The organism is Roseateles sp. FW301-B2 (genome assembly GCF_058788955.1).
The window spans coordinates 1-56,034 of record NZ_JBYTBE010000010.1; the positions used below are offsets into that span (position 1 = coordinate 1).

50 protein-coding genes and 1 other RNA gene (1 of these 51 only partly in view) are annotated in these 56,034 nt (G+C 68.9%); 29 read left to right on the forward strand and 22 right to left on the reverse strand.

Annotated elements, in window-relative coordinates; genetic code table 11:
• From AC3WQY_RS08870 to rsxB, 3 genes are all read left to right on the forward strand, one after another.
• On the forward strand, positions 1 to 291 hold a 291-nt coding region (locus AC3WQY_RS08870; protein WP_492707555.1), incomplete at its 5' end, for an aminotransferase class I/II-fold pyridoxal phosphate-dependent enzyme.
• Positions 292 to 490: 199 nt separating this feature from the next.
• On the forward strand, positions 491 to 1,804 hold the full coding sequence (locus AC3WQY_RS08875) for a polyhydroxyalkanoate depolymerase (RefSeq protein ID WP_492707557.1): 1,314 nt from the start codon (positions 491 to 493) through the stop codon (positions 1,802 to 1,804).
• A complete protein-coding gene (gene rsxB / locus AC3WQY_RS08880) occupies positions 1,801 to 2,475 on the forward strand; it encodes an electron transport complex subunit RsxB (RefSeq protein WP_492707559.1) in 675 nt (224 codons plus the stop codon). The genes AC3WQY_RS08875 and rsxB overlap by 4 nt, the downstream gene beginning before the upstream one ends.
• A 16-nt stretch (positions 2,476 to 2,491) precedes the next feature.
• Here the strand turns inward: rsxB and AC3WQY_RS08885 are convergent, their stop codons facing one another.
• The 4 genes from AC3WQY_RS08885 to AC3WQY_RS08900 are packed head-to-tail and all read right to left on the reverse strand — an operon-like array spanning position 2,492 to position 6,097.
• Entirely contained in the window at positions 2,492 to 3,283 is a 792-nt protein-coding gene (locus tag AC3WQY_RS08885; RefSeq protein WP_492707561.1) for a ChbG/HpnK family deacetylase, read from the reverse strand.
• Positions 3,280 to 3,657, reverse strand: coding sequence for a GtrA family protein (locus tag AC3WQY_RS08890; protein WP_285232290.1), 378 nt, complete (start codon positions 3,655 to 3,657; stop codon positions 3,280 to 3,282). Before AC3WQY_RS08890 ends, AC3WQY_RS08885 begins: the two co-directional genes overlap by 4 nt.
• Positions 3,654 to 4,658 (reverse strand): glycosyltransferase family 2 protein, encoded by a 1,005-nt coding sequence (locus AC3WQY_RS08895; protein WP_492707564.1) that lies wholly within the window; start codon positions 4,656 to 4,658, stop codon positions 3,654 to 3,656. Before AC3WQY_RS08895 ends, AC3WQY_RS08890 begins: the two co-directional genes overlap by 4 nt.
• A complete protein-coding gene (locus AC3WQY_RS08900; protein ID WP_492707566.1) occupies positions 4,655 to 6,097 on the reverse strand; it encodes an ArnT family glycosyltransferase in 1,443 nt (480 codons plus the stop codon). Before AC3WQY_RS08900 ends, AC3WQY_RS08895 begins: the two co-directional genes overlap by 4 nt.
• Positions 6,098 to 6,190: 93 nt before the next feature.
• Between AC3WQY_RS08900 and nth the strand changes: the two genes are divergently transcribed.
• The 6 genes from nth (at position 6,191) to AC3WQY_RS08930 (ending at position 8,926) form a co-directional block, all read left to right on the forward strand.
• Positions 6,191 to 6,850 (forward strand): endonuclease III, encoded by a 660-nt coding sequence (nth, locus tag AC3WQY_RS08905; protein ID WP_492707568.1) that lies wholly within the window; start codon positions 6,191 to 6,193, stop codon positions 6,848 to 6,850.
• Between the two features lie 24 nt (positions 6,851 to 6,874).
• Positions 6,875 to 7,093: a cell division protein ZapB gene (zapB, locus tag AC3WQY_RS08910; RefSeq protein ID WP_285232294.1), complete on the forward strand. Its 219-nt coding sequence runs from the start codon at positions 6,875 to 6,877 to the stop codon at positions 7,091 to 7,093.
• On the forward strand, positions 7,090 to 7,395 hold the full coding sequence (locus tag AC3WQY_RS08915) for a cell division protein ZapA (protein ID WP_285232295.1): 306 nt from the start codon (positions 7,090 to 7,092) through the stop codon (positions 7,393 to 7,395). The genes zapB and AC3WQY_RS08915 overlap by 4 nt, the downstream gene beginning before the upstream one ends.
• Before the next feature lie 40 nt (positions 7,396 to 7,435).
• Positions 7,436 to 7,618, forward strand: a non-coding RNA gene (ssrS, locus tag AC3WQY_RS08920) — 6S RNA.
• Positions 7,619 to 7,643: 25 nt separating this feature from the next.
• Positions 7,644 to 8,111, forward strand: a complete 468-nt coding sequence (locus AC3WQY_RS08925) for an EVE domain-containing protein (RefSeq protein WP_285232296.1) — start codon at positions 7,644 to 7,646, stop codon at positions 8,109 to 8,111.
• 2 nt (positions 8,112 to 8,113) lie between these two features.
• Positions 8,114 to 8,926 (forward strand): sulfite exporter TauE/SafE family protein, encoded by an 813-nt coding sequence (locus AC3WQY_RS08930; protein WP_492707571.1) that lies wholly within the window; start codon positions 8,114 to 8,116, stop codon positions 8,924 to 8,926.
• A gap of 19 nt (positions 8,927 to 8,945) precedes the next feature.
• On the opposite strand, the gene AC3WQY_RS08935 is transcribed toward AC3WQY_RS08930, so the two are convergent.
• Positions 8,946 to 9,902: a GGDEF domain-containing protein gene (locus AC3WQY_RS08935; protein WP_285232298.1), complete on the reverse strand. Its 957-nt coding sequence runs from the start codon at positions 9,900 to 9,902 to the stop codon at positions 8,946 to 8,948.
• A 324-nt stretch (positions 9,903 to 10,226) separates the two neighbouring features.
• Here AC3WQY_RS08935 and AC3WQY_RS08940 point away from each other — a divergent pair, with 324 nt between their 5' ends.
• From AC3WQY_RS08940 to AC3WQY_RS08965, 6 genes are all read left to right on the forward strand, one after another.
• On the forward strand, positions 10,227 to 11,438 hold the full coding sequence (locus AC3WQY_RS08940; protein WP_492707574.1) for a BaiN/RdsA family NAD(P)/FAD-dependent oxidoreductase: 1,212 nt from the start codon (positions 10,227 to 10,229) through the stop codon (positions 11,436 to 11,438).
• A gap of 204 nt (positions 11,439 to 11,642) precedes the next feature.
• Entirely contained in the window at positions 11,643 to 11,855 is a 213-nt protein-coding gene (rpsU, locus tag AC3WQY_RS08945; protein ID WP_012346814.1) for a 30S ribosomal protein S21, read from the forward strand.
• A gap of 107 nt (positions 11,856 to 11,962) precedes the next feature.
• Positions 11,963 to 12,409, forward strand: a complete 447-nt coding sequence (locus AC3WQY_RS08950; RefSeq protein WP_492707575.1) for a GatB/YqeY domain-containing protein — start codon at positions 11,963 to 11,965, stop codon at positions 12,407 to 12,409.
• An 8-nt stretch (positions 12,410 to 12,417) separates the two neighbouring features.
• On the forward strand, positions 12,418 to 12,759 hold the full coding sequence (locus AC3WQY_RS08955) for a protein tyrosine phosphatase family protein (RefSeq protein WP_285232304.1): 342 nt from the start codon (positions 12,418 to 12,420) through the stop codon (positions 12,757 to 12,759).
• Positions 12,760 to 12,917: 158 nt separating this feature from the next.
• Entirely contained in the window at positions 12,918 to 13,517 is a 600-nt protein-coding gene (locus AC3WQY_RS08960; protein ID WP_285232305.1) for a TRAP transporter small permease subunit, read from the forward strand.
• 13 nt (positions 13,518 to 13,530) lie between these two features.
• Positions 13,531 to 15,297 (forward strand): TRAP transporter large permease, encoded by a 1,767-nt coding sequence (locus AC3WQY_RS08965; RefSeq protein WP_492707577.1) that lies wholly within the window; start codon positions 13,531 to 13,533, stop codon positions 15,295 to 15,297.
• Positions 15,298 to 15,408: 111 nt separating this feature from the next.
• Here the strand turns inward: AC3WQY_RS08965 and AC3WQY_RS08970 are convergent, their stop codons facing one another.
• Positions 15,409 to 16,491, reverse strand: coding sequence for a TRAP transporter substrate-binding protein (locus AC3WQY_RS08970; protein WP_285232307.1), 1,083 nt, complete (start codon positions 16,489 to 16,491; stop codon positions 15,409 to 15,411).
• Between the two features lie 127 nt (positions 16,492 to 16,618).
• A complete protein-coding gene (pmbA, locus tag AC3WQY_RS08975; protein WP_492707580.1) occupies positions 16,619 to 17,995 on the reverse strand; it encodes a metalloprotease PmbA in 1,377 nt (458 codons plus the stop codon).
• Between the two features lie 104 nt (positions 17,996 to 18,099).
• On the opposite strand from pmbA, the gene yjgA reads away from it, so the two are divergent.
• The gene (gene yjgA, locus AC3WQY_RS08980; RefSeq protein WP_285232309.1) at positions 18,100 to 18,678 is read left to right on the forward strand and encodes a ribosome biogenesis factor YjgA; all 579 of its coding nucleotides are present in this window, start codon (positions 18,100 to 18,102) and stop codon (positions 18,676 to 18,678) included.
• Complete coding sequence (gene mog / locus AC3WQY_RS08985; protein WP_492707582.1) at positions 18,668 to 19,249, forward strand: molybdopterin adenylyltransferase; 582 nt, start codon at positions 18,668 to 18,670, stop codon at positions 19,247 to 19,249. The genes yjgA and mog overlap by 11 nt, the downstream gene beginning before the upstream one ends.
• Here mog and cysE read toward each other — a convergent pair.
• Positions 19,242 to 20,000 carry a serine O-acetyltransferase gene (gene cysE / locus AC3WQY_RS08990; RefSeq protein ID WP_492707802.1) on the reverse strand — a complete coding sequence of 253 codons (759 nt, stop codon included), beginning with the start codon at positions 19,998 to 20,000 and terminating at the stop codon, positions 19,242 to 19,244. The two genes, mog and cysE, sit on opposite strands and share 8 nt — an antisense overlap.
• Positions 20,001 to 20,045: 45 nt before the next feature.
• Complete coding sequence (locus tag AC3WQY_RS08995; protein WP_285232311.1) at positions 20,046 to 20,789, reverse strand: RNA methyltransferase; 744 nt, start codon at positions 20,787 to 20,789, stop codon at positions 20,046 to 20,048.
• 98 nt (positions 20,790 to 20,887) lie between these two features.
• Between AC3WQY_RS08995 and AC3WQY_RS09000 the strand changes: the two genes are divergently transcribed.
• The gene (locus AC3WQY_RS09000; protein WP_492707585.1) at positions 20,888 to 21,835 is read left to right on the forward strand and encodes an inositol monophosphatase family protein; all 948 of its coding nucleotides are present in this window, start codon (positions 20,888 to 20,890) and stop codon (positions 21,833 to 21,835) included.
• Positions 21,836 to 21,851: 16 nt separating this feature from the next.
• Here the strand turns inward: AC3WQY_RS09000 and AC3WQY_RS09005 are convergent, their stop codons facing one another.
• The 9 genes from AC3WQY_RS09005 to AC3WQY_RS09045 are packed head-to-tail and all read right to left on the reverse strand — an operon-like array spanning position 21,852 to position 35,586.
• Positions 21,852 to 23,297, reverse strand: coding sequence for a glycoside hydrolase family 30 protein (locus AC3WQY_RS09005; RefSeq protein WP_285232313.1), 1,446 nt, complete (start codon positions 23,295 to 23,297; stop codon positions 21,852 to 21,854).
• Positions 23,298 to 24,824 (reverse strand): tryptophan halogenase family protein, encoded by a 1,527-nt coding sequence (locus tag AC3WQY_RS09010; RefSeq protein ID WP_492707587.1) that lies wholly within the window; start codon positions 24,822 to 24,824, stop codon positions 23,298 to 23,300.
• A gap of 13 nt (positions 24,825 to 24,837) precedes the next feature.
• Positions 24,838 to 25,911: an ABC transporter ATP-binding protein gene (locus AC3WQY_RS09015; protein WP_492707589.1), complete on the reverse strand. Its 1,074-nt coding sequence runs from the start codon at positions 25,909 to 25,911 to the stop codon at positions 24,838 to 24,840.
• Between the two features lie 4 nt (positions 25,912 to 25,915).
• The gene (locus tag AC3WQY_RS09020) at positions 25,916 to 26,788 is read right to left on the reverse strand and encodes a carbohydrate ABC transporter permease (protein ID WP_492707591.1); all 873 of its coding nucleotides are present in this window, start codon (positions 26,786 to 26,788) and stop codon (positions 25,916 to 25,918) included.
• Positions 26,785 to 27,663: a carbohydrate ABC transporter permease gene (locus AC3WQY_RS09025; RefSeq protein WP_492707593.1), complete on the reverse strand. Its 879-nt coding sequence runs from the start codon at positions 27,661 to 27,663 to the stop codon at positions 26,785 to 26,787. Before AC3WQY_RS09025 ends, AC3WQY_RS09020 begins: the two co-directional genes overlap by 4 nt.
• Positions 27,660 to 28,913, reverse strand: coding sequence for an ABC transporter substrate-binding protein (locus tag AC3WQY_RS09030; RefSeq protein WP_492707595.1), 1,254 nt, complete (start codon positions 28,911 to 28,913; stop codon positions 27,660 to 27,662). Before AC3WQY_RS09030 ends, AC3WQY_RS09025 begins: the two co-directional genes overlap by 4 nt.
• 16 nt (positions 28,914 to 28,929) lie before the next feature.
• On the reverse strand, positions 28,930 to 30,279 hold the full coding sequence (locus AC3WQY_RS09035; protein WP_492707597.1) for a GH1 family beta-glucosidase: 1,350 nt from the start codon (positions 30,277 to 30,279) through the stop codon (positions 28,930 to 28,932).
• A complete protein-coding gene (locus tag AC3WQY_RS09040; RefSeq protein WP_492707599.1) occupies positions 30,276 to 32,819 on the reverse strand; it encodes a glycoside hydrolase family 3 protein in 2,544 nt (847 codons plus the stop codon). The genes AC3WQY_RS09035 and AC3WQY_RS09040 overlap by 4 nt, the downstream gene beginning before the upstream one ends.
• Position 32,820: 1 nt before the next feature.
• A complete protein-coding gene (locus AC3WQY_RS09045; protein WP_492707601.1) occupies positions 32,821 to 35,586 on the reverse strand; it encodes a TonB-dependent receptor in 2,766 nt (921 codons plus the stop codon).
• Positions 35,587 to 35,773: 187 nt separating this feature from the next.
• Here AC3WQY_RS09045 and AC3WQY_RS09050 point away from each other — a divergent pair, with 187 nt between their 5' ends.
• The 9 genes from AC3WQY_RS09050 (at position 35,774) to AC3WQY_RS09090 (ending at position 44,836) form a co-directional block, all read left to right on the forward strand.
• Positions 35,774 to 36,451 (forward strand): response regulator transcription factor, encoded by a 678-nt coding sequence (locus AC3WQY_RS09050; protein ID WP_285235657.1) that lies wholly within the window; start codon positions 35,774 to 35,776, stop codon positions 36,449 to 36,451.
• On the forward strand, positions 36,448 to 37,929 hold the full coding sequence (locus tag AC3WQY_RS09055; RefSeq protein ID WP_492707605.1) for a sensor histidine kinase: 1,482 nt from the start codon (positions 36,448 to 36,450) through the stop codon (positions 37,927 to 37,929). Before AC3WQY_RS09050 ends, AC3WQY_RS09055 begins: the two co-directional genes overlap by 4 nt.
• 79 nt (positions 37,930 to 38,008) lie before the next feature.
• Positions 38,009 to 39,289 carry an ABC transporter substrate-binding protein gene (locus AC3WQY_RS09060; RefSeq protein ID WP_492707607.1) on the forward strand — a complete coding sequence of 427 codons (1,281 nt, stop codon included), beginning with the start codon at positions 38,009 to 38,011 and terminating at the stop codon, positions 39,287 to 39,289.
• Between the two features lie 11 nt (positions 39,290 to 39,300).
• Positions 39,301 to 40,176 (forward strand): carbohydrate ABC transporter permease, encoded by an 876-nt coding sequence (locus AC3WQY_RS09065; protein WP_492707612.1) that lies wholly within the window; start codon positions 39,301 to 39,303, stop codon positions 40,174 to 40,176.
• Entirely contained in the window at positions 40,173 to 41,036 is an 864-nt protein-coding gene (locus AC3WQY_RS09070) for a carbohydrate ABC transporter permease (RefSeq protein WP_492707616.1), read from the forward strand. The genes AC3WQY_RS09065 and AC3WQY_RS09070 overlap by 4 nt, the downstream gene beginning before the upstream one ends.
• 6 nt (positions 41,037 to 41,042) lie before the next feature.
• A complete protein-coding gene (locus AC3WQY_RS09075; protein WP_285232325.1) occupies positions 41,043 to 42,122 on the forward strand; it encodes an ABC transporter ATP-binding protein in 1,080 nt (359 codons plus the stop codon).
• A gap of 16 nt (positions 42,123 to 42,138) precedes the next feature.
• Complete coding sequence (locus AC3WQY_RS09080; protein WP_285232326.1) at positions 42,139 to 42,852, forward strand: response regulator; 714 nt, start codon at positions 42,139 to 42,141, stop codon at positions 42,850 to 42,852.
• Positions 42,845 to 43,957, forward strand: a complete 1,113-nt coding sequence (locus tag AC3WQY_RS09085; protein ID WP_492707620.1) for an acyltransferase family protein — start codon at positions 42,845 to 42,847, stop codon at positions 43,955 to 43,957. Before AC3WQY_RS09080 ends, AC3WQY_RS09085 begins: the two co-directional genes overlap by 8 nt.
• Positions 43,958 to 43,975: 18 nt before the next feature.
• Positions 43,976 to 44,836: an endonuclease/exonuclease/phosphatase family protein gene (locus tag AC3WQY_RS09090; protein ID WP_492707623.1), complete on the forward strand. Its 861-nt coding sequence runs from the start codon at positions 43,976 to 43,978 to the stop codon at positions 44,834 to 44,836.
• Here the strand turns inward: AC3WQY_RS09090 and AC3WQY_RS09095 are convergent.
• The 4 genes from AC3WQY_RS09095 to ptsP are packed head-to-tail and all read right to left on the reverse strand — an operon-like array spanning position 44,833 to position 52,311.
• Positions 44,833 to 45,540, reverse strand: a complete 708-nt coding sequence (locus AC3WQY_RS09095; protein WP_492707626.1) for an SGNH/GDSL hydrolase family protein — start codon at positions 45,538 to 45,540, stop codon at positions 44,833 to 44,835. The genes AC3WQY_RS09090 and AC3WQY_RS09095 overlap by 4 nt on opposite strands.
• Positions 45,541 to 45,555: 15 nt before the next feature.
• Positions 45,556 to 48,048 (reverse strand): family 20 glycosylhydrolase, encoded by a 2,493-nt coding sequence (locus tag AC3WQY_RS09100; protein ID WP_492707629.1) that lies wholly within the window; start codon positions 48,046 to 48,048, stop codon positions 45,556 to 45,558.
• Positions 48,045 to 49,751, reverse strand: a complete 1,707-nt coding sequence (gene nagE / locus AC3WQY_RS09105) for an N-acetylglucosamine-specific PTS transporter subunit IIBC (protein ID WP_492707631.1) — start codon at positions 49,749 to 49,751, stop codon at positions 48,045 to 48,047. The genes AC3WQY_RS09100 and nagE overlap by 4 nt, the downstream gene beginning before the upstream one ends.
• 25 nt (positions 49,752 to 49,776) lie before the next feature.
• Positions 49,777 to 52,311, reverse strand: coding sequence for a phosphoenolpyruvate--protein phosphotransferase (gene ptsP / locus AC3WQY_RS09110; protein WP_492707633.1), 2,535 nt, complete (start codon positions 52,309 to 52,311; stop codon positions 49,777 to 49,779).
• A 473-nt stretch (positions 52,312 to 52,784) separates the two neighbouring features.
• Here ptsP and mutS point away from each other — a divergent pair, with 473 nt between their 5' ends.
• Entirely contained in the window at positions 52,785 to 55,334 is a 2,550-nt protein-coding gene (gene mutS / locus AC3WQY_RS09115) for a DNA mismatch repair protein MutS (protein WP_492707635.1), read from the forward strand.
• A protein-coding gene (locus AC3WQY_RS09120) for an alpha/beta hydrolase (protein ID WP_492707637.1) crosses the window boundary here: on the forward strand, positions 55,331 to 56,034 show its 5' portion. It continues 145 nt past the right edge of the window; 704 of the gene's 849 nt are visible here — the first part of the coding sequence; the start codon lies at positions 55,331 to 55,333; the stop codon falls past the right edge of the window. The genes mutS and AC3WQY_RS09120 overlap by 4 nt, the downstream gene beginning before the upstream one ends.

Consider the following 56,034-nt stretch of genomic DNA (forward strand, 5'->3'; position numbering starts at 1 on the left):
CTGCGCGCCATGTGGGAAGAGGAACTGGCCGGCATGCGCCTGCGCATCCGCGAGATGCGCCAGGCCCTGGTGGCCGAGCTGAAGGCCGCCGGCGTGAGCCAGGACCTGAGCTTCGTTACGCGCCAGAAGGGCATGTTCAGCTACTCGGGCCTGAACGCCGCCCAGATGCAGCGCCTGCGCAGCGAGTTCGGCATCTATGGCGTGGACTCCGGTCGCATCTGCGTGGCGGCGCTGAACGGCAAGAACCTCAAGGCCGTGGCGGCCGCCATGGCCGCCGTCATCGCCGGCTGATTGGCCGGCTGATTTGTCCCTTGCGCGACAGCAGCGCCGGGTAATTACCGGCGCTGTGCGCACTATTTCGGGGATTCATAGGTAATTGACACAAGGCAGGAGTCAGTCTGGGCTCGTAGAATGCTGCAATGCACAAATGAGCAAGCCGCTGCCACTCGCAGCGAACTAGCAGCCCAGTTCCTGAACCAAGAGGTCCGCCATGCTGTACCAGCTCTATGAAACCCAACGCGCGCTGATGAGCCCCTTCGCGGAGTTCGCCAGCGCCTCGGCCAAGCTCTACAGCCACCCGCTTTCGCCCTTCACGCACACGCCGCTGGCGCAACGCGTGTCGGCCGGCCTGGACCTGATGCATCGCCTGGCCAAGGAGTACGAGAAGCCCGAGTTCGGCATCCGCGGCGTGGATGTGGACGGCGTCGAGGTCGCGGTGCAGGAGCTGGTGCCCATCACCAAGCCCTTCTGCCGCCTGCTGCGCTTCAAGCGCTACACCGACAACCTGCAGGTGCTGGCCAAGATGAAGGAGCAGCCCACCGTGCTGGTGATCGCGCCGCTGTCCGGCCATCACAGCACGCTGCTGCGCGACACCGTCAAGCAGCTGCTGAAGGACCACAAGGTCTTCATCACCGACTGGACCGACGCCCGCATGGTGCCACTGGAGGCCGGCCCCTTCCACCTGGACGACTACATCGCCTACGTGCAGGAGTTCATCCGCCACGTCGGCCCCGATGTGCACGTGATCTCGGTCTGCCAGCCCACCGTGCCGGTGCTGGCGGCGATTTCGCTGATGGCCTCGAATGGCGAGATCACGCCGCGCTCCATGACCATGATGGGCGGCCCCATCGACGCGCGCCGCAGCCCCACGGCGGTGAACAACCTCGCGATGAACCGCAGCCACAGCTGGTTCGAGAACAACGTCATCTACCGCGTGCCCACCAATTTCCCGGGCGCCGGCCGTGCCGTCTACCCCGGCTTTCTGCAGCACACCGGCTTCGTGGCGATGAACCCCGACCGCCACCTCAGCTCGCACTACGATTACTTCCTGGACCTGGTGCGCGGCGACGACGACAGCGCCGAATCGCACCGCCAGTTCTACGACGAGTACAACGCCGTGCTCGACATGCCGGCCGAGTACTACCTCGACACCATCAAGACGGTGTTCCAGGACTTCGCACTGGTGAACGGCACCTGGGAGGTCGATGGCCAGCTGGTGCGCCCGCAGGACATCCAGGGCACCGCCCTCTTGACCGTGGAGGGCGAGCTGGACGACATCTCCGGCGCCGGCCAGACCCGTGCCGCCCACGAGCTGTGCAGCGGCATCCCCACCGCGCATCAATACCATTACGACGCCATCGGCGCCGGCCATTACGGCATCTTCTCGGGCCGCCGCTGGCGCGAGAAGGTCTATCCGGTGGTGCGCGACTTCATCCTCAAGTACAACCACGCGGCCGAGCGCCCGGCCCATGCCGATGGCAGCACCGTGCGCAAGCCGCGCAGCAAGAGTAAGACGACGGCTTGATTGCAGCGCTGACGCCTCTTGAGGACCTGACCCAACGCATTGATCAGGCCCTGCCCCAGACCCAGTGCACGCGCTGCGGCTACCCGGACTGCCGCAGCTATGCGGCCGCGCTGGCCGGCGGCACGGCGGGCCTCAATCAATGCCCGCCCGGCGGCGCCGAGGGCGTCGCGCGCCTGGCCGAGATCACCGGCCGCCCGGCGCTGCCACTGAGCGCCGCGCACGGTGTGGAGGGGCCGCGCACGCTGGCGGTGATCGACGAAGACTGGTGCATCGGCTGCACCCTGTGCATCAAGGCCTGCCCGGTCGATTGCATCGTCGGTGCGCCCAAGCAGATGCATGTGATCGTGGACGCGCAATGCACCGGCTGTGAGCTCTGCATCCCGGCTTGTCCGGTGGACTGCATCGCCCTGGTGGATGCCAGCGCCGGCCGTAGTGGCTGGGACGCCTGGAGCCAGCCGCAGGCGCAAGAGGCGCGTGAGCGCTACCAGTTTCACCAGCTGCGCGTGGTGCGCGACAAGCAGGAAAACGACGCACGCCTGCAGGCCAAGGCCGAGCACAAACTCGCGCACCTGGCCGAGATCAGCAAGCTCAGCGATCCATCGGAACTCGACAAGAAGCGCAACGTGATCGAGGCCGCACTGGCGCGCGCGCGCGCCAAGCGTGGCGTTTAGTGCCGTTTAGCGCCGCCTAGCGCCAGTCGGCACACAGGCCCAGCTGTACCCCCTGCCGTGCCAGCAGCTCGCCGGCCTCGGTGCTGAGCCAGAAGGCATGCTCGCGCACGCGCGCCGCACGGATCGGATCGGCACGGGTTTCGGTGCCGCCGGCCCGGCCCGGGTGGGTCATCAACAGGCCGCCGTCGGGCAGGCCGGCCAGCCAAGCCGCCACCAGTTCACCGAACCGCGCCTCGGGGCCGAAGTCGTAGACACCGGCGAAGTCGCGGTTCATCGCCAGGCCCTGCGCCTGCGCCAGGCCTTGCAAGCGGCCCGCGCCCAGGGCCGCGATCACCGCCGCCTTGGGGCCTCGCCAGCGCCGCGCACGCGTGTCGCGCAACGCGCAGCCCCGGCCATAGCGGCGCGCCAGCGCCGCCACCACGGCCTCGCGCAGCACCGGCAACTGATGCACATGCTGGTGACCATCCAGATAGTCGGGCGCCCGGCCCAGCGTGGCCTCGAAGGCGTCCAGCTGGCTGGCCACCCAGGCGTCAGCATCGCGGCGCGCAATCGCGCCCAGATAGGCGGCCGCGATCCAGCCCGACAGGCTGCGCCTGGCGTAGCCGGCGAACTCGTTCACGTCCAGGTGCAGGCCGACATCGGCCGCACCGGCACGTTCGCGCAAGGCCGGTGCCCATTGCACCCAGGCGGGCGACAGCACCATACAGCTGGTGGCGCTGAGGCGGCCGGCGTCGATGCCGTCGAGGATGCCCTGGCTGACAGCGGCGTCGAAGCCGTAGTCGTCGGCACAAATCTGCACCCGCTTCATGCCGCCCGCCGCTTGAAGGCCCAATGCCGGCTCAGCAGCCAGGTCATCGCCGCCACCGCCAGCAGCACCAGGAACAGCGCGAGGCGGTACTCCACGCCCAGGCCGAGCAGGACGGCGTACATCAGCTCATTGCTGGCAAAGCCAAGCAGCGCCACCAGCGCAAAGCGCGGCAGGGCCTGGCGGCCGCTCGCCTGCTGGGCCGCGAAGCTGAGCCGGTGATGGCCGACAAAGCTGACGCAAAAGGCCAGCATGAAGCCCAGCACATTGGCCAGCAGGGGCGCCAGGTCCAGCAGCTTCACCGCCAGCACCACCACGCCGAAGTGCACCGCGGCGGCGCTCGCCCCCACGGCGCCGAACCACAGCAAGGACCTCACGGTTCGCCGTCCCGGCCGGCCAGCGGCGGGGTCAGGTCTTGCGTCACATAGAGCGGGCGGCGCTTGACCTCGTCGAACACCCGACCGAGGTACTCGGCGATGATGCCCAGGCACAGCAGCTGCACGCCGGCCAGGAAGGTGATCGACGCCGCCAGCGTGGCAAAGCCCGAGATGTCGTTGCCCAGGAAGAGCTTCTCGAACACGATCCAGAGGCCGAACACCACCGAGGCCACCGACACCATGATGCCCAGCGCCGACACCAGGCGCAGCGGCACCTTGCTGAAGGCGGTGATGCCGGTCACCGCCAGCGACAGCAGCCGCATGAAGCGGAAATGGCTCTCGCCATGGGCACGCTCCTCCGGCACGAAGGGGATTGCCTGGGCCTTGAAGCCCACCCAGGCGAACAGGCCCTTCATGTAGCGCGCGCGCTCCGGCAACTGGCGCAGGGCCAGCACCACGGCGCGATCCAGCAGGCGGAAGTCACCCGCGTCGGCGGGCAGTTCGAAGCGCGAGCCCTTTTGCATCAGCCAATAGAACACGCGCGTGTAGCTGCGCCGCGCCCAGGACTGCGAGGCGCGCCGCCCGGTCTGCACGCCGTAGACCACGTCGAAACCGGCGCGCCAGCTCTGCAGCATCTCCAGCACGCAGGCGATCGGATGCTGACCGTCGGAGTCCATGCTGACGACCACCTGGCCCTCGGCGGCATCGAGGCCGGCGGTGAGCGCCGCCTCCTTGCCGAAGTTGCGCGAGAGGCGCAGCAAGCGCACCGGCAGGCCCGCATGGATCAGGCCCTGCACCACCAGCACGGTGTCGTCGCGGCTGCCATCGTCCACCACCAGCAGCTCCAACCGATCCGCCTGCGCGCTCAGGCGCGCCTGCAGTTCCGGCAGCAGCCAGGCCAGGTTGGCGGCCTCGTTGTAGGCCGGCAGCACCACGGACAGCAGGGCAGGTCGCAGCCGCGGTGCAGCAGCGGGCTGAAGGGTCTGGGGCAAGGAACTCATCGGGCTGAATTGTGCGACAGAGCCAGCTCGGCCACGAGACAGGCGTCCTTGTTGCAAGCCAGTGCCCGGTCGGCGGGCACCTCCGCGCGCGGCAGGACCGCGAAGGCGGGCGCACCGGGCTCGCCCGGCATGCCCTCGTACAGGCGTCCGGCGGTGTAGAAGTAGGCCGAGTAGGGAGGCTTGGCCTGGTAGCGCAGCGCACAGCGCTGACCCGCACAGGCCTTCTCGTAGGCAGCGATCAGCCCCTGGTCCGAATTGCGCTGCACTGCCTGCGGCAATTTGTAGAGATAGGCCCAGGCCGTCAGCGCCAGCACCAGCAGCACATAGACGCGCAGGCGGCGCCCCGCCAGGCTGGCCTCGGGCAGCAGGCCCAGCGCCAGGATCACCAGGCCCGGCATGGCCGTCAGCGCATAGGTGGCGATGATGTTGCGCGCGCCCGTGAAGACCAGCAGCGGTGCGAGCAGCAGGCAGGCGGCATAGCTGATCAGCTCGGGCTCGAGCTGGCTGCGCAGTTGCCGCCCGACCGCGCCGCGGCCCTCGCGCCAGCGCAGCCAGGGCAGGCGCGCCAGCGCCAGCAGCACCCAGGGCAAGGCGGCGACGAGGGTGAAGAGCCAGATCATGCCCAGCGGCTGGGCATGGGCGAAGCCATAGCGGTCGCCCTTCCAGCCCGGCTGCAGGAAGCGCATCACATGCTCGCCCAGCACGAAGTACTGCAGGAAGCCGGGTGTCTTGAGCTCGGCGATGACGAACCAGGGCAAGGCCACCGCCATCCAGATCAGCCACACCCAGGGGTCGCGCATCACGGCCCAGACCAGGCGCCAGTGCCGGCGCCAGCCCGCATGCATGAGGATGGGCAGCAGCGCCAGCACGGCCGCGGCCGGCCCCTTGGTCAGCAGCGCCAGGCCCAGACCCAGCGCCAGCACGCGCGCGGCACGGCGGCGCCCCGCGCCCTCGTCCTTGAGCACCCGCCACCAGGCGGCCTGCACCAGCAGCACGGTGGCGCCCAGGGTGGCATCCGTCATCACCGCACCGGCGCACAGGAAGAACAGCGGGCTCAGCATCAGCCCCGTCAGCATGGCCGCGCGCTGCAGCGCCGACACGCTGCCCTTGAGCATCCAGTGCATGCTCCACAGCGCCAGCAGCGCCCACAGCAGCGCAGCCAGGCGTCCGGGCCAGGCGTGGGCGCCGAACAGCTCCATCAGCAGGGCCTGGCTCCAGGTCGACAGCGGCGGCTTGGCCCAGAACACCTCGCTGGGCGTGATGTGCGGGCTGACCCAGTCCTGCAACACCACCATCAGGCGCGCGATCTCGGCGTAGCGCGCCTCGGTATGGTCGGTCAGCACCGCCAGCGGCAGGCTGGACAGGCGCAGCAGCAGGGCGGCGGCGAGCACCAGCCACCAGACCCGGGTGGCAGCAACGTGAGGAAGCGGTTTGGTCATCGAAGCGGGGCGAAGCATGAAGCGCCGAAGCAGGTGCCGCATTCTCCTTGAGGCGCGCGGCCCAGCAGCGACAATTCACGCATGAACTCGCAAATGATTCAGCACTTCTTCGAAACGCTGCAGCGCGCCAACCCCGCGCCACAGACCGAGCTGGAGTACGCCAGCGTGTTCGAGCTGCTGGCGGCGGTGCTGCTGTCGGCCCAGGCCACCGATGTGGGCGTGAACAAGGCCACGCGCCGGCTGTTCGCGGTGGCCAACACGCCGGCCAAGATGCTGGCGCTGGGCGAGCAGGGTCTGAGCGAGTACATCCGCACCATCGGCCTGTACCGCACCAAGGCCAAGAATCTGATCGCCACCTGCCAGATCCTGCTGAGCCAGCATGGCGGCCGGGTGCCGCGCACGCGCGAGGCGCTGGAGGCCCTGCCCGGCGTGGGCCGCAAGACCGCCAACGTGGTGCTCAACGTCGCCTTTGGCGAGGCCACCATGGCGGTGGACACGCATATCTTCCGCGTCGCCAACCGCACCGGCCTGGCGCCGGGCAAGACACCGCTGGCGGTGGAACTGGGCCTGCTCGAACGCATTCCACCGGCCTTCATGGTGGACGCGCACCACTGGCTGATCCTGCATGGACGCTATGTCTGCCAGGCGCGCAAGCCGCTGTGCTGGCAATGCCAGGTGGCGAGCGATTGCGACCACGGGCGCCAGCTCGCGGCCGCTGCCAAGCCCCACCCTACAATGGCGGCCGCCCAGTAGGCGTCTGAATCACCACAGGAAGCCATGCCTAGCATCACCGACCTCGTTGACCGGGTGGAGCGACTGTTGTTGCGCCATGAAGAACTGACGCGCACAAATGCCTTGCTCGAAGAGCAGGTGCAAGCGCTCAGCCAGGAGCGCGACAGCCTGCGTTCGCGCCTGCATGCCGCGCGCGCGCGCATTGATGCGCTGCTGGACCGACTGCCGCTGGAATCCTCCGAAACCGGAAAGAACACCCCATGAAGCAAATGGAAGTCACCATCATGGGCCAGAGCTATTTGCTGGGCTGCCCGGATGGCGGTGAGGCCGCGCTGACCAAGGCCGTGGCCCAGGTCGACAAGGAGATGTGCGCCATCCGCGACGCCGGTCGCGTCAAGGCGCGCGAGCGCATCGCGGTGTTGGCGGCGCTCAACCTCGCCTATCAGCTCGCCGAAGCCCCCAGCAAACCCGCTGCCAAGACCGGTGCAGCGGTGGATGCCCCGGAGCTGGAGGCCTTGATGCGCCGCCTCGATGAAGCGCTGGCGCAGGACGGCCAATTACTCTGAGCCTACGGCGCGCGCGGGCATCGGGCCGGCCTTAGAATCCAGCTGTCCGCTGCGTTCGCGTGAGTTCTATATTTCCTTGAACCGATGCTCTCTGAGCAAGGGCTTGGAACATTGCTCGGCTGGTGTGATCGTCTCGCGTCAGATGAACCCGAAGTCCTGCTGACCTCGCCCACCTGAATCCCTGGGTTCAGGAATGCGGCTCACGGCTCGCGGTGGACACCTTCTTACCCACCCTCCCCGATCGTGCCTTGAACTACTGGCTGATGAAGTCCGAGCCCGACGAGTGCTCGATCGATGATCTCGCAAGCGCGCCCGGCCAATGCCTGCCCTGGATCGGCGTGCGCAACTACCAGGCCCGCAACTTCATGCGCGACGCCATGCGCATCGGCGACGGCGTGCTGTTCTACCACTCCTCCTGCCCGCAACCCGGCATCGCAGGGTTGGCCGAAGTGGCCAGCCCCGCCTACCCGGATGCCAGCCAGTTCGATCCCGCCAGCCCTTACTACGACCCCAAGTCCAAGCCCGAGCAAGCGCGCTGGCTGCATGTGGACGTGCGGTATCGACGCAAGACGCGCCTGCTGAGCCTCACCGAGATGCGCGAGCGGCCCGAGCTGGCCGGCATGCGCGTGCTGCAGGCGGGCAACCGGCTCTCCATCACGCCCGTGCTGGCCGAGGAATGGCAACGCGTGCTGCAGCTGCTGGAAGGCCCGACCTGAGCATGATGGATCCCTTGCTGTTCGCCGAGTTGCTGAGTCTGGGACTTTGCTCCGGCTTCCTGGCCGGCCTGTTGGGCATCGGCGGCGGCATGCTGATGGTGCCCTTCCTGACCATCATCCTGTCGGCGCGCGGCGTCGACGCCGGCATGGCGGTGAAGATGGCCATCGCCACCTCCATGGCCACCATCATGTTCACCTCGCTGTCCAGCGTGCGCGCGCACCACAAGCGCGGCGCGGTGCGCTGGGATCTGGTGCGCGGCCTCGCGCCTGGCATCGTGCTGGGCGGGCTGCTGGCCGGCGCGGGCATCTTCGCCCTCATCAAGGGGCAGGCTCTGGCACTGGTGTTTGCGGCCTTCGTGGGCTTTTCGGCCACGCAGATGCTGCGCAACAAGAAGCCGGCGCCCAGCCGGCAGATGCCCGGTACGGCCGGGCAGTTGGGTGCCGGTGCCGGCATCGGTCTGCTGTCGGGTTTGGTCGGGGCCGGTGGCGGCTTTGTCTCGGTGCCCTTCATGACCTGGTGCAACGTCGCCATGCACAGCGCGGTGGCCACCAGTGCGGCACTGGGCTTTCCGATCGCGCTGGCCAACACCCTGGGCTATGTGCTGGGTGGCTGGCAGCTGCAAGCCGCCCTGCCCGGCGCACTTGGTTATCTGTACCTGCCGGCCCTGGCCGTGATTGCGAGTGCCAGCGTGCTGATGGCGCCGCTGGGCGCGCGCGCCGCCCACGCGATGAATGTGCAGCAGCTCAAGCGCGCCTTCGCCCTGCTGCTCTACCTGCTGGCGGCCTATATGCTCTACAAGGGCCTGCTGCGCTGAGCCGGCCTGCGCTGGCCGATCAGGTTCCGAACGGAATCGACGCCAGCACCACCTGATTGCCGCCGCGCCGTTGCGCCTCGTGCACCGCAGCCTCGCTGGCATGCAGCAACTCGTCCTGCTTGGAGGCGGTGTGCGGGAAGCTGGCCACGCCCATCGACAGCGACAGCCCCAGGTCGTGGCCGTTCAGCACCACGATCTGCGCCGTGCATTGCTTGCGCAGCTGCTCCATGCGCGCATGCGCCGTTGCCAGCCCCACGCCCGAGAGCAGCACGGCGAAGTGATGCTCGCCGACGCGGCAGGCCGCATCCATGGCGCGGGTGTTGGCGCGCAGCATGCGCCCCAGGCCTTCCAGCAGGCGCTGCTGCGCCTCGGCGCCCAGCGATTGCGCCGCCGCCGGCAGCGGGTCCAGGGCAATCAGCACCAGCGCGAACTCGCGATGCTCGCGCGTGGAGAGGTCGATTTCGCGCAGCAATTGATCGTCGAACTGCGCACGCAGGTAGAGCCCTGAGACATCGTCGCGGCCCGACCCCGCCTGCAATTCGCGCCGCAGCTGCTCGATGGCCTTCTGCTGTTGTTCGATCTGCGCCAGCGCGCGCTGCAGATGCGACTCGCGGTGACGCTCCTCGGTGCGTTCCGCCCACAAGGCCATCACGAACTCGCTGCCGAGCGCGGCGCGCGTCACGGAGAACTCGCGGCGCCGGCCCGCCAACTCCAGCCGGTGCTCGCTGACGACGACGCTGCGCTGCGCCATCGCCGCCTGCTCGACCCGCCGCATCGCCTGCACCTCGTCGCTGCGCATCAGGTCGGTATCCAGACTGCCGACGATGCTGGATTCGGTGCGCTCGAACAAATCGTCCAGTCCGGGGCTGGCATAGACATAGCGCCCGGTGGCCAGCGACTTGACGGCCACAAAGCTGCCGTGCGGCTCGGCCAGGCCCAGCAAGGCGGCGGCCACATCGGCATCGGCCAGGCCCACGCTGCTCAGCCATTGACCGAATCGTTCCCTCTCGGGCTTTGCTCCTGCTGGGGCTGCCGACTGGTTGTCCATTTTTTTCTAATGTCGAAGCAAGGTGGCGAGCGATGCGCGCCTGCCTTGCATGTTGGTATGCGTCGAATGTAGATGGGCTGCCACCAGCCTAGCAATAGCCTGGATCGGGGCCACCCCACATAACCCCTAGCTTGTGGAAGTTTCGGCACAAGCCCGTGCGGCCGGGCAATATAACCCGAGCCGTATACTCGGCCGCCCTCCCCCGGGGCATTCCCGGCCTGCTCCGTGCGCCCTGCGCAGTACCCCATTCCCATGCAAGACTTTGACCTCGTCGTGGTCGGCGCTGGCGCTGCCGGCCTGTTCTGCGCCGGCATCGCCGGCCAGCGCGGCCTGCGCGTGCTCCTGATCGATCATGCGCCCCGCCTCGCCGAGAAGATCCGCATCTCCGGCGGCGGCCGCTGCAACTTCACCAACCGCGACGTCGGCCCAGCCAATTTCCTGTCGGAGAACCCGGCCTTCTGCCGCTCGGCGTTGGCGCGCTACAGCTCACAGGACTTCATCGCCCTGGTGCAGAAGCATGGCATTGCCTTTCATGAGAAGCACAAGGGCCAGCTGTTCTGCGACGACAGCAGCGAACGCATCATCCAGATGCTGTTGCGCGAATGCGAGTTGGGGCAGGTGGAGCGGCGCCAGCCCTGCACCGTGCACGAGCTGCGCACCGCGGCGGGCGGTTTCGAACTCGAAACCTCGTCCGGCCCCTTGCGCAGCCGCCGCGTGGTGGTGGCGACCGGCGGGCTGTCGATCCCCAAAATTGGCGCCAGCGACTGGGGCCTGCGCCTGGCCAAGCGCTTCGATCACGCCATCGTCGAGCCACGCCCGGCGCTGGTGCCGCTGACCTTTGACACCCAGGTCTGGGCGCCCTTCGCCGAACTCTCGGGCCTGTCCCTGCCCGTGGCCGTCAGCGTGGGCCAGGGCAAGGCCAGGGCGCGTTTCCTGGAGGACCTGCTGTTCACGCATCGCGGCCTGAGCGGCCCGGCCATGCTGCAGATCTCCAGCTACTGGCGCGAAGGGCAGGAGCTCGAACTCGACCTGCGCCCGGATGCCGACCTGGCCGCGCTGCTGAAGGCCGCCAAACAGAGCTCCAAGCGCCTGCTGGGCAACGAGCTGGCGGAGCATCTGCCCAGCCGCCTGGCCCAGACCTGGCTGGCCCGGCTTGCCATCGCCCCCAATCGGCCCATGCCTGAATGCAAGGACAAGGACCTGCAGACCCTGGCCCAGCATCTCAAGGCCTGGCGCCTGCTGCCTGACGGCACCGAGGGATGGCGCAAGGCCGAGGTGATGCGCGGCGGCGTCGACACCCGCGAACTCAACTCGCAGAACATGGAAAGCAAGCGCGCGCCGGGCCTGCACTTCATCGGCGAGGTGGTCGATGTCACCGGCTGGCTGGGTGGCTACAACTTCCAATGGGCCTGGGCCAGCGCGGCCGCCTGCGCCAGGGCCATGGAGCCCTCCGGCGCGCGCTGAATGGGGTCTTGCAGCACTTATCGTGCCGCAATTTGTCAAACCCCTTTGATTCCGGCTATACTCACTCTCTTTGCTGGCAAACCCTGCGCGTCGATTCGGAAGCGGAATCCGGATACCCCGCTTCAGAGGCGGTCTGCTCAAGCCCTCAAAAGCTGCAGCCGTCTCGGGCGAACACCGAGCGCAACTTGAAGGAACCACTGTTTCATGACCACGATTCGCGTCAAAGAAAACGAGCCGTTTGATGTGGCACTGCGCCGTTTCAAGCGCACCATTGAAAAGCTGGGCTTGCTCACCGAGCTGCGTGCTCGCGAGTTCTACGAAAAGCCCACGGCTGAGCGCAAGCGCAAGAAGGCTGCGGCCGTCAAGCGCCACTACAAGCGCGTGCGCAGCATGCAGCTGCCGAAGAAGCTGTACTGATCGGTCTCGATTAGTCGCTTCGGGAAAGGCCTCGGCCTCTCCGATCAAGCCCGCGCAGGACGCTGCCGCGGGCTTTTTCCATTCTGGATCGCCAACAAGGAATTCTGATGAGCCTGAAAGATCGCATTACCGAAGACATGAAGGCCGCCATGCGTGCCAAGGAGATGGACAAGCTCTCCACCATCCGCATGCTGCTGGCCGCCGTCAAGCAAAAGGAAGTGGACGAGCGCGTGGTGGTGGATGACGCCGCCCTGATCGCCATCGTCGACAAGCTGATCAAGCAGCGCAAGGATTCGATCAGCCAGTTCAGCGCCGCCGGCCGCCAGGATCTGGCCGACAAGGAAAGCGCCGAACTGCCGGTGCTGGAAGCCTATCTGCCGCAGCGCCTGAGCGCGGAGGAGATCCAGGCCGCCGTGCTCGCCATCGTCGCCGAGCTGGGCGCCAAGGGTCCCGGCGACATGGGCAAGGTGATGGGCGCGGTGAAGGCACAATTGGCCGGCAAGGCCGACATGTCCCTGGTCTCGGCCGCCGTCAAACAAGCCCTCAGCAACTGAATCACACCATGAGTCTGCCCGCCCAAGCCCTGACCCCCGAGCTCAGCGTCGCCCCGCAGCTGGATCCCTCCGCCATGGCGGCGGCGGCGGCGGCGGGCTTTCGCAGCGTGATCAACAACCGGCCCGACTTCGAGGGCGGCCCCGAGCAACCCACCGCGGCGCAGATGGAAGCAGCAGCGCTGGCCGCCGGCCTGGCCTACGCCTACCTGCCGGTCAACGGCGCCTACCAGTCGCCCGAAGAGATCGCGCAGTTCAAGCAGTTGCTGGAGCGCCTGCCCAAGCCCGTGCTGGCCTTCTGCCGCTCGGGTGCGCGCTCGACCAAGCTCTTCATGGCCGCCACGGCCCCCTGAGTCTGCGCCCCAAGGGAATACGCGCCTAGGACTTGCCCTAGGTCCGGCGTCCCGTTCAGGCAAGTTTCAGGCCTGGGCTCTTACATTGCGACAAACACGCGCGGCAGGCGCATTTGCGCCTGCCGCCTGCGCTCGCATCAAGAACTCAGGAGGCATTCGTGTCCTTACTCCTCAAGCTTTCCGGTCTGATCGACGGCCTCAACCGCTTCGTCGGCCGTTGGGTCATCTGGCTGATCCTCGGATCGACCGCCATCAGCGCCATCAACGCCGTGGTGCGCAAGGCCTTCAACTACAGCTCCAATGCCTTTCTCGAAGTGCAGTGGTATCTGTTTGCCGCTTCCTTCCTGCTGGCCGCCGGCTACACCCTGCTGAACAACGAGCATGTGCGCATCGACGTGGTAGTGGGCCGCTTCTCCAAGCGCGTGCAGACCTGGGTCGATATCTTCGGCTTCGTGGTGTTCCTGCTGCCGCTGTGCTTCACGGTGCTCTACCTCGGCATCCCCTTCTTTCTGCAGGGCTACCACTCCAATGAGGTGTCCTCCAACGCCGGCGGCCTGACGCTCTGGCCGGTCTACTTGCTCATGCCTCTCGGCTTTGGCCTGCTGCTGCTGCAAGGCCTGAGCGAGCTGATCAAGCGCTTCGCCTTTTTGCAGGGCCTGATTCCCGACCCGACCCTCAAGGTTGCCGCCATGACGCCCGAAGAGGAGTTGGCAGAAGCCATCCGCCTGGCGGCCGAACAGAAGAAGAACCAGGCCTGAGGGAGCTGCATCCATGGAATTTCTAGCCAACAACCTGGCCCCCATCATGTTTGCGGGGCTGATCGTGTTCCTGCTGATGGGCTTTCCGGTCGCCTTCAGCCTGGGCGCCTGCGGTCTCTTCTTCGGCTTCATCGGCATCGAGCTGAACGTGCTGCCGGCCTCGCTGATGCAGGCCCTGCCGCTGCGCATCTTCGGCATCATGAAGAACGACACGCTGCTGGCGATCCCATTCTTCACCCTGATGGGCCTGATATTGGAACGCTCGGGCATGGCCGAGGATCTGCTAGATACCATCGGTCAGCTGTTCGGCCCGATCCGCGGCGGCCTCGCCTTCGCGGTGATCTTCGTGGGCGCGCTGCTCGCCGCCACCACCGGCGTGGTGGCGGCTTCGGTGATCTCGATGGGCCTGATCTCGCTGCCCATCATGCTGCGCTACGGCTATGACCGCCGGGTCGCCTCCGGCGTGATCGCCGCCTCCGGCACGCTGGCTCAGATCATTCCGCCCTCACTGGTGCTCATCATCCTGGCCGACCAGCTCGGCAAGAGCGTGGGCGACATGTACAAGGGCGCCTTCGTGCCCGGCTTCGTGCTGACCGGCCTTTACACCCTCTACATCATCGGCATCGCCATCTTCAAGCCCAAGTGGGTGCCGGCACTGCCGCTGGAGGCACGCTCGATCCGCGAAGACAACGGCAAGAGCGGCCTCGCCTCGCTGGGCATCCTGACCCTGGTGTCGGTGGGCGTGGCGGTCTACTTCGGCGAACACTACGGCGAGGTGCTGGGCTACTTCAAGGGCGAAGCGGTCAGCAACGTGCCGCTGGACGAGACCATCGTCGTCTCCATGTCGGTGGGTGTCGGCCTGGCCTTCCTGGCTTCGGTCGTGAACAAGCTCACCGGCCTTGGCCTGCTCTCGCGCATGGCCGAGCGCGTCACCTTCGTACTGATCCCGCCGCTGGCGCTGATCTTCCTGGTGCTGGGCACCATCTTCCTGGGCATCGCCACTCCCACCGAGGGCGGCGCCATGGGCGCCATGGGCGCGCTGCTGATGGCGCTGGCGCGCGGGCGCCTGAGCGGCAAGCTGCTGACGCAGGCGCTGACCTCCACCACCAAGCTGGCCTGCTTCGTGGTGTTCATCCTGATCGGCTCCACGGTGTTCAGCCTGTCGTTCCAGGGTGTGGACGGCCCCAAGTGGGTCGAGCATCTGCTCACCAGCCTGCCCGGCGGCCAGCTGGGCTTCCTGATCTTCGTGAACCTGCTGATCTTCGTGCTGGCCTTCTTCCTGGATTTCTTCGAGCTCAGCTTCATCGTCGTGCCACTGCTCGGCCCCGTCGCGGAGAAGCTCGGCATCGATCTGATCTGGTTCGGCGTGCTGCTGGGCGTCAATATGCAGACCAGCTTCATGCATCCGCCCTTCGGCTTTGCCCTCTTCTACCTGCGCAGCGTCGCGCCGCTCACCGATTACATCGACAAGCTCACCGGCCGCAAGATCGCGCGCATCACCACGGGCCAGATCTACTGGGGTGCGGTGCCCTTCGTGGTGATCCAGATCATCATGGTCGGGCTCATCATCGCCTTCCCCAACCTGGTCTCGGGCGGCCTGGGCAAGCATGAGGCGCTGGACACCAGCAATGTGCAGCTCGACGTGCAGCCCGCCGACGACAACTCGGCCAAGGAGATGGACGCCAACGCCCTGTTCGGGCCCGCCGATGGTGCGGCCTCGGCGCCCGCCAAGCCGGCCTCGGCGAGCAGTGATCCGCTGGAAGCGGCGGCCGGCAAATAAGGCTGCTCCGCTAGGCTCCAAGGGCCGCCGCCGGCGGCCCTCTTTCTTTTGCGCGCACAAAAAAGCCCGACAGGCCGTGAAACCTGCCGGGCCTTACGAGCGCCGCGCCGCTTAGAGCTTCTGCGCCTGCATGAAGTCATCGAAACCGGCCTCAGCAAAACGGAACCAGAGGTTCTGCTCGCGGCGGAACTTGGACCAGTCCTCGTAGACCTTCTTCCAGTTCGGATTCTTGGCCGAGAGTTCGCTATAGAGCGCCTGCGATTCCTTAAAGGCCGCCTCCATCACGTCCTTGGGCATGCGGAACAGCTTGGTGCCGCCGGCCACCAACTGGCGCAGGGCATCCGGGTTCTTGGCATCGTACTTGGCCTGCATGTCGGTGTGAGCCATCGCGGTGGCGGCCTCGACGATCGCCTTGTACTCGGCGCTCAGGCCCTCATAGGCCTTGGTGTTGATGAAGAAGTCCAGTTGCGGGCCGCCTTCCCACCAGGCCGGGTAGGCATAGTACGGGGCCACCTTGTTGAAGCCCAGCTTCTGGTCGTCATAGGGGCCCACCCACTCGGCCGCATCGATGGTGCCCTTCTCCAGCGATTGGTAGATTTCTCCGCCGGGAATGTTCTGCGGCACACCACCGATGCGCTCCAGCACGCGGCCGGCAAAACCGCCGATACGCATCTTCTGGCCCTTGATGTCGGCCAGGCTCTTCACTTCCTTGCGATACCAGCCACCCATCTGCGCACCGGTATTGCCGCCCAGGAAGTTGATGATGTTGTAGTTGCGATAGAACTCGCGCATCAGCTTCAGGCCATTGCCCTCGATCATCCAGGCGGTGTTCTGGCGGCTGTTCAGGCCAAAGGGAACGGCGCAGCCCAGCGCGAAGGTCTCGTCCTTGCCGAAGAAGTAGTAGGGCGCGGTATGTGCAATCTCGACCGTGCCGTCCTTCACCGCATCAACCACGCCGAACGGGGGCATCAACTCGCCACCAGCGTGCACCGAAATCTGGAACTTGCCGCCGGTCATCTCGCCGACCTTCTTGGCGAACACATCGGCCGCGCCAAAGATGGTGTCCAAGGACTTTGGGAAACTCGAAGCCAGGCGCCAGCGGATATTCGCTTGTGCCTGCACGATGGCAGGCGCAGCGCCCGCGGCCAAGACCCCGGCCAAACCTGCCTGACGGACGAAGGAACGACGTTCCATAAGCTTGCTCCTAGTAATTGAAATGCACAGAGATGCGCGCAAATTCTAGGAGTGGCGAAATGCCAGCTTCACGGGTACAAACCCCTGCGAAATAGGCTAGTAAATCGACCGCCCCTGCAGCGAATCGTCAGCTGCCCGCAAGCTTCATGCGATCGATCAGCACCGAGCCCACGGTCTTGCTGCCCAGGGTGTATTGGTCGTTGCCGATGCCGACGATGCCCTTGAGCATGTCCTTCATATTGCCGGCAATGGTGACCTCATGCACCGGGAAGGCGATCTCGCCGTTCTCCACCCAGTAGCCGCTGGCGCCGCGCGAGTAGTCGCCGGTCACATAGTTGACGCCCTGCCCCATCAGCTCGGTGACGAACAGGCCGCGCCCCATGCGCCGCAGCATGGTGTCGAGGCTGTCGCCGGGCGCGGTCAGGCGGCTCGTCATCACCAGATTGTGCGAGCCACCGGCATGGCCCGTGGTGCGCATGCCCAGCTTGCGCGCCGAGTAGGTGGAGAGGAAATAGCCTTGCAGCACGCCGGCCTCGACGACGCTGCGCGCGTGCGTGGCCACACCCTCATCATCGAAGGGCGCGCTGCCCTTGCCCTTGAGCACATGCGGGTCCTCGTGCACGTCGATATGCGAGGCCAGCACGCTCTGGCCCAGGCTGTCGAGCAGGAAGCTGGCCTTGCGGTAGAGCGCGCCACCGCTGGTGGCCTGCACCAGGGCGCCCAGCAGCCCGGCCGCCACCGTGCTTTCGAACAGCACCGGCACCTCGGCCGTCTTGACCTTGCGCGACTTCAGGCGCGAGAGCGCGCGCTCGGCGGCATAACGGCCCACCGCCTCGGGCGAAGCCAGCTCGGCGGCATCGCGCATCGAGCTGTACCAGGAGTCGCGCTGCATGCCGGCGCCGCGGCCGGCAATCGGCGCCACCGAGAGCGAATGCCGCGAACTGGCGTAGCCGCCGCGGAAGCCGCGCGTGTTGCCGGAGAAGAAATGCGATTGCTGGGCCGACACCGCCGCGCCCTCAGAATTGGTGATGCGTGCATCCACCGCGAAGGTGGCGGCCTCGCAGCGCAGCGCCAGCTCGGCGGCCTGCTGGGCGTCGATGTCCCAGGCGTGGAACAAGTCCAGCTCGGGGCGGGCCGCGACGTCGAGCGAGAGGTCCTGCTCGTCGGGCAGGCCGGCCACCGGATCCTCGGCGGTGAAGCGTGCGATATCGAAAGCGGCGCGCACCGTGTCGTGCAAGGCCTTGGCCGAGAAGTCCGAGGTGCTGGCATTGCCGCGGCGCTGGCCCACATAGACCGAGATGCCCAGCGACTTGTCGCGGTTGCGCTCCACGTTCTCCAGCTCGCCCCGGCGCACCGAGACCGAGAGCCCGCAGCCCTCGGACACCTCGGCCCCCGCGTCGCTGGCACCCAGGCGTCTGGCCTCGGCGAGCACCTCGTCGATCAACTGGCGAAAACGCTCCTGGCTGTAGGCGAAACCGTGGTCAGTGTTGCTGCTTGCTGTCATGGATGCTGATGCTGTTCTGTGGGGCGAGGAACGCCGGACGACTATCATACGGGGCCGTGCCCCCGCCCCGAAGTACACCACCGCGGCCACCCAGCAGCAGCCAGATGCCACAACATTACGAAGAACAAGCCGCGGACGACGAATTCGATCGTCCCAGCAAGAGCCAGAAGAAGCGCGAGATGCATGATCTGCAGTCGCTGGGCGAAGACCTGCTGGCCCTGCCCAGCAGCCGCCTCGCGCCGCTGGACCTGCCCGAGATTCTTTTCGACGCCATCAAGGCCGCCAAGAAGATCACCAATTTCGAGGGCAAGCGCCGCCAGGTGCAGTACATCGGCAAGCTGATGCGCAAGGTCGACCCCGAGCCGTTGCGCCAAGCGGTGGCCGATTTCAAGCTGGGGCGCGCCAAGGACAGCCTGGCACTGCACCAGAGCGAGCGCTGGCGCGAGCGCCTGCTCGACAACGACGAAGCCCTGCAGGCCTTCATTGCCGAGCATGGCGGCACCGATGTGCAGCAGTTGCGCAGCCTGGTGCGTGCCGCACGCAAAGACGCCGCCAACGAGCCCGAGAAACGCAGCGGCCGCGCCTTCCGCGAACTGTTCCAGTTCATCAAGGCCGAGAACCTGCGCGTCAATGGTCCCGGTGAGCAGGCCGACGACATCGAGCCCGAAGACGATGACGAGTGAAGCCGTACGCATCGGCATCGTCTCGATCAGCGACCGTGCCTCCACCGGCGTCTACGAGGACAAGGGCCTGCCCGCGCTGCAGGACTGGCTGACGCGGGCGCTACTGAACCCGATCGAGTTCGTGCCGCGCCTGATCCCCGACGAGCGCGCCGGCATCGCCGCCACCCTGCGCGAGCTGGTGGACGAGGCGCGCTGCGACCTGGTGCTGACCACCGGCGGCACCGGGCCGGCGCCGCGCGATGTCACGCCCGAAGCCACCATGGACGTGGCCGAGCGCGAAATGCCCGGCTTTGGCGAGCAGATGCGCCAGATCTCGCTGCACTTCGTGCCCACCGCCATCCTGTCGCGCCAGGTGGCGGTGATACGCGGCAAGAGCCTGATCATCAATCTGCCCGGCCAACCCAAGGCGATTGCCGAGACCCTGGAGGGCCATGCCGCCGCCAGCGGCATCTTTGCCGCCGTGCCCTATTGCATCGACCTGATCGGCGGCCCGTATCTCGAAACGCGCGATGCGGTGATCAAGGCCTTCCGGCCCAAATCGGCGCAGCGCCCGGCACGCCCGGCTACTTGACCAACTGGCTCAGCGAGGCCGCGTCAAAGCTCTCGCTTTGCTGGGCATCGACCGGCACGCAATTGCCCACCGGCTCGCGTGTGGCCGCCGAGAGCTTGCACACCGCCTGCCACAGCAGCGCGATCTGGTGTTCATGGCCGGCGGCGCTGTCGATCAGGCCCTTGAGCGCCTGTGCGGTGGGGTCGTCGCCCAGCTTGACCCCGTAGGCCGAGAAGCCCGGCTTGGCCGGCGAAGCCTCGGCCTCGATGATGCGCGCCGGATTGCCCACCGCGGTGGCGCCCGCCGGCACCGGCTTGGTGACCACCGCCCCCGAGCCGATGCGCGCACCGGCGCCCACCGTGAAGCCGCCCAGCACGCAGGCGTTGGCACCGACGATCACGCCGGCCTCCAGCGTGGGATGGCGCTTGGCGCCCTTCACCAGCGAGGTGCCGCCCAGGGTCACGCCCTGGTAGATGGTGCAGTCCTCGCCAATCTCGGCCATCTCGCCGATCACGATGCCCATGCCATGGTCGATGAAGACGCGGCGTGCGATGGTGGCGCCGGGGTGGATCTCGATGCCGGTGAGAAAACGCGCCAGGTGCGAGACGAAGCGGCCCAGCCATTTGAAGCCATGGGTCCAGCAGGCATGGGCCCAGCGGTGCATCACCAGTGCATGCAGGCCCGGGTAACAACTCAGCACCTCCCAGGCCGAACGGGCGGCGGGGTCGCGTTCCTGGATCAGGGCGATGTCTTCACGAAGGCGCTGGAACAACATGGGGCGGCGGATCAAAAGGGCTGGCCAGTTTAGCCAGACATATCAACCCTTGCCGGCCTGCTGCTTCGCCAGCATGGCGCGGGCGATGCCGCGCCAGATATGCACTTCCTCAGCGGTCAGCTGGGCGCGGTTGAAGAGCTGGTTGAGGCGCGGCATCAGCTTCTTGGGCGCGGCGGGGTCCAGGTAGCCGATGCCCTCCAGCGCCTGCTGCAGGTGCGTGAGCAGCCCCTGCACCGCCTGCGCGTCGGCCAGCTGCGGGTCGGGCGTGCGCGGCGCCACCAGGTAGCCGCCCAGGGCCTGGCGCAGATCGTAGGCCAGCAGCTGCACCGCCTGGGCCAGGTTCAGCGAACCGTAGTCGGGGTGGGTGGGGATGGAGAGCACCGCATGGCAGCGGTACACATCCTCGTTGCTCATGCCGTAGCGCTCGGAGCCGAACAGCAGGCCGATCTTGTGCTGTTGCTGCTGGGCCAGCTCGGCGAACAGGCCGCGCGGCTCGCGCGTGGGCGGGCCGAAGTCGCGCGGCGTCATCGCGGTGGCGCAGGCAAAGGTCACGCCGTCCAGGGCCTCGGCGACGGTGTCGACGATGCGCGCGCGCGCCAGGATATCGGCGGCGCCGCTGGCCATGGCCACGGTCTCCTCCTGGCACAGCACGTCGGCAAAACGCGGCCGCACCAGCACCAGCTCGGCAAAGCCCATCACCTTCATGGCCCGCGCGGCGGCGCCCACATTGCCGGGGTGGCTGGTCTCAATCAGGACAAATCGTGTGGAATCCACGCTGGCAGACATGCAAGGCTCGGCTAAAATGCGCGATTATCCGCGGGCACCCTGCCCGCCACCGCTCTTTTCCTTCGCCAGTCCACCCCTACACCCTTGCAGGTTCCAGCATGACGCAGCAAGTCGCACTCCATCCCATGCTCAACGTGGCCATCAAGGCCGCGCGTGCAGCAGGTTCCATCATCAACCGCGCGTCCCTGGACCTCGACATTCTCAAGATCAACACCAAGTCGCCCAATGACTTCGTGACCGAGGTGGACCAGGCGGCCGAGCAGGTCATCATCGAAACCCTGCTGCAGGCCTATCCCGACCATGCCATCCTGGCCGAAGAATCCGGCCGCACCCATGGCGCCAAGCATTCCGAGTTCCAGTGGATCATCGACCCGCTGGACGGCACCACCAACTTCATCCACGGCTTCCCGGTCTATTGCGTGTCGATCGCGCTGGCGCACCGCGGCGTGGTGCAGCAGGCGGTCGTCTACGACCCGACCCGCAACGACCTCTTCTACGCCACGCGCGGCCGCGGCGCCTATCTGAACGACCGCCGCCTGCGCGTCTCCAAGCGCACCCGCATGGGCGACGCGTTGATCGGCACCGGCTTCCCCTTCCGCCGTGGCGACAACTTCAAGCGCTATATGAAGATGTTCGAGGACGTCATGACCCAGTGCGCCGGCCTGCGCCGCCCGGGTGCCGCCGCCCTGGACCTCTGCTATGTGGCCGCCGGCTATTACGACGCCTTCTTCGAGACCGGCCTGAACCCCTGGGACGTGGCCGCGGGTTCGCTCATCATCACCGAGGCCGGTGGCCTGGTGGGCAACTTCACCGGCGAGTCGGACTTCCTGCACCAGCGCGAGATCGTCGCCGGCAGCCCCAAGATCTACGGCCAGATGGTGCAGATCCTGACGCCCTACACGCGCGTCATCAAGGCCGAGGAAGAGACCGCCGCCGAAGCCAAGCCCAGCGCCGCCGACGTGGTGGCCGAGGCCGCCAGCGCTGAGGCGCCCAAGAAGCGCGCCGCGGTGCGCATCAAGAAGCCGGTCGACGGCCAGGCCGAGTAAGCCGCGGCGGTGCCACCTAGCGCGGCGCCTGCCAGACAAAGGTGGCCACGCTGGACGCCGGCAGTTCGTAGGCAAAGCGCTGGCCCTGCGCGGTGACCGAGAAGCGGCGCGGCTGCGCCGCCGAGTTGCAGACGATCAGCACCTCGCGGCCATCGTCGGCATGGCGGAAGGCCACGCTGTCGAGCCCGTCCATGCCACTGCTGGAGGCAATGCGCTGCGCGCCCTGGCGCACGAAGCGGCTCGCGTGGCCGAAGGCGTAGTACTCGATATTGCGCGTCACCGCCCCGGTCTTCGAGTCGATGGTGACGACGCCGCGGCAATCCTTGCAGCCGCCCAGGTGCGGGCCATGGTTCTCGTCCAGCGCCAGATTCCACATCAGCACGCCGCGCGCCCAATGGCGGGTGGCGCCGATGATGAGGTTGCGCGTCAACCAGGGCAGCGATTCGTCGAAGCGCGGCGCCCATTCGCCGCCCGAGCATTCGGTGAACCAGACCTCCTTGTCGGGATAGGCATCATGCACCCGGCCCTGCGCCGCCACATCCCCGGCATAGCAATGCCAGGCCACGCCCTGCACAAAGCCGCGCGCCTGCGCATCGCCCAGCATCGCCAGCGGTGATTGCGGCTCGTCCCAGTTGTGGTCCCAGTCGAACAGCTGGGTCTTGAGGCCGTGGCTTTGCAGCAGCGGACCCAGATGCTGGCCGATCAGCGCCGCACGCGCCGCCGGGTCCAGGCGCATGCCGGGATAGTCGGGCGGCTCGAAGTGCGGCTCGTTCTGCAGGGTGAGCGCAAAGATCGGCACGCCCTCGGCCGCATAGGCCTGCACATAGCGCAGCAGGTACTCGGCGAACACGCCATACATCTCGGGCTTGAGCGCGCCCTGGATCAGGCTGTCGCTGGTCTTCATCCAGCCCGGCGCGCTCCAGGGCGAGGCCATCACCTGCAGCTGCGGATTGATGGCGCGCGCCGCCTTCAGCACCGGCAGCAGCTCGGCGCGGTTCGGCTCGATCGAGAAGCGCGCCAGGCCGGGGTCGGTCTGGCCGCGCGGCATGTCGTCGAAGGAATAGTGCTGGCGCGAGAAGTCGGAGGCGCCGATGGTCAGGCGCGCGAAGTCGAAGCCCAGGCCCTGCGGCCCGCGGCCGAACAGTTCCTCCAGCAGGGCCTGGCGCTGGCCGGCGCTCATGCGCTGCTGGATCAGCCAGGCCGAGGCATCGGTGATCGAGGCGCCGAAGCCCACCATGGTCTGGTAGCGCTGGCCGGCGTCGACGACGATGTCCAGCGCCTGCGCCGGCTGGCTGCCGAAGGCCAGATCCGGCGCACGCGCCAGCAGCCGGCTCTGGTCGCCGGTGGTGATCCAGGCCTGCACCGCGGCGCCCGCGGCCGGGCCGGGCGGCGCACCGGTACCGCAGGCGGTCAGCAGGCCGGCGCAAAGCAAGGCAATCGTGGCAGCGACAGGTCTTCTCATTCAATGGCTCTCATCGGGATGGGTGGCCGCGCAATGCGCGGCAATGAACTCGGCGTGGCCGGGCATCACGGCCACGCAGCGCTGGATCACGCTGCGCGTGTCGTCGACCATGGCCTGCACCTCGGCGAGCGGACGCTGGTCGACAAAGGGGTGATAGCCGGCCGGCAGCAGGCCCTGGCCCACCATCACCTGCAGCCAGCTCATCTCGGTGAAGAGCTCGGTGCCCTCGCGGAACAGGCGGCCGTTGGCACGGAACAGCTCGATCTTGTGGCGCAGCGTCTCGGGCACCTGCATATGGCGGCAATAACGCCAGAACTCGCTGTCCTCGCGCGCGCTGGCCTTGTAGTGCAGGATGATGAAGTCGCGGATGCGCTCGTACTCGAACTGGGTCTGGCGGTTGTATTCGGCTATCTCCACCGCCTCCAGCCCGGCATGCGGGAAGAACTGGATCAGCCGCGTCACCGCCGACTGGATCAGGTGGATGCTGGTGGACTCGAGCGGCTCCATGAAGCCGCTGGCCAGGCCCACGGCCACGCAGTTGAGCTTCCAGAACTCCTTGCGTCGGCCGGTCAGGAACTTGACCAGGCGCGGCTCGGCCAGCGGCGCACCGTCCAGCTGGGCCAGCAGGGTGCTGCGGGCCTCGTCCTCGCCGATGAAGCGGCTGCTGAACACATGGCCGTTGCCGACGCGGTGCTGCAAGGGGATGCGCCATTGCCAGCCGGCCGCGTGCGCGGTCGAGCGCGTGTAGGGCAGCAGCGGCGGCGCCGCGGCGCTGGGCACGGCCAGCGCGCGGTCGCAGGGCAGCCAATGCGACCAGTCCTCGTAGCCGGCCTTCAGGGTCTGCTCGATCAGCAGCGCGCGCATGCCTGAGCAGTCGATGAAGAAGTCGCCCTCCACCAGCTCGCCGCTGGCGAGGCGCAGGCCCTTGATGCGGCCATCGTCCGCGTGGCGCAGCACCTGCTCGATGCGGCCCTCGATGCGCTGCACGCCGCGCTGCTCGGCATGGTGGCGCAGGAAGCGCGCGTACAGGCTGGCATCGAAGTGATAGGCATAGCCGATGTCGGCCAGCGGCGACTCGGCCATGTCGGGCCGCGGCCGCAGGAACTTGCATTCGCGCGGTGCCGCGGTGTTGATCGAATAGTCGCCCAGCTCGCCCGCCCTGCCCTCGCGCCGCAGGCGCAGCCAGTAATGGTGAAAGGGCACGGCGCCGAGTTCGCGGCCCACCTTGCCGAAACCGTGGATATAGCGCTCGCCGCGCGCGCCCCAGTCGACGAACTCGATGCCCAGCTTGAAGCTGCCCTGGGTGGCGCGCAGGAACTCGTCCTCGTCGATGCCCAGGGCCTCGTTGAAGGCGCGGATATGCGGGATGGTGGCCTCGCCCACGCCGATGATGCCGATCTCGTCGGACTCGACCAGGCGCAGCTCGTAGGGCTGGCCCAGCAGCTTGGCGAGCGCCGCGGCGCTCATCCAGCCGGCGGTGCCGCCACCGACGATGACGATGCGGCGCAGGGGGGCAACAGCAGTCATGTCCTGACTCCCATCAGAGGCGTTGCTCGCTGCCGGCATCGAACAGCGACAGGCGGCTGGCGTCGAGGTCGAACTCGACGACCTGGCCGGCGCGCAGCACCAGGGCCTCGTGCACCAGCGCGGCCAGGCTGTGGCCGGCGCTGGCAATCCACACCACCTGGTGGTTGCCCATCGGCTCGACCAGCTCGACCTGGCCGCTGAAGGCGCCGCCCTGGCGCAGCAGCACATGCTCGGGCCGGATGCCGGCCACCACCGCCTGGCCATGCATCGGCGCGGCCAGGAATTCATAGCCGCCCAGGTCCAGCTCGAAGGGCTGGAGCAGGCGCACCGGCGCACCCGGCTTGCAGCTCAGCTGGGCCGGCACGAAGTTCATGCCCGGCGCGCCCAGAAAGCCCGCCACGAAGAGATTGGCCGGCCGCTCGTAGACCTCGCCCGGCGCGCCCACCTGCTGGATCACGCCGCCCTTCATCACCACGATGCGGCTGGCCAGGGTCATGGCCTCCACCTGGTCGTGGGTGACGTAAATCATGGTGGCGCCGAGCTGCTGGTGCAGCAGCTTGAGCTCGCGGCGCAGCTCGGCGCGCAGCTTGGCATCGAGGTTGGAGAGCGGCTCGTCGAACAGCAGCACCGCCGCCTCGCGCACCAGCGCACGCCCGATCGCCACGCGCTGGCGCTGCCCGCCGGAGAGCTGGGCCGGCTTGCGCTGCAGCAGCGGCTCCAGCTGCAGCATCTGCGCGGCGCGCTGCACGCGGCGCGCGATCTCGGCCTTGGGCACGCCGGCCACGCGCGGGCCGAAGGACATATTGCGCTCCACCGTCATGGTCGGATAGAGGGCGTAGGACTGGAACACCATGCCGATGCCGCGCTCGCTGGGCTCGGCCTCGGTCATTTCGGCGCCGCCGATCTCGATGCGGCCGCCGCTCACCTCGATGAGGCCGGCAATGCTGTGCAGCAGGGTGGACTTGCCGCAGCCCGAGGGCCCCAGCAGCACCAGGAACTCGCCCTCCTGCACCGCCAGGTTCAAGCCCTGGATCACCGCATGGCTGCCGAATGAGATGTCTAGATCGCTGACCTTCACGGCACTCATGCCTTCATCCCTTCACCGCGCCGGCCGCAATGCCGCGCACAAACCAGCGCCCGGAGGCGAAATAGACCAGCAGCGGCACCAGCGAGGTCAGGATGGTGGCCGCCATATTGAGGTTGTAGAGCCGCTCGCCGGTGGTGGTGTTGATGACGTTGTTGAGCTGCACGGTCATCGGCAGGTTGTCGCGGCCGGCGAACACCAGGCCCAGGATGTAGTCGTTCCACACCCCCGTCACCTGCATGATGGTGGCGACGATGATGATGGGCGGCGACATCGGCAGCATCAGCTGGAAGAAGATGCGCCAGAAGCCGCCACCGTCGATGCGCGCGGCCTTGAACAGCTCGGCCGGGATGCCCGCGTAGTAGTTGCGGAACAGCAGCGTCATCACCGGCATGCTGAAGATCAGGTGCACCAGCACGATGCCGGGCAGCGAGCTGTAGAGCGCCACCGCGGCCAGCATCTTCACGAGCGGATAGATCATCACCTGCACCGGGATGAAGGCGCCCAGCATCAGCAGGCCGAACAGCGCATTGGCGCCGCGCGGCCGCCAGAAGCTCAGCGCATAGCCGTTCACCGCCCCCACCAGGATGGGCAGCACGGTGCTGGGCACGGTGATCAGCACCGAGTTCCAGAAGCCGGCGCTGACGCCCTCGCAGGCCACGCCGGTGCAGGCCTCGCTCCAGGCGGCGCGCCAGGGCTCCAGCGTCAGCGCCATCGGCCAGCCGAACAGCTGGCCCAGCCGGATCTCGTCCATGCTTTTCAGCGAGGTGACGATCATGATGTAGAGCGGCGCCAGGAAGAACAGCGCGGCGCTCAGCAGGAAGGCATAGATGCCCAGGCGGCCGATATTCATGCGGCGGCGTTTGCTGGCGAGCCTCATGCGCCCTCCCGGGCCCGCGCACGGCTGCGCGCATAGAGCAGCGGCGCCACCAGCACCACCACAGTGAGCAGCAGCACGATGGCGCCGGCCGAGGCCAGCGCGATATTGGCGCGGCCGAACAGATGGTCCATGATGAACTTGGCCGGCACGTCGCTGGCGGTGCCGGGGCCGCCCTGAGTCATCGCCACCACCGCGTCGAACACCTTCACCACCGCCGTCGACAGCAGCACGAACACGGTGGCCAGGGTCGGCGCCAGCATCGGCAGCACGATGCTCAGGTAGACGCGCCAGGCCGGGATGCCGTCCATGCGCGCGGCCTTCCAGATGTCCTCGTCGATGCCGCGCAGCCCGGCCAGCAGCATCGCCATCACCAGGCCCGCGGCCTGCCAGACGCTGGCGATCACCACCGTGTAGATGACCTTGTCCTGGTCGATGATCCAGTCGAAGGTGAAGTCGCTCCAGCCCAGCTGCTGCAGCGCCGGCTGCAGGCCCGCGCCGGGGTTGAGCACCCATTGCCAGACCAGGCCGGTGGCGACGAAGCTCATCGCATAGGGGTAGAGGAAGGCGGTGCGCAGCAGGCCCTCGCCGCGCACCTTCTGGTCGATGAAGACCGCCAGCGCAAAGCCGATCACCAGGCAGGCCAGCATGAACAGCAGGCCGTAGACCGCCAGATTGCCCAGCGACTGCAGCCAGCGCTCGTTCTCGAACAGGCGCTGGTACTGGGCCAGGCCGACGAAGTCATCGCGCGGAAAGGTGCGCGAGCTGCTCAGCGAGACGCGCAGCGTCCACAGCGTCGTGCCCAGGTAGGCCAGCAGCACGGTCAGCGCCATCGGCAGCAGCGCCAGCCAGGCCATGCCCCAGCGGCGCCGCTTCATCCGCCCTCCCGCAGCGCCGCCAGGATGTCCTTCTGCACCTTCTCGACCGGAATGTTGCGGTTCCAGTAGGCCGTCAGCACATCGCTCAGCGCGCCGTTCTGGTCGGGGCTCAGATAGACCTCACCATTGCCGAGCTGGCGGCTCTTGTCCTTCATGATGGCCAGGCCCTGCTGGGCGCAGGCGTCGAGCTTGCTGGCATCGACATCGGTGCGGATCGGGATCGAGCCTTTGCGCTGGCTGAAGGCCACCTGCGCGGCCGGCGCGGTGATCACGCTGGCCAGCAGCTGCTGGGCCTTCAGCGCATCGGGCTTGTCGGTCTTGGGGAAGACGAACACATCGCCCTGGATGATGTAGGGCGAGGCGGGGCCGAAGCCGGCGATGCAGCCATAGTCGCGCCCCGGCTCCTGCCGCGCCAGCGCGAACTCGCCCTTGGCCCAATCGCCCATGAACTGCACGCCCGCCTTGCCGCTGATCAGCATCGCGGTGGCATCGTTCCAGTTGCGCCCCGGCGAGCCCTTGTCCACATAGCCCTGCAGGCGCTTGAAGCTCAGCAGCACCTGCTTGAAGGGCTCGCCCAGGATGGCCTTGGGGTCGCGGTCGCGCAGCACCTTGAGGTAGAGCTCGCGCCCGCCCTGGTTGGCCAGCACCGCGGTGAAGACGATGTTGTCCTGCCAGGTCTGGCCGCCATGGGCCAGCGGCACCAGGCCCGCCGCGCGGAGCTTGTCGAGCGCGGCGAACAGTTCGTCCATGCTGCGCGGGTCGGCGGCAATGCCGGCCTTCTTGAACGCCGCCTTGGAGGTCCAGATCCAGGCGGGCATGTGGATGTCCACCGGCGCGGCGTAGTAATGGCCCTTGACGCGGATGACGTTGAGCACGGTCTCGGGCAGGAACTTGTCCCAGCCGTCGCGCTGCGCCACCGCGTCGACGTTGTTGAGCAGGCCCTGCTCCACCACGTCGAGGAACTGCTTGGAGGTGTTGAACTGGGCCGCGGTGGGCGGGTTGCCGCCGACGATGCGGTTGATCGCCACCGCGCGCGCCTGCTCGCCCAGCGCGATCGCGGTGTCCACCCAGGTGCCGCCGGCGGCACGGTAGGCATCCGCCAGGGTCTTGACCGCGGCCGACTCGCCGCCGGCGGTCCACCAGTGGATCACCTCGGCCTTCAGGGGCGCCGGCTGCGCCCGGCTGCCGCCGGGCAGCGCCAGCACCAGCGCGGCGGCCATGGTGGTGATCAGCATGCGGGATGGGGTCATGTCTTGCCTTCGCATCTCAGGACTTGAGAAAGTCACGGTACCAGAGGCCGCTGGCCTTGAGCGTGCGGCGCTGCGTCGGGTAATCCACATAGGTGAGGCCGAAGCGGCGCAGATAGCCCTCGGCCCATTCGAAGTTGTCGAGCAGGCTCCAGGCGAAATAACCCTGCAGCGGCACGCCCTGGGCGCGCGCCTGCCAGGCCGCCTCGAGATGGCGCGCCAGATAGCGGCGGCGTTCGATGTCGAGCACGCTGCCGTCGGGCAGCGGCTGGTCCTCGTAGGTGGAGCCGTTCTCGGTCAGGTAGACGCGCGACGGGCCGTAGTCGCGCTGGATGCGGTTCAGCAGCGTCACCATGCCCTCGGGCGAGACCTGCCAGCCGAAGGCGGTGCGTTCCACGCCGGCCGGCTCCACCACGCGCGTGGCGATCGGGCCGCTGCCGGGCGCGTCCTCCACCACCTCGGGGAAGTAGTAGTTCACGCCCAGGAAGTCGGTGGGCGTGGCGATCGCCGCCAGGTCGCCGTCCAGCACCTGGGGCGCCTGCGCGCCCAGCAGGGCCCAGATGTCCGAAGGGTAGCCGCGGCCGTGCAGGGGGTCGAGGAACCAGCGGTTGCGCGAGCCGTCGTGGCGCAGGCGCGCGGCGGCATCGGCGGCGCTGTGGCTGGCCGCTTCGATCGGGTGCAGGCTCAGCGTGATGCCGGCCTGGGCGCCGGGCGCGTTGCGGCGTATCACCGGCAGGGCCAGGCCATGCGAGAGCAGCAGGTGGTGGCAGACCTGCAGCGCGGCCGCGTAGTCGCGGATGCCCGGCGCATGGTTGCCCTCATGGTGGCCCAGAAAGGCGCTGCACCAGGGCTCGTTGTGGGTGATCCAGTGCTTGACGCGATCGCCCAGCGCGCGCGTCACGAGCTCGGTGTATTCGAGAAAGGCGTCCACGCAGGCACGCTGCTGCCAGCCGCCCTGCTCCTGCAGGGCCTGGGGCAGGTCCCAGTGGTAGAGCGTGGCCCAGGGCTGCAGGCCGCGCTCCAGCATGCCGTCCACCAGGCGTGAATAGAAGTCCAGCCCGCGCTGGTTCACCGCGCCGCGGCCCTGCGGCAGGATGCGCGGCCAGGCGATCGAGAAGCGGTAGGCATTCACGCCCAGGCTGCGCGCCAGGTCCAGGTCCTCCGGCCAGCGGTGGTAATGGTCGCAGGCCACCGCGCCGCTGGAGCCGTCGCGGATATGGCCCGCGCCGGCACAGAAGCGGTCCCAGATCGATTCGCCACGGCCGTCCTCCGTGGCCGCGCCTTCGATCTGGTAGGAGGAGGTGGAGCAACCCCAGACGAAATCGGCCGGGAAGTCGCTGCGACGGATGTGGGGCAAGGAGTCTGTCATGGCAGAAGGGGCTGGAGTTGCTCGCAGCGCAGCGCGTCGGCATGCCTGGCGGCGCCGGCCTGCACGCGGATATGGGCGATGGCGGCGGCAAAGGGTGCGTCGGCGCTGAGCACGAAGGGTTGCTCGACGCGGTCCAGCACCACCCCCAGGGCGGCGAAACAGGCGAGCGGAATCTTCAGGCTGAGGCGATCGCCCACCGCCAGCGGCCGCAGCAGCGGGCGCAGGTCGAACTGGCCGAACTTGCCCCCGCAGCCCGCGCCGCAATCCATGCCCAGGCCCACCGCGCCGCTCGGCGCCTGCGCGAGCCGGAGGTCGAACAGCAGCGCGGCGTCCGGGTAGGCGCTCAGCAGCGCCGGCTGGGCCGACCAGGCCACCAGCCGCGCCGGGCCCTGCCAGCGCAGCAGCTTGGCGTCCTGCTGGGTGTTGATCTGCACCGTGCTGACCAGCAGCTCGGGCCGGCCGGCCGGGATTTCCTCGGTGCCGTTGAGATCGTCGCTGAGCTTGCGGGTGGGCCAGCGCTGGCCCGGGCTGATGGCCAGCAGCTCGTAGGGCGCCTGCGCGACGCGCTCGAAGATCGCCATCTCGGTGCGCGCACCGCAACCGCCGCTGGCCGGCGCATCGAGCGCCAGCTGGCCGAGCCGGGCCGGCCGCGCATAGCTCAGGCCATGGCCCAGCGCGAACAGCGGCTGGTCGCCGTCCCCCGCATTGAGCGGGGTCTGGCAGGCGCCGCGCGGCCATGAGAAGGGCAAGCGGCCCTTGAAGTCATGGCCGACCCGGCCGTCCGCGCGGCGCAGCAGCAGATCGGCAATGCCGCCGCCCTCGCTGCCGGGCAGCCAGGCGGCGACAAAGGCATCGGAGAGGTTCAGCAGATCGTTGACGTAGAGCGGCCGGCCGGACAGGAACACCGTGATCACCGGCCGCCCCCGGCCCGCAAGGCCTTGCAGCAGGCGCAGCTCCTCGGGGTGGCGGGCGCTGTGGCGCAGCGTGCCCGAGGGCGGGATGTCGCCATTGCCCTCGGCATAAGGCGTCTCGCCCAGCACCGCGACGACGGCGTCGAACTCGGCCGGGTTCACGCCCGCGCCATCGGGGCTGTAGACCACGCGCGCCTCGCCCAGCGCCGCGCGCAGGCCGGCCAGCACCGTCTCGCCCGCCGGGAAGTCGCTGTTGCGGTTGCCGGTGCCCTGCCAGCTCAGCGTCCAGCCGCCGGTCTGCTGTTCCAGGCTGTCGGCCGCGCGCCCCACCACCAGCACGCGGCGCTGGCGCGCCAGCGGCAGCACACCGCCATCGTTCTTCAGCAGCACCAGCGATTCGCGCACCGCGCGCCGCGCCAGGGCGCGTGCCTGCAGGGCCTCGGCGCGGCCGGCATAACGGCCATCCTGGGGCGCCTGGCCGAACAGGCCGGCACGCAGCTTGACGCGCAGGATGCGCGTGACGGCATCGTCGATGCGCGCCAGCGGGATCTCGCCGCGCTGCACCTGGGCCACGGTGTTGGCGATGAAGGCCTGCCAGTCCTCGGGCACCATCACCATGTCGATGCCGGCGTTGATGGCCTGGGGGCAGCTGGCATTGCTGCAGCCGGGCAGCTGCGCGATGCCGTTCCAGTCGGAGACGATGAAGCCGTCGAAGCCCATCTGCTGCTTCAGCACGCCGCTCAGCAGCGCCTGGCTGCCATGCAGCTTGCCGTAGTCCTGGCCGGCGGCGCGATCGTGCCAGCTGTTGAAGGAGGCCATCACGGTCTGCGCGCCGGCCGCGAGCGCGGCGTAATAACCCTGCGCATGGATGGCCAGCATCTCGGCCTGGCCGGCCTCGTTGACGCCCTGGTCCTTGCCCTGGGCGGTGCCACCGTCGCCGATGAAATGCTTGGCGGTGGCCAGGATGGCGGCGTCGCTGCCGAGCCCGTGCTGCAGCCCGCGCACATAGGCGCCGCCCAGCCGCGCCACCACGGCCGGGTCTTCGGCATAGCTCTCGTACGTGCGGCCCCAGCGGTCGTCGCGCACCACCGCCAGCGTGGGCGCAAAGGTCCACTGGATGCCGGTGGCGCGCACCGCACGCGCGGTGGCCCGGCCGATCTCCCTCAGCAGGCCGGCGTCGCGCGTGGCGCCCAGCCCGATGTTGTGCGGGAACAGGGTCGCGCCGAACACATTGTTGTGGCCATGGACCGCGTCGGTGCCCCAGATCACCGGCACCGGCACCGCCATGTCGGTCTGCATCGAGGCCTCGTGATAGGCCTGCGCCAGCCGCAACCAGTCCGCCACGCTGGCGTACTTGTTGTTGCCGGGCCAGGAGCCGCCGCCGTTGAGCACCGAGCCGATGTAGAAGCGCCGCACCTCGTCGGGTGTGATGTGGCGGATCTCGGGCTGGGTCATCTGCCCGACCTTCTGCGCCAGGCTCATGCCGGCGACGATGCGGGCGATGCGGGCCTCGTCGGCCGGCAGCCGCTGGAAGGGGCTGCCGGCCGCAGGCCAGGCCGGCGCCGCGCCAGCGGCCCCGGCGCACAGCAGCGTGGCCGCGGCCAGCCAGGGTGTGAGCGCGTGTTTCAACTTAGAACTTGTAGTTCACGCCCAGCAGGTACTGGCGGCCGTACTTCTCGTAGGTGCCCGGGTAGAGCAGATTGGGCACGGTGCCGCTGTTGTCCGACACCGTCATCATGGTGCGGTAGGCCTCGTTGGTGACGTTGTTGACCTGGAACAGCACCGACACCCCCTTCAGCGGCCCGCTGTCCCAGCCATAGCCCAGCTGCAGATCGGTGATGTGCTCGGGTTCGATGGTGGTGTAGGAGGTATCGCCCCAGGCATTGCGCACCGCCGCCATATAGCGCGAGCGATAGCGCTGCGCCACGCGCGCCTGCAGGCCGCTCTTCTCGTAGTAAAGCACCCAGCTCGCCACCGTGCCCGAGAGCCCCTCGAGCGGATTGCTGAGGTCGTTGTTCTGGTGGATGCTGCTCTTGGTGAAGGAGGCCGACAGGATCGCGCCGAAGCCATCCAGCATGGGGCTGAGCTTGGCGCCGTCGATGGCGGCGCTGAACTCGGTGCCGCGCACATAGCCGCCATCGCCGTTGGCCATGGCGTTGAGCTTGCCGGTATAGGTCAGGATCGGGTAGCGCGGATCGCCCTTGAGCGGGTCGGGATAGCCCGAGAAGTCATAGCCCAGGATGTCCTGCTTGTAGACGGTGGTCTTCAGCTCCTTGTAGAAGCCGGCCAGCGAGATGTAGCTGCGCTTGCCGTAGTACTTCTCCAGCGCCAGGTCCACCGCGTCGGCGCGCCAGGGGTCCAGCGTGGGGTTGCCGCCGCTGGCCGACCATTCGCCCTTGCCGGTGGTGGCACGGCTGATGTTGGTGACGCCGGCGCGCATGTCTTCCATGTTCGGGCGCGCCAGCACGCGGGCGGCGCCGAAGCGCAGCATGGTGTTGCTGCCCAGGTCGGCTGCCAGGTTCAGGCTGGGCAGCACATCGGTATAGCTCTTGCCGCCGCTCACTGGCTGGGTGCTGTTGTCGATCCAGGCCAGGCCATGCCCTTCCTGCTTGGCATGCACGACCTGCAGGCCGATATTGCCGCGCACCGGCACGCCGGCATTGAACTCGAGGCTGAACTTGCCAAACGCGGTGCTGACCTTCTCGCGCACGCCCCACTCGCGATTGGGCGCGCTGCTGAGGTCGTCGGCGCGCGCGCTGAACAGGCCGGTGTCCAGCAGCGCCTGCACGTCGAAATTGGCCACCGCGGGAATGCTGCCGAAGCCCAGCGTGGCCGGCGCCATCAGGATGCCGTTCGGAAAGGCCAGATTGGTCTTGCCGGTCTTGAGGTCGTAGGCCTCCTTGACGGCGCGATAGTCCTTGCTGCGCTCGCTGTAGTTGAAGCCGCCCTCGAACTGGTGCACCGCGCCCCAGTCGAGTTCGCGCTTGGCCGAGAGGCGCAGGCTCTTGAGTTCATCGCTGACCTTGAAGTGGCGCGCCGCGCCCATCTGGCCCCAGAACTGCTGCAAGCTCATCACCGCCGGATCGGCCCAGTTGATGCTGGGCACGAACTGCGAGAAGCCGGTCATCGAGATGGCCGTGCTGGTGAAACCCGAGGGCAGGCTGGAGCCCGCATACATCTCGGCGGTGGTCTCGTCGCGGTCGGCCTTGGAGTAGCTCAGGTCGGCCACGGTGGTCCAGCCGCCCAGCTTGAGCTCGTTGTTCAGGCCGATCGCCTTGATGGTGTCGTCGCGCTGGTTGCGGCGCGAGAGCAGCTTGCCGGCGATGTTGTCGATCGCGCCCCCCACCGTGACCTTCTCGCCGCCGAAGTTCTCGTAGCTGGTGCCGTGGTAGGTGACGCCGTTCCAGGTGTTCATCTCGCCCTGGAACTCGCGCCCGACGAACTTCTTGCTGAAGTTGGAGTAGTACAGATCCAGCACGGTGTGCAGCTGCTCGTTGGGCTTGTACTCGAACACGCCCATCAGGCCGTTGCGCACCTGGTTGGTGGAGAAGGCGGTGGCCTCGAAACCCTGCAGCGAGACGGCGTCGCGGTCCACGCCCTTGAGGCCGCAGTCGCCGCCGCACCAGTCGGGCGGGTAGGACTTGGTGTTGGCGGTATTGGCCCACCACCAGTTGGCGTAATGCTGCTGCTGCTCTGGGCTGTCCAAGTGCGCATAGCCCAGCGCGACGCCGATGGTGCGGTCGGCAAACTGGTCGACATAGCTGGCGCTCAGGCGCTTGCCCTGGCTGCTCAGGCCGGGGATCTGCTCGCCGTTGGAGTTCTTCTCCATGCGCGCATTCAGGTTGCCCTGGCGGCCGCGGAAGTTCAGCGGCCGGATCGACTGCATATTGACCGTGCCCGACAGGCCTTGCGCACCCAGCGCCGCGTCGGGCGTCTTGTAGACGGTGGCGCCCCCCATTAGCTCGGCGGGAAACTGGTCGAACTCGACCGAGCGGTCCGAGCCCGAGCTGACCATCTCGCGGCCGTTCAGCAGGGTCACGCCGTACTTGGGCGACATGCCGCGGATCGACAGCACCTGCGCATTGCCGTTCACGCGCTGGGCCGCCAGGCCCGGCAGGCGCGCCAGCGATTCGGCAATGCTCAGATCGGGCAGCTTGCCCAGGTCCTCGGCGGTGACCGCTTCGACGATCGAATCGGCATTGCGCTTGACCGAGATCGAGCTCTCGATGGCCGAGCGTATGCCCGTCACCACCACCGTCTCCAGTTGCTGCGGGGCCTGCTGCGCATGCGCCGCCCCCATCAACAGCACCGCGCCCGCGCAGGCCGCGGCGATCGGGAGGACTTGCGGAGGGGTGGCGCAGCGGCGCTGGGCCGGCTGCTTGGCGTGGGTCTTCATGGACTGTCTCCTGTGGCTCGTTTTGAACAAGGCTCTGGGTCAGTGCGGCCGGGCTACACTGGAACGTGTTAACTGTCGTTAAGGTTCGGCGCTGTCAATTCTTAATGAATCCATAACACTGTTAATAGAACGTTAACCCTTAGAGTGCGGTTTGCGCCACAGGCCACGATTGCCCATGCCCTCACAAATGAACCTACTGCTCGCCGAAGACGATGCCATCCTGGCCGATGCACTCTCGGCCCAGTTGCGCCGTGCCGGCTTTGTGGTGGAGCACGCACCCAATGGCGCGGTGGCCGAGTACCTGCTGCTGAAGCAGAACTTCAACGTCGCCATCCTCGACCTCGGCCTGCCCATGGTGGACGGGCTGACGGTGCTGAAGCGGCTGCGCGCGGCGCGCCGCCAACTGCCGGTGCTGGTGCTGACCGCGCTGGACAGCCTGGACGACCGCGTGGCCGGGCTGAACGCCGGCGCCGACGACTACCTGACCAAGCCCTTCGACTTCCCCGAACTGGAGGCGCGCCTGCATGCGCTGATGCGGCGCGGCCGCCCGCCCACCGCCAGCGCCGCGCTGGGTGACCTGGTGTTCGACCGCGACACGCGCCGCGCCTCGGTGCGCGGCGAGCCGCTGGAGCTGAGCCCGCGTGAGGCGATGCTGCTGGATCTGCTGCTGTCACAGCGCGACCATGTCGTCACCAAGGAGCAGATCACCCAGGCCTGGGCGCAGGACGGCTCGGACAACAGCGGCACCGGCTCGATCGAGGTCTATATCCATCGCCTACGCCGCAAGCTCGAGCAGTCCGGCCTGGCGATACGCACGGTGCGCGGCCTGGGCTACCTGCTCGAGAACGAGGCCGCCGCGGCATGAACCATCCCGCCGGCCGCCGCCCGCATTGGTTCACGGCCGTGCCGGGGGCGCGCTCGCTGCATCGCCAGCTGTTCGTGTGGCTGCTGCTGCCGCAGATCATCCTGTGGCTGGCGGCCGCGCTGTTCACCTACAACCTGGCGGCGCGCTATGCCAATGCCGCCATCGATGCCAGCCTCTCGCAGGCCTCGCGCGCGCTGGCCCGCCAGGTCAAGCCCCAGGGCAACGGCCTGCTGATCGACTTCCCGCGCGCCGCCCAGGACATCCTCGAGGCCGACCCCAGCGACCGCGTGCTCTACACCGTCAGCACCCCTCCGGGCCAGTTCATCCTCGGCAACCAGAACCTGCCGCCGGTGCCGGCGCTCGCCGCGCCGGCGCTGGGCGAGCCCTATTTCTACGACGGCGTGCTGCGCGAGCCCGGCAGCGACGGCGAGCCGGCGCGCAGCGCTCGCGTGCGCATGGTGGCGCTCTACCTCAACTATGGCGAGGACGGCGGCACGCCGCAGACCATGCTGGTGCAGGTGGCGCGCTCCAGCGCCAACCGCGAGGAGCTGGCGCGCCAGATCCTGCTCGACACGGTGCTGCCGCTCTCCGGCCTGATCGTGCTGATGACCATGATCGTCTGGGCCGGCATCCGCGCCGGCCTGGCGCCACTGGCCCTGCTGCAGCGCCAGGTGGAGGGGCGCGCCGCCAACGATCTGGCCCCCATCAAGCTGGACGCCGCACCGCCCGAGGTGCGCTCGCTGGCGCAGGCCATCAACACCTTGCTGGGCGAGGTCAGCCACAACGTGGTGGCGCAGAAGCGCTTCATCTCCGATGCGGCCCACCAGCTGCGCACGCCGCTGGCCGGCCTCAAGAGCCAGGCCGAGCTGGCGTTGCGCGACGTAAGCGATCCGCTGCTGACCGCGCGGCTCAAGCTGGTGCACGAGGGCGCGGCGCGCAGCGCCCATCTGGTGAACCAGCTGCTGACGCTGGCGCGTGCCGAGCCCGAATCGGCGGTGCGCCAGGACCGCGTGCCGGTGGACATGCTGAAGCTGGCGCGCGAGGTCACCGCCGAGCTGGTGCCCAAGGCCCTGCATGCCGGCATAGACCTGGGTTTTGACGAGCCGGATCCCGAGGGTGCGAGCGCGCCCATGCCGGTGCTGGGCATCGCCCTGCTGCTGCGCGAGGCGCTCGCCAACCTGATCGACAACGCGATCCGCTATGCCGGCCGCGGCGCCAGCGTGACGGTGCGCTGCCATGGCAGCGCCGGCCAGCTGGTGCTGGAGGTGGAAGACAACGGCCCCGGCATCGCGTCCGAGGAGCTCGAGCATGTGTTCGAGCGCTTCGTGCGCGCCACCCACGACGGCAGCGGCTGCGGCCTCGGCCTAGCGATCGTGCGCGAGATCGTCGAGCGCCATGCCGGCAGCGTCAGCCTGAGCCCGACCCAGCCCCATGGCCTGCTGGCGCGGGTGCGCCTGCCGCTGGCAAGCAAGGGTTAGTACTTTCTCGCCAAGCGTTAATGTTTCGTTAAACTTACCGGACCGAGCCCACGACGGGCCGTACCGGAGACAAGACGACATGACGCATCCGCGCGCCCCGGGCCGCCGCCCCATCGCTGCTGTGGCCCCGCTGCTCACGGCCCTGAGCCTGAGCCTAGCGGCCCAACTGGCCACCGCCGGCGAGGTCGAGGTGCTGCACTGGTGGACCAGCGGTGGCGAGGCCAAGGCCGCGCAGGCGCTCAAGGCCAGCCTGCAGGCCAAGGGTCACAGCTGGAAGGACTTCGCGGTTGCGGGCGGCGGCGGCGACTCCGCCATGACAGTGCTGAAGTCGCGCGTGGTCTCGGGCAATGCGCCCGCCGCGGCGCAGATCAAGGGCCCCTCGATCCAGGACTGGGCCCGCGAGGGCGTGCTGGCCTCGATCGACGCGGTGGCGCGCGCCGACAAATGGGACGAGCTGCTGCCCAAGGTGGTGAGCGAGCAGATGAAATACCGCGGCAGCTATGTCGCGGTGCCGGTGAACGTGCACCGCGTCAACTGGCTCTGGATCAATGCCGATGTCTTCAAGCGTGCCGGGCTCAAGCCGCCGCTCAGCTGGGACGATTTCTTCAGCGCCGCCGACGCGCTCAGGAAGCTGGGCATCACGCCGCTGGCGCATGGCGGTCAGAACTGGCAAGACCTGACCCTGTTCGAGGCGGTGGTGCTGGGCGTGGGCGGCGCCGATTTCTACGCCAAGGCGCTGGTGCAGCTGGACCAGAGCAGCCTGACGAGCGACACCATGGAGCGCGCGCTCGCCACCTTCAAGCGCCTCAAGCCCTATACCGACAAGAACGCCCCGGGGCGCGACTGGAACCTCGCCACCGCGATGGTGATCAAGGGCGAGGCGGCGATGCAGATCATGGGCGACTGGGCCAAGGGCGAGTTCGTCGCGGCCGGCAAGCAGCCGGGCAAGGATTTCCTCTGTGTGGCCGCGCCCGGCAGCGCCAAGTCCTTCAGCTACAACATCGACTCCTTCGCGATGTTCAAGCTCAAGAACGAGGCCAACAGCCGCGCGCAGAAAGACCTCGCCGCCGCCATCATGGCGCCCGAGTTCCAGGAGCTCTTCAACCTCAACAAGGGCTCGATCCCGGCGCGCCTGGGCATGAAGATGGACCGCTTCGATGACTGCGCCAAGACCTCGGCGCAGGACTTCGCCAGCAGCGCCAAGGCCGGCACCCTGCTGCCCTCGATCGCCCATGGCATGGCGGTGCCGAGCGCGGCCGAGGGCGCCATCAAGGACGCCATCAGCCAGTACTGGAACAGCGACCGGCTGAGCGCCCGCGATGCCATGAAGAAGCTCGCCGCCGCCGCCCGCAGCAAGTAAGCCCAGCCGCCATGCCAAGCCGCGCTCGCACCCTGTGGTTGCCCAAGCTGGTGATTGCGCCCTCCTTCGTGCTCTCGCTGCTGTTCATCTATGGCCTGATGGCCTGGAACGGGGTGCTCTCGCTGTCGGCCTCGCGCATGCTGCCCAACTACGAGTTCGCCGGGCTGGCGCAGTACGAGGCGCTGTTCGAGTCGGAGCGCTGGTGGGTGGCGCTGCGCAATCTGGGCATCTTCGGCGGCCTGTTCGTGGGCGGCGGCATGGCGCTGGGCCTGCTGCTGGCGATCCTGCTGGACCAGAAGATCCGCCTGGAGGGCCTGCTGCGCACCATCTACCTCTACCCGATGGCGCTCAGCTTCATCGTCACCGGCACGGCCTGGAAATGGATACTCAATCCGGGCCTGGGCCTGGAGCATCTGGTGCAGGAATGGGGCTTCGCCGACTTCAGCTTCGGCTGGCTGGTGGACCCCGACATGGCGATCTACTGCGTCGTCATCGCCGGCATCTGGCAGAGCGCGGGCTTCGTGATGGCGCTGTTCCTGGCCGGCCTGCGCGGCATCGACGACAGCATCATCAAGGCCGCCCAGGTGGACGGCGCCAGCCTGCCGCGCATCTACTGGCGCATCATCATCCCCAGCCTGCGGCCGGTGTTCTTCTCCACCCTGATGGTGGTGAGCCATCTGGCGATCAAGAGCTTCGACCTGGTGATGGCGCTCACCGCCGGCGGCCCCGGCTATGCCACCGACCTGCCCGCCACCTTCATGTACACGATGGCCTTCTCGCGCGGCCAGATCGGCCTGGGCGCGGCCAGCGCCACCATCATGCTGGCCACCGTGGCGGCCATCGTCGTGCCCTACCTCTACTCCGAGTTGCGCGGGGCGCGTCGATGATGGCCCGGCCGCGCCTTTCGCCCGCCCGCCTGCTGCTGCTGGGCGCTTTGCTGTTGTTCGCGCTGTTCTTCCTGGCGCCGCTCTATGTGATGCTGAGCGCCTCGCTGAAGAGCATGGACGAGATCCGCAACAGCAGCCTGCTGGCCCTGCCCGCCAGCCCCAGCCTGCAGGCCTGGGCCACCGCCTGGTCGGCGGCCTGCACCGGCACCGACTGCGGCGGGCTCAAGCCCTTCTTCCTCAACTCGCTGCTGATGGTGCTGCCCGCCGTCGGCATCTCCACCGCACTGGGCGCGCTGAACGGCTATGTGCTGAGCAAATGGCGCTTCCGCGGCAGCGAGCTGCTGTTCGCGCTGATGCTGTTTGGCGTCTTCATGCCCATGCAGGTGGTGTTGCTGCCGATGAGCCAGGTGCTGGGCTGGCTGGGCCTGGCCAGCTCGGTATGGGGGCTGATCCTGGTGCATGTGCTGGCCGGCATCCCCTCCACCACGCTGTTCTTCCGCAACTACTACGCCGGCCTGCCCGACGAGCTGATCAAGGCCGCCACCCTGGACGGGGCCTCGTTCTGGCAGATCTTCCGCCGCATCGTGCTGCCGCTCTCCGCGCCCATCCTGGTGGTGACGCTGATCTGGCAGTTCACCAATATCTGGAACGACTTCCTCTACGGCGTGGTGTTCTCGGGTGCCGACAGCAAGCCCATCACCGTGGGGCTCAACAACCTGGCCAACACCTCGAGTTCGGTGAAGGAATACAACGTCGACATGGCCGCCGCCATGATCGCCGGCCTGCCCACCCTGCTCGTCTACGCGCTGGCCGGCAAGTATTTTGTGCGCGGGCTCACCGCCGGCGCCGTGAAGGGATAGGCAGCAATGGGTGCACTGAGCATCAGGCAGGTCCGCAAGACCTATGGCAGCAACGAGATCCTCAAGGGCATCGACATCGAGATCGAGCCCGGCGAATTCCTCATCCTGGTGGGGCCCTCGGGCTGCGGCAAGAGCACCCTGCTGAACATGATCGCCGGCCTGGAGCAGCCCAGCAGCGGCAGCATCCATATCGGCGCGCGCGAGGTCACCCACGCGCCCAGCCGCGAGCGCGACATCGCCATGGTGTTCCAGAGCTATGCGCTCTACCCGAACATGAACGTGGCGCAGAACATCGCCTTCGGCCTGGAGATGCGCAAGGTGCCCAAGGCCGAGCGCGCGGCCGCGGTGGCGCGCGTCAGCGCCATGCTGCAGATCGAGCACCTGCTGGACCGCAAACCCGGCCAGCTCTCGGGCGGCCAGCGCCAGCGCGTCGCGATGGGCCGTGCGCTGGCGCGCCAGCCGGCGCTGTTCCTGTTCGACGAGCCGCTCTCCAACCTCGACGCCAAGCTGCGCGTGGAGATGCGCGCCGAGATCAAGCTGCTGCACCAGCGCACCCGCACCACCACCGTCTATGTCACGCACGACCAGGTCGAGGCCATGACCCTGGGCGACCGCATCGCGGTGATGCGGGACGGGCTGGTGCAGCAATTCGGCACGCCCGACGAGATCTACGGCCGGCCGGCGAACCGCTTCGTGGCCGAATTCGTCGGCTCGCCGGCGATGAACTTCATCGATGCCCAGGCCAGCGCCGCCGGCCTGAGCGCCCAGGGCGTGGCCCTGCCGCTGAGCGCCGCGCAGGCCCAGGCGCTGCGCGACAGCCCGCACCGGGCGCTCAGCTACGGCCTGCGCCCCGAGGACCTGGCGATCGCGCCGGACGCCACCGAAGATGGCGGCCTGCCCGGCACGCTGCGCATGCTGGAGCCCACCGGCCCCGAGACCTACGCCATGGTCGACACCGCGATCGGCTGCCTGACCGCCAGAGTGCCCGGCCGCCTGAGCCAGCGCATCGGCGACCCCCTGCGCCTGCAGTGGCAGGCCGGTGCCTCGCATCTGTTCGACCGCGGCACCGGTCAGCGGCTGGCCTGAGGCAGCGAGGCTCCCGATGGCACGCAAGATCCTGATCGTCGACGCCGATCTCCGCACCCGGCTGCTGCTGAAGGCCTATCTGGAGAAGAACCACTACGAGGTGGTGGCGGCGCCGGATGGTGCCGGTTTTCTGGCCGAGTACCAGCGCCATGCCGAGGAGCTCTCGATGGCCATCATGGACGTGATGCTGCCCGACACCGATGGCTTCGCGCTGTGCCGCATGGTGCGCGCGCGCTCCGACCTGCCCATCATCATGCTGACCGCCAGCGCCGACGAGACCGACCGCGTGGTCGGCCTGGAGCTGGGTGCCGACGACTACATCGCCAAGCCCTACAGCCCACGCGAGCTGCTGGCCCGCATCAAGGCGATCCTGCGCCGTTGCGGCCAGGAGCTGCGCGCGGCGGCGCGCTACCGCCGCTTCGATGCCTTCACCCTCGACCTGCTGGAGCGCCGCGTGACCGATCGCCAGGGCACGGAGGTGGCGCTGACCGGGCTGGACTTCCAGCTGCTGAAATGCTTTGTCGAGCATCCCGGCGAGATCCTCGACCGCAATGTGCTGGCCGAATACACGCGCGGCCGCGACATCGGCCCGCTGGACCGCTCGCTGGACGTGCAGATCAGCCGCCTGCGCCTGCGCCTGCAGGACGATGGCAAGCAGCCGCACCTGATCAAGACGGTGCGCGGCGCCGGCTATGTGTTCTCGGCCGACGTCGTGGCCTCGCATGGCTGAGGCGCAGCGCGCGCGTGCGCTCGACGTGCTGCGCGGCGCCACGATGGCGCTGATGATCGTCGTCAATATGTCGATCAGCGAGGCGCTCTCCTACGGCCCGCTGCTGCATGCGCCCTGGCATGGCCTGACCCTCACCGACGTGGTGTTCCCGACCTTTCTGTTCGTGGTCGGTGCCGCGCTCAGCTTCACCCTGCCGCGCTACGAGCGCCTGGGCGAGGCGGCGCTGCTGGTGAAGCTGTGCAGGCGCAGCGCGCTGATCTTTTTGTGCGGCTATCTGCTCTCCTGGTTCCCCTTCGTGCGCGTCGGCCCCGATGGCGGGCTCGCCCTGCTGCCGCTCGCCGGCACGCGCATCCTCGGCGTGCTGCAGCGCATCGCCCTGGCCTATGCCATCGCCGCATTGCTGCTGCACTACGGCCGTGCGCGCGCCGCGCTTATCTACAGCGGCGCTGCGCTGCTGCTGTGCTGGTGGGTGTTGGCGCAATGGGGCGATCTGAGCCTGGCCGGCAATGCCGCGCGCAAGCTGGACCTGTGGCTGCTGGGCGAGGCCCACCTCTACCGGGGCGAGGGCCTGGCCTTCGACCCCGAGGGCCTGCTGGGCACCCTGCCCGCGGTGGTGCATGTGCTGGCCGGCCATGCCGCGGCGGGCTTGGTGCGGCGCTGCGGCCCCGGCTACGAGAGCATCGCCAAGCTGCTGATGGCGGGCCTGCTGGCGATCGCGCTGGCGCTGGCCTGGCATGGCGTGCTGCCCATCAACAAAAAACTCTGGACCGGCTCCTATGTGCTGTGCACCGTGGGCATCGACCTGTGCCTGCTAGGCCTGCTGGTGTGGGCCGTCGACCTGCGCGGCTGGCGCCGCGGCTGCGCCTTCTTCGAGGTGTTCGGCCGGAACACGCTCTTCATCTACCTGCTGGCCGAGGTGGCGATGAGTCTGCTGTGGCTGCTGCCGCTGCAGGGCCGCCCGCTGTTCGAGCAGCTCTATGCGCACGGCTTCCAGTCCTGGGCGGGCGACAAGCCCGGCTCGCTGCTGTTCGCGCTCTGCTTCATGCTGGCCTGCTGGGCCGTCGCGGCCGGGATGGACCGGCGGCAGCTCTACATCAAGCTCTAAACCGACGAGACAGCCACCATGCGATTGCTGCCCATCCTCGCCCTGCTCACGGCCATGCTCACGGCCATGTTCATACCCCTGCCCGCCTGGGCCGGGCCGCCGCTCAATGTGGCCAGCTACAACCTGCGCCTCAACACCCCCGACGACGGCCCCAATGTCTGGGCCCAGCGCGTCGAGGCGGTGAAGGCGCTGATCCGTTACCACGAGTTCGATCTGTTCGGCACCCAGGAGGGCCAGCCCGAGCAGATCCGCGACCTGGAAGCGCTGAGCGAGTTCGAGCATGTGGGCGTGGGCCGCGACGATGGCCGGGACGCCGGCGAGCATTCCAGCATCTTCTACCGGCGCGCGCGCTTCCAGCGCCTTGCGCATGGCGACTTCTGGCTCAGCGAGACCCCCGACCGCCCCTCCAAGGGCTGGGATGCGCGCTGCTGCAACCGCCTCGCCAGCTGGGTGCGGCTGCAGGAGCGCCACGGCGGGCAGCGCCTGCTGGTGGTATCGGTGCACTTCGACCACGAGGGTCCGATCGCGCGCCGCGAATCCGCCCTGCTGCTGCTGCGCTGGCTGGCCGAGCAGCGGCGTCAGCACCCCGGCGACCATGTGATCGCGCTGGGCGACTTCAACTCGACGCCGGACACGGTGCAGATCCAGGCCATGCGCGGCCAGCTGCGCGATGCGCGCCTGGTCTCGCTGACGCCGCCCTATGGCCCGCCGGCCAGCTTCAACGATTTCAAGTTCGGCAGCGCGCCGGAGCTGCTGATCGACTACATCTTCCTCAGCCCGCGCATCCGCGTGCTCAAGTACGCGGTGCTGACCGACTCCAACGGCCAGCGCTACCCCTCCGACCATTTCCCGGTGCTCGCGCGCCTGCAGATCGACTAGGGCTTCAGCGCCGCCTCGATCTCGCGCTCCAGCAGCGGCGCCATGACGCGGTAGCCGGCGGCATTGGGGTGCACGCCGTCCTCGGAGTACTTGAGCGGCAGGCCGCCCTGTTCATCCGCCAGGGCGGCGTGGTAATCGACCCAGCGGTGGCCGCCCTCGCGCGCCAGTTCGCGCAGGCGCTGGTTCAGCGCGACGATGGTGGCCGCCGGATGGACGGCCGGGTTCCAGTAGTAGGCCGCCGCGGGCAGCACCGCGCACAGCACCACGCGGATGCCATGGGCCCGCGCCAGCTGCGTCATCGAGCGCACATGGCCGGCGATCATCTCGACCGAGCTGGGCCCGCTGTTGCCGGCGATGTCGTTGGTGCCGGCCAGTATCACCACCGCGGCCGGCTGCAGCTCGATCACGTCCTGCCGGAAGCGCAGCAGCATCTGCGGCGTGGTCTGGGCGCTGATGCCCCGGTTCACATAGGGCTTGCCGGGGAAGGCCTGGGCCAGCGCCGGGCTCCAGAACTCGGTGATCGAGTCGCCCATGAAGACCACGCGGCGCTCGCCGCTGGCGGGCGCCGGCAGGCTCGCATTGGCGGCGCGGTAGCGCCCATGGCCGGCCCAGTCGCCCGCGGCGGGCTGGGCCGACGCCAGTGCCCCGCCTCCCAGCAGAAGATGGGCGGCGAGAAGCTTGAGGCCGAGTCGGCGTGCGTGCATGAGAGTGATCCTTGCTCAGGGGTTGTCGATCCATGAAGGCCGGCCGGCGCGGCCGTTGCGGTCGAAGGCGGCCACGGCGATGCGCCCGCGCGCCGTGATCGGCCCCTGCACCAGCGGGCTGTCGGCGCGCGGCGGGCTGCCGTCGCTGGTGTAGCGCAGCGTCATGCCGGGCAGCTGGGCGCGCGCCAGCACGCGATCGCCCTGCCTCAGCAGGCCGGGCGGCGCGATGCGGTAATGCAGCGCCGGCCACTCGGCATCCAGGCGCGGCAGCAGCTGGCTGCCCAGCTGCTGCATGAACTGGGCGCGCGCCCGCGCCTGGGCGGCCGGGTCGGGCAGGCGCTCCCAGCCGGGCTCGGCGGCCCAGGCGCGCTCGGCCAGGCCCAGCAGGCGTGGCATCAGCATCTGGGCCAGGCGCTCGGGGCCGCGCACGGTCTCGGAGAACAGCGTGGCCTCCAGCCCGATGAGGTGGCGGCGGCCTTCGGCACTCAGGCCCTGGCGGCCCGGCATGCGCGTGGGCATGAAGTCGAACACCTGGTCGAGGTCCAGAAAGGCCGCCCAGTCGTGGCCGGGCTCGGCCGGGTCCTTCTGATGCGCCATATCGAAGTAGAGCCGCGTCGCCGGCGCCAGCACGGTGGCATAGCCCGCATTGGCGAGGCGGTAGGCGAGGTCCGCGTTGGCGCCGGTGTTGTTCCAGACATGCAGGCGGATGTCGCGCCGCAGGAAATGCGCGTTCGGCGCCAGCCCGGGCTCACCGGCCAGCACGGCCTTGCGTGCGCCGAGCTCCTCCCAGCCCGCCGCCGCGATGCCCTGGCGCCGCAGCAGGGCCTGCACGCGATCGAAGAAGTGATCCCAGAGCGCCTCGGTATCGCTGGCCCCCAGCTGCTTGAGCAGGGCCTGACAGGCGGGCGATTGTTCCCAGGCGCCGGCCGGCAGTTCGTCGCCGCCCACATGCAGGCGCCGCAGCGGCATGCCGGCCTCGGCGTGCATGGCCTTGAGCGCGCCCACCACCTGCTCGACAAAGGCATAGGTGGAGGGCAGCGCCGGGTTCATCACATGGTCGGTGTACAGCTGGGCCGAGCGATACACCGAGCGGTCGCCCGGCTCGCTCAGGAGGAACTCGTCCGCGCCGGCGGCACCGCTGCGCAAGCGGCGTTGCCAGCGACTTTCCATCGCCTTCACCGCGGCGCGCGCATGCGCCGGCATGTCGATCTCGGGGATCACCTCGATCTGCAGCGCCGCCGCATGGCGCAGGATCTCCAGATAGTCGGCGCGGCTGTAATGGCCGCTGCCATAGGGGTCGGCCAGATCCGGCCCGGAGCCATAGGCGGGCGGCAGATGCGCGAGCGGGTCGGCCTGCTGGCCGCGGCGCCCACCCACCTCGGTGAGCTCGGGCAGGCCGGGGATCTCGAGCCGCCAGCCCTCGTCGTCGCTGAGGTGCAGGTGCAGGGTGTTGAGCTTGTAGCGCGCCATCAGGTCCAGGGTCGACAGCAGCGTGGCCTTGCTCTGGAAATTGCGCGCCACATCCAGCATCAGGCCGCGGTAGGCATAGCGAGGCGCATCGACGATGTGCAGCGCCGGCAGCTCCACGCCCTGCCGCGCCAGCACCGCCGTGGGCAGCGGCAGCAGCATGCGCAGGCTCTGCAGCCCGCGCGCCAACCCGGCCGGGCTGGCCGCCCGGAGGCGCACGCCCTGGCGCGCGCCGATGCTCAGCGCATAGGCCTCGGGCGAGCGCTGGCCGGCCACCGGCCCCAGGCTCAGTTGCACCGCGGGCTGGCCGCGCCCCACCTGGCCGCCCGGGAACAGCGGGCGCAGCCAGGCCTGCAGTTGCTCGGCCTGCGCCGCCAGCGCGGGCGCGGCGCGTACCTCGGGCAAGCCGTCCCAGTGCAGGGTGCCGGCCAGCCGGCGGTATTGCAGCGGCGTCGGGAACAGCGGCGGCAGCTCGGCCGGCATAGCGGCCTGGGCATAGCGCTGGTAGAGCGATTGCGGCGTCGCCAGCGGCAGCGCAGCGCCGGGCGGCAGCTCGGTCTGCTCGGGGCGGCTGGGCGGCAGCAACTGGTAGTCGCGGATCGCCAGGCCGCGCCCGGGCGCCTCGTCCAGCACCAGATAGGGCGCTTGCGGTGCCTTGTCCGGCATCAGCACCAGCTCCGGATGGAGCAGCACGATGCGCAGGGTCTGGCCGCTGTCCAGCGGCTGGAAACCCGCTGCGGGGCGCAGGCGGAACAGCGTGGCGACGACGCGCTCCAGCAAGACCTGACCCTCCAATACCGGGCCCAGCTCGACGCCGGCCATGGCGCTGAAATAGATGGACCAGCCCTGCGCCGGCAGGGGCCGGCGGTCCAGATTGGTGAGTGTGAACAGCGCGCGCGAGCGACCTTCGGGATGCTCGGGCGAGAACTGGCTGCGCTCCAGCTCCCAGCGCAGGCGCAGCGGCGCGCCATCGCCTGACGGCCCTGCACTCGCGCCCGAAAGCAGCAAGCCCAGCAGCAAGCTCGTCAGCAGCGCCCTCATGGCCCCGCCCTTTCGGCCAGCAGGGCCGCATGCGCGGCGGCGGCGTCGGCCAGCAGCACATGCACCAGCGCCGGCGAGAAGCTCTGCAGGCCCAGCGCGCCCAGGCCCAGCAGGGCCGCCTCGTCGACGCGCGCGGCATCGCCCAGCACCACGCGCAGCCGCGTGCCGGCCACCGCCTCGATGCGCTGCACATTGGCCTCGCCGCCCAGCGCCAGCAGCCAGGCCTTGCGGTCCAGGCGCAGCTCGGTTGGCGGCACTGGCGGCGCTGGCGGCGGCGGCATGGCGGCGGCGGGGGGCTGCGGCGCCTGGCCCTGCAGCGCGCGCAGCTCGTCGGCCACCTGGTCGGCCTCGGGGCCCAGCACCACCTGCACGCTGCCGGGCGCCGGCATGATGACGCCGCGGGCGCCGAGGGCGCGCAGCGCGGCCGCGTCGATGGCGCCGTTGTCGGCCACCTGCAGGCGCAGGCGCGTGGTGCAGGCGTCCACCGAGCGCAGATTGGCGGCCCCGCCCAGCGCCTCGAGCAGGCCCTGCGCACGCGCGCTGCCGCGGCCACTGGCGCTAACGGTGGGCGCCGGTGCCGCGCCGCCCTCCTCGCGCCCCATGGTCGGCAGCTTGAAGCGCCGGATGAAGAAGCTGAACAGCAGGTAGTAGACCAGGCCATAGGCCAAGCCCACCGGCAGCAGCAGCAGGCCGTTGTGGCCCTTGCCGAAGGACAGCAGGTAATCGAACAGCCCGGCCGAGAAGGTGAAGCCCAGGCGCACGTCGAGCGCGTGCATCAGCGCCATCGACAGCCCCGTCAGCAGGGCATGGATGGCATACAGCAGCGGCGCCAGGAACATGAAGGAGAACTCCACCGGCTCGGTCACGCCGGTGAGCATGGCGGTGAGGCCCATGGAGAGCAGCAGCCCGCCCACCGCGGCGCGGTTCTCGGGCCGCGCCGCGCGATAGATCGCCAGGCAGGCGGCGGGCAGGCCGAACATCATCACCGGGAAGAAGCCGGTCATGAAGCTGCCGGCCGTGGGGTCGCCGGCAAAGAAGCGATTCAGGTCGCCGGTGGCGATCTTGCCGGCCACCAGCGGGTCCGGGAAGCTGCCGAACACGAACCAGGTGAGCGAGTTGAGGATGTGGTGCAGGCCGGTGACGATCAGCAGCCGGTTCAACACGCCGTAGATGAACAGGCCCAGCCCGCCGGCGCCGATCAGCCAATGGCCCAGCGCGTCGATGCCCTGCTGCACCGGCGGCCACAGCAGGCTCAGCAGCACGCCGGCCAGCAGCATCGCAAAGCCGGTGGCGATGGGCACGAAACGCTTCCCACCGAAAAAGGCCAGGTAGGACGGCAGGGCGATGTCCTTGCAGCGGTTGTAGAGCAGGCCGGCCGAGAGCCCGGCGGTGATGCCGGCCAGCACGCCCATATTGATCTTGGCGTCGCTGGCCTTCAGCACCGCCGTGAGCACCAGGTAGCCGATCGCCCCCGCCAGCCCGGCCGTGCCGTTGTTCTCCCGCGCAAAGCCCACCGCCACGCCGATCGCGAAGATCAGCGCCAGGTTGGCGAAGATGGCGTCGCCCGCCTGCGCCATCACCGCGATGTCCAGCAGGTCGGGCTGGCCCAGGCGCAGCAGCAAGCCCGCCACCGGCAAGACCGCGATCGGCAGCATCAGGGCGCGCCCGAGCTGCTGGATGCCGGCAAATCTGCTTGGTTTCATGCTGAAGTTCCTCGGGCTTGCTTGATCATTGGGCCTCCATGGGCCAGCGCGCGCGCGCCGTGGCGCGCACCGCCTCGGCGGACTCCAGGCGCAGCAGCGCCTGCACATCGGCCCGGCACTGCACGCGCGAGAGCGTGCGCAGCCTGGCCTTCACGCCCGGCACCAGCGGCGGGCTGACGGAGAGCTCGCTCACCCCCAGGCCCAGCAGCAGCGGCACCGCCTCCAGGTCGGAGGCCATGCCACCGCACAGGCCCACCCATTTGCCATGCTGGGCGGCCCCCTCCACCGTCATCGCGATGAGGCGCAGCAGGGCCGGGTGCATGGGGTCCAGGCGCGCCGCCAGGCCGGCATGGCAGCGGTCCATCGCCAACGTGTACTGGCTCAGGTCGTTGGTGCCAATGGAGAAGAAGTCGACATGACGCGCCAGCTGGTCGGCCAGCAGCGCGGCCGAGGGCACCTCGATCATCACGCCCAGCTGCGGCCGCTCGGCCAGCCCCATCTCCTCGGCCAGGGCCTCGATGCGTTCGCGCACCCGCAGCACCTCGCCCACCTCGGCCACCATCGGGATCAGGATGCGCAGGCTGGCGAGCGGGCGCACCGCCAGCAGGCCGCGCAACTGCGCGTCCAGCAGCTCGGGCTGGGCCAGGCCGGAGCGGATGCCGCGCAGGCCCAGCGCCGGGTTGTCCTCGCTGGGCAGGCTCAGATAGGGCAGCGACTTGTCGCCGCCCACGTCCATGGTGCGGATGATGGCGGGCCGGCCCTGCAGCGCATCGATGACCGCCTGGTAGGCACTCGCCTGTTCGGCGGAGTCGGGCATCTCGTTGCGGTCGATGAAGAGGAATTCGGTGCGCAGCAGCCCCACCCCGTCGGCGCCGCAGCGCAGCGCCTCGCGGGCATCGGCTTCGTTGGCGATATTGGCGGCCACCTCGATGTGCTGGCCGTCCAGGGTCTGCGCGGGCCGGTCGGCGCTGCGCAGCATCTCGGCGCGCTGGGCGGCCTGCGCGGCCAGCTGCGCCTGCGCGGCACTCAGCTGCGCGGCGCTCGGCTCGGCGCAGAGCCGGCCGCGGTCGGCGTCGAGCAGCACCTGCTGGCCGTTGCGCAGCCCCAGCAGGGCCGGCCCCATCGCCACCAGGGCCGGTATGCCCATGGCGCGCGCCAGGATCGCCACATGGCTGGTGGCGCCGCCATGCACGGTGGCCAGCCCGGCCAGCTGGGCGCGCGGCAGGCCGGTCAGATCGGAGGGGGCAAGATCGTCCGCCACCAGGATCGAGGCCGGGCCCAGGCTGGGCTGGCCCGCGGCCCGGTGGCCCAGCGCCGCCAGCAGGCGCCGCTCCAGATCCTGCAGATCGTTGACGCGCTCGGCCAGCAGGGCATTGCCCAGCCCGCCCAGCAGCTCGCATTGCGCGCCGATGGCCTGGCGGAAGGCATGGCCGGCGCTGTCGCCCCGCAGCACCGCCTGCTCGGTGGCGGCGATCAGCTCGGGATCGTCGGCGAGGGCCAGATGGGCGCCGTAGATGTCGCGCTCCTCGTTGGCCTGGCGCTCGGCGGCGTTCGCCATCGCCGCGCCAATCTCCTCGCGCGTCTGCTTGAGCGCGCTGGCCAGGCGGGCAAACTCGGTCTCCAGCCCCAGCCCCTGCTGTGGCACCTCGGCCACCTGCCTATCCAGCCGCAACACCTGGCCCAGGGCCAGGCCGGGCGCGGCGCAGATGCCGCGCAGGCGCTGGCCGCCATCGCCGTCGCCATCATCAGGCGCTGCGGGTGCCGGCTGCGAGGCCGGCGGCGCGCTCACCGGTGCCGCGCCGCTGCAGCTTTGCAGCGCCTGCACCACCGCCTGCAGCGCGGCCTCGGCATCCGCGCCGCGGGCGCAGACCAGCACCTCGTCCAGCTCGCCCACCGCCAGGCCCATCAGCGCCGTCATGCTGCGGGCATTGGCGGCGCGCCCGCGGAACTCCAGCTGCACCTCGGCGGCGAAGGCGCGCGCGGCCGCCTGCACCAGGGCCGACGGCCGGGCATGCAGGCCGTTGCGGTGCAGCACCTGGGCACGGGCGCGCAGCGCGGCCGCGGCCGGGCTAACCACGCCGGCCGCACTGGCCGTCGGCCGGGCCGGCGCCAGTTGCAGGAACTGATCCCGCCCGGCCTTGAGCCTGCCGCTGGCGCGGCCGGCAATCTCGAAGCCGCCGCCGGTGAGCACCAGCATGGTCTGCAGCGAGGGCGCGCGCCGCGCCACCCAGTCCAGATCCACCACGATCAGCGGCTGGCCGCGGCGCACCGCGTCGCCCTGGCGCACCAGGGCATTGAAGCCCTGGCCCTGGAGTTGCACGGTGTCGATGCCGATGTGCAGCAGCAGCTCGGCGCCATTGGGCGCCGTCAGCGTGAGCGCATGGGCGCTGCGTGCCAGGTGGCTGAGCACGCCGTCGCAAGGCGCCAGCAGCGTGGCCGAGAGCGGCTCGATCGCCAGGCCGTCCCCCAGCACCAGGCCGGCGAACACCGGATCGGCCACCGTCTGCAGAGGCATGGCGATGCCGTCGAACGGGGCCAGCAAGGACAGGGCCTCGCTCATGGCAGCCGCCGCCGCGCCGGCGGGGGCATGGGACGGCCTTGCTGGCCCAGATTCATAGGGGTCTCGCTCGCGTTGCAGGGGGATGGATCGGTCTGCAAACGATGCTAGCAGCGGGCCTTTGTGACAGCGCCGGCGCGACGGCGCGGCCGCGGCCCGGCGCCAGGGGCTGACGCTTACAAAACATTACCGAAGCCGCGCGCCGGCCTGGGCAGCGCCTCGGTGGGCGCGGTGGGCCGGCGCTTACCGGGCCACAGACTGGCTTACCGTAAATAACCAAAAAGCCGCCGCGCCTGTTGCGCGCCCGCCGCGACGGCCGCGCCGCAGCCAACAAGTAAGATGCGCCGCTGCCCGCGGCAAGGGCCCGCCCGCCCGGGCGCCGACATCACCTGTACGAATCGATACCCATGGGTCACCCAGACAACGCCCCGGCCACGGCACGGGCTCAGCCCGCTGACTATTCAGCCCATACGCCGATGATGCAGCAGTACCTGCGCATCAAGGCCGAATTCCCCGAGACCCTGGTGTTCTACCGCATGGGCGACTTCTACGAAGTCTTCTTCGACGATGCGCGCAAGGCCAATGCCCTGCTGGACATCACCCTCACGGTGCGCGGCCAGAGCGCCGGCCAGCCGGTGGTGATGGCCGGCGTGCCGGTGCATTCGCTGGAGTCCTACCTCGCCAAGCTGATCAAGCTGGGCGAGGCGGTGGCGATTGCCGAGCAGGTGGGCGATGTAGCCACGGCCAAGGGGCCGGTGGAGCGCAAGGTGGTGCGGGTGGTGACGCCCGGCACCGTCACCGACACCGAGCTGCTGGCCGACAAGCAGGACTCCATCCTGCTGGCGGTGGCGACGCAGGGTAAAAAACTGGGCCTGGCCTGGCTCTCGCTCACCCAGGGCCAGCTGGGCCTGGCCGAATGCAGCGAGCGCGAGCTGCCCTCCTGGCTGGCGCGCCTCGCGCCGGCCGAGGTGCTGGTGGACCGCGAGCGTCAGCCCGCCGGCGTGCTGGCCGCCCGTCTGCCCATCACCAATCGCCCCAGCTGGCAGTTCGACAGCGCGCTGGGCGCGCGCAAGCTCTGCGAGCAGCTAGGCGTGGCCAGCCTGGCAGGCTTCAATGCCCAGGAGTTCACGGCCGGTCATGCCGCCGCCGCCGCGCTGCTGAGCTATGCCGAGCACACCCAGGGCCGGGCGCTGGCGCATGTGAAGAGCCTGCAGGTGCAGCGCAGCAGCGAGCTGATGGACCTGCCACCGGCCACCCAGCGCAATCTGGAGCTGACCCTCACGCTGCGCGGCGAGACCACGCCCACCCTGCTCTCGGTGCTGGATACCTGCCGCTCCGGCATGGGCAGCCGTGCGCTGCGCCACTGGCTGCTGCACCCCAGGCGCGAGCGTGGCGAGGCGCTGGCGCGCCATGGCGCGATCGCGGCGCTGCTGCAGGGCGGCTTCGAGGGTCTGCGCGATGCCCTGCGCGGCGTCTCCGACGTGGAGCGCATTGCCGCCCGCATCGCGCTGCGCCAGGTACGCCCGCGCGAGCTCACCGGCCTGCGCGCCACCTTGCAGCTGCTGCCCCAGCTGCAGGGCACCGTGCCCGCCGGCAGCGCGCTGCTGGACGAACTGGCCGGCGGCCTGCTGGCCTCGCCGCATATTGAGGAGCTGCTGCGCCGCGCGATCGCCGATGAACCGGCGGTGCTGCTGCGCGACGGCGGCGTGATCGCCCCCGGCTTCGACGCCGAGCTCGACGAGCTGCGCGCGATCCAGCAGAACTGCGACAGCTTCCTGCTGGACCTGGAAACGCGCGAACGCGCCCGCACCGGCATCGCCAATCTGCGCGTGCAGTACAACAAGGTGCATGGCTTCTACATCGAGGTCACGCAGGGCCAGGTGGACAAGGTGCCGCTGGACTACCAGCGCCGCCAGACGCTCAAGAACGCCGAGCGTTACATCACGCCCGAGCTGAAGGCCTTCGAGGACAAGGCGCTCTCGGCCCAGGAGCGCGCGCTGGCACGCGAGAAGCTGCTCTTCGAAGTGGTGCTTGACAACTTGATCGAGGAGCTCGCCGCGCTGACCCAGCTGGGCCGTGCGCTGGCCAGCCTCGACGCGCTGGCGGCGCTGGCCGAGCGCGCTGCCACGCTGCGCTGGTGCAGGCCCGAGTTCGTGGGCCAGCCCTGCATCGAGATCGCGGGCGGCCGCCACCCGGTGGTGGAGATGCGCTTGCGCGAAACCGGCGCCGGCGAGTTCATGGCAAATGACTGCCGGCTCGACGCGCGCACCCGCATGCAGGTCATCACCGGCCCCAATATGGGCGGCAAGAGCACCTTCATGCGCCAGGTTGCGCTGATCTGCCTGCTCGCCGCCATCGGTTCCTATGTGCCGGCCGCGGCCTGCCGCCTGGGGCCCATGGACGCGATCCACACCCGCATCGGCGCGGCGGACGACCTGGCCAATGCGCAGTCGACCTTCATGCTGGAGATGACCGAGGCGGCCGCCATCCTGCACAGCGCCACCGACCAGAGCCTGGTGCTGATGGACGAGATCGGCCGCGGCACCTCCACCTTCGACGGTCTGGCCCTGGCCGGCGCGATCGCCAGCCATCTGCACGACAAGTGCCGCGCCTTCACGCTCTTCGCCACCCATTACTTCGAGCTCACCGAGTTCCCGGCCAAGCACCAACAGGCCCTGAACATGCATGTCTCGGCGGTGGAGAGCGGCGAGGACATCGTGTTCCTGCATGAGATCCAGCCCGGCCCGGCCAGCCGCAGCTATGGCGTGCAGGTGGCACGCCTGGCCGGCATGCCCGCAAGCCTGGTGCGCCAGGCGCGTGCCACGCTGGAAGCCCTGGAAGCCAAGGCCGGCGAGGGCGAGGCGCAGATCGATCTGTTCGCTGCGCCGCCCGAGCCTGCGCCCGGTGTCGCCGCCGCGACCAGCCCGGCGCTGGAAGCGCTGCAAGATCTGGATCCCGATGCCCTGAGCCCGCGCGAGGCGCTGGAAGCGCTCTACAAGCTCAAGGCCCTCAGCAAGCACGCATGAAGAAGCAAGCCCAAGGCACGATCGTCTTTTCCCACGCCAACGGATTTCCGGCCGGCTGCTACCGCGTGCTGTTCGAGATCTGGGAGCGTGCCGGCTGGCGCGTGGCCGCCCTGCCCCGCATCGGCCATGACCCCAGGTTTCCCGTCAGCAGCAACTGGCCGCATCTGCGCGACGAGCTGATCCACTTCATCGAGCACGAGGTGCGCCCCGCCGGCAAGGTGATGCTGGTGGGCCATTCGCTGGGCGGCATCCTGAGCCTGCTCACCGCCTGCCGCCGGCCCGATCTGGCGCAGGGCCTGATCCTGCTGGACTCGCCCATCGTGGCGGGCTGGCGCGCCCACAGCGTGCAGGTGGCCAAGGCGACAAGGCTGATGCAGCGCGTCTCGCCCGGCAAGGTCTCGCACCAGCGCCGCCATGAATGGCCCAGCCGCGCCGCGGTGCTGGCGCACTTTGCGTCCAAGCACAAGTTCGCGCGCTGGGACCCGCGCGTGCTGCAGGACTATGTGGCCTGCGGCTTCGATGAAGCGCCGGACGGCAAGACCGTGCTGGGCTTCCGGCGCGAGATCGAGACCCGCATCTACAACACCCTGCCGCATCACATCGAAGGGCTCATCAAGCGCCATGCGCCGCGCTGCCCGGTCGCCTTTGTGGCCGGCACGCAGTCGGAAGAGCTGCGCCAGGCCGGTGCCACGGCGTCCAA

Excerpts from the sequence above, each read along its gene's own strand:
- AC3WQY_RS09020 (WP_492707591.1), bottom strand. The coding sequence starts at position 26,788 with ATGAGGCTCGCCAGCAAACGCCGCCGCATGAATATCGGCCGCCTGGGC.
- AC3WQY_RS09035 (WP_492707597.1), bottom strand. The coding sequence starts at position 30,279 with ATGACAGACTCCTTGCCCCACATCCGTCGCAGCGACTTCCCGGCCGAT.
- AC3WQY_RS09025 (WP_492707593.1), bottom strand. The coding sequence starts at position 27,663 with ATGAAGCGGCGCCGCTGGGGCATGGCCTGGCTGGCGCTGCTGCCGATG.
- AC3WQY_RS09080 (WP_285232326.1), top strand. The coding sequence starts at position 42,139 with ATGGCACGCAAGATCCTGATCGTCGACGCCGATCTCCGCACCCGGCTG.
- AC3WQY_RS09085 (WP_492707620.1), top strand. The coding sequence starts at position 42,845 with ATGGCTGAGGCGCAGCGCGCGCGTGCGCTCGACGTGCTGCGCGGCGCC.
- AC3WQY_RS09015 (WP_492707589.1), bottom strand. The coding sequence starts at position 25,911 with ATGAGTGCCGTGAAGGTCAGCGATCTAGACATCTCATTCGGCAGCCAT.
- yjgA (WP_285232309.1), top strand. The coding sequence starts at position 18,100 with ATGCCACAACATTACGAAGAACAAGCCGCGGACGACGAATTCGATCGT.
- AC3WQY_RS08930 (WP_492707571.1), top strand. The coding sequence starts at position 8,114 with ATGATGGATCCCTTGCTGTTCGCCGAGTTGCTGAGTCTGGGACTTTGC.
- AC3WQY_RS08955 (WP_285232304.1), top strand. The coding sequence starts at position 12,418 with ATGAGTCTGCCCGCCCAAGCCCTGACCCCCGAGCTCAGCGTCGCCCCG.
- rpsU (WP_012346814.1), top strand. The coding sequence starts at position 11,643 with ATGACCACGATTCGCGTCAAAGAAAACGAGCCGTTTGATGTGGCACTG.
- AC3WQY_RS09000 (WP_492707585.1), top strand. The coding sequence starts at position 20,888 with ATGACGCAGCAAGTCGCACTCCATCCCATGCTCAACGTGGCCATCAAG.
- pmbA (WP_492707580.1), bottom strand. The coding sequence starts at position 17,995 with ATGACAGCAAGCAGCAACACTGACCACGGTTTCGCCTACAGCCAGGAG.
- mutS (WP_492707635.1), top strand. The coding sequence starts at position 52,785 with ATGATGCAGCAGTACCTGCGCATCAAGGCCGAATTCCCCGAGACCCTG.
- ptsP (WP_492707633.1), bottom strand. The coding sequence starts at position 52,311 with ATGAGCGAGGCCCTGTCCTTGCTGGCCCCGTTCGACGGCATCGCCATG.
- AC3WQY_RS08875 (WP_492707557.1), top strand. The coding sequence starts at position 491 with ATGCTGTACCAGCTCTATGAAACCCAACGCGCGCTGATGAGCCCCTTC.
- AC3WQY_RS09090 (WP_492707623.1), top strand. The coding sequence starts at position 43,976 with ATGCGATTGCTGCCCATCCTCGCCCTGCTCACGGCCATGCTCACGGCC.
- AC3WQY_RS09075 (WP_285232325.1), top strand. The coding sequence starts at position 41,043 with ATGGGTGCACTGAGCATCAGGCAGGTCCGCAAGACCTATGGCAGCAAC.
- AC3WQY_RS09010 (WP_492707587.1), bottom strand. The coding sequence starts at position 24,824 with ATGACTGCTGTTGCCCCCCTGCGCCGCATCGTCATCGTCGGTGGCGGC.
- AC3WQY_RS09030 (WP_492707595.1), bottom strand. The coding sequence starts at position 28,913 with ATGACCCCATCCCGCATGCTGATCACCACCATGGCCGCCGCGCTGGTG.
- AC3WQY_RS09055 (WP_492707605.1), top strand. The coding sequence starts at position 36,448 with ATGAACCATCCCGCCGGCCGCCGCCCGCATTGGTTCACGGCCGTGCCG.
- AC3WQY_RS09005 (WP_285232313.1), bottom strand. The coding sequence starts at position 23,297 with ATGAGAAGACCTGTCGCTGCCACGATTGCCTTGCTTTGCGCCGGCCTG.
- AC3WQY_RS09100 (WP_492707629.1), bottom strand. The coding sequence starts at position 48,048 with ATGAGGGCGCTGCTGACGAGCTTGCTGCTGGGCTTGCTGCTTTCGGGC.
- AC3WQY_RS08895 (WP_492707564.1), bottom strand. The coding sequence starts at position 4,658 with ATGAGTTCCTTGCCCCAGACCCTTCAGCCCGCTGCTGCACCGCGGCTG.
- AC3WQY_RS09095 (WP_492707626.1), bottom strand. The coding sequence starts at position 45,540 with ATGCACGCACGCCGACTCGGCCTCAAGCTTCTCGCCGCCCATCTTCTG.
- nth (WP_492707568.1), top strand. The coding sequence starts at position 6,191 with ATGATTCAGCACTTCTTCGAAACGCTGCAGCGCGCCAACCCCGCGCCA.
- AC3WQY_RS08995 (WP_285232311.1), bottom strand. The coding sequence starts at position 20,789 with ATGTCTGCCAGCGTGGATTCCACACGATTTGTCCTGATTGAGACCAGC.
- AC3WQY_RS09065 (WP_492707612.1), top strand. The coding sequence starts at position 39,301 with ATGCCAAGCCGCGCTCGCACCCTGTGGTTGCCCAAGCTGGTGATTGCG.
- AC3WQY_RS09070 (WP_492707616.1), top strand. The coding sequence starts at position 40,173 with ATGATGGCCCGGCCGCGCCTTTCGCCCGCCCGCCTGCTGCTGCTGGGC.
- AC3WQY_RS08915 (WP_285232295.1), top strand. The coding sequence starts at position 7,090 with ATGAAGCAAATGGAAGTCACCATCATGGGCCAGAGCTATTTGCTGGGC.
- mog (WP_492707582.1), top strand. The coding sequence starts at position 18,668 with ATGACGAGTGAAGCCGTACGCATCGGCATCGTCTCGATCAGCGACCGT.
- AC3WQY_RS09045 (WP_492707601.1), bottom strand. The coding sequence starts at position 35,586 with ATGAAGACCCACGCCAAGCAGCCGGCCCAGCGCCGCTGCGCCACCCCT.
- AC3WQY_RS08970 (WP_285232307.1), bottom strand. The coding sequence starts at position 16,491 with ATGGAACGTCGTTCCTTCGTCCGTCAGGCAGGTTTGGCCGGGGTCTTG.
- AC3WQY_RS09060 (WP_492707607.1), top strand. The coding sequence starts at position 38,009 with ATGACGCATCCGCGCGCCCCGGGCCGCCGCCCCATCGCTGCTGTGGCC.
- AC3WQY_RS08950 (WP_492707575.1), top strand. The coding sequence starts at position 11,963 with ATGAGCCTGAAAGATCGCATTACCGAAGACATGAAGGCCGCCATGCGT.
- AC3WQY_RS08885 (WP_492707561.1), bottom strand. The coding sequence starts at position 3,283 with ATGAAGCGGGTGCAGATTTGTGCCGACGACTACGGCTTCGACGCCGCT.
- AC3WQY_RS08900 (WP_492707566.1), bottom strand. The coding sequence starts at position 6,097 with ATGACCAAACCGCTTCCTCACGTTGCTGCCACCCGGGTCTGGTGGCTG.
- zapB (WP_285232294.1), top strand. The coding sequence starts at position 6,875 with ATGCCTAGCATCACCGACCTCGTTGACCGGGTGGAGCGACTGTTGTTG.
- nagE (WP_492707631.1), bottom strand. The coding sequence starts at position 49,751 with ATGAAACCAAGCAGATTTGCCGGCATCCAGCAGCTCGGGCGCGCCCTG.
- AC3WQY_RS09050 (WP_285235657.1), top strand. The coding sequence starts at position 35,774 with ATGAACCTACTGCTCGCCGAAGACGATGCCATCCTGGCCGATGCACTC.
- AC3WQY_RS08965 (WP_492707577.1), top strand. The coding sequence starts at position 13,531 with ATGGAATTTCTAGCCAACAACCTGGCCCCCATCATGTTTGCGGGGCTG.
- AC3WQY_RS08940 (WP_492707574.1), top strand. The coding sequence starts at position 10,227 with ATGCAAGACTTTGACCTCGTCGTGGTCGGCGCTGGCGCTGCCGGCCTG.